Source organism: Enterococcus diestrammenae, from assembly GCF_049384045.1.
GTDB lineage: Bacteria > Bacillota > Bacilli > Lactobacillales > Enterococcaceae > Enterococcus_C > Enterococcus_C diestrammenae.
The window spans coordinates 1-57,671 of record NZ_JBMRGR010000015.1; the positions used below are offsets into that span (position 1 = coordinate 1).

Here is a 57,671-nt window from a genome sequence, read left to right on the forward strand (position 1 = left end):
TCCACGCTTAATTCTCGCCTCACACTTTACATTGAGTTTTCGAGACGCTTTTCCTCGAAAACAGACAATCCGCTCCTTCATCTTTAACTCCCCGAAAAAACTTTTTTGCAGGGGCATAGCGTCCACGCTTAATTCTCGCCTCACACTTTATATTGAGTTTTCGAGACGCTTTTCCTCGAAAACAGACAATCCGCTCCTTCATCTTTAACTCCCCGAAAAAACAAAAAAAGCCTTTCAAGAATTATTTGGCTCCAAATAATTTCTTGAAAGGAAAGATGAAGAGAATGAACAATACAAGATTTAATAATAAGGTAGGGCCTAAAAAACGTGCCATGAAAAAGTTCATGCTGACACTAGTCAAATCAAATAGTAACTGAATCGCCACCACAACCAATTCATAGAGGGTGATGAAAATGATCGTTCCGAAAAACATCGTAAAGACATTGCGGTAGAGTACTCCCGCCAACAGGTACATTAGCCAAATGACAAACGGAATCGCTACGGTGTAAATACCAATCGCGCCAATGTAATAACTATCAAACAGCAGCCCCAATATCGTCCCAGCAATCAACATATAGCGACGGGGAAGGACCATGCAACAAACCATCACAGCAATTAAAAATAAATGAGCATTGGCTAAATAGTGATGTTGGGTGATGGTTTCAAAGATGCGCGTAAATTGTGTGTCTAATAATAGAAGCAAAAACAAAACGGGACCGGTGTAAAGCTTCAAATAACTCTTAACCATGCTACTCCCCTCCAGTTTCCCGTGCGACCACTGTCACCACCGACAAGTCGTACATTTGGGCATAAGGTTTCACATAGACATTCTTGTCCAGGCCAAATTTATCTGTTTTGGCTTCCACCACTTCGCCGATTGGTAAATCTGCTGGCGAGTTCCCACCGAGACCGGATGTCTGCACCACGTCACCAGTCTTCAAATCGGCACTCCCAGTCACCTGATCCACCACCAACGCTTCCAGTTTTTCGTCGTAGTTTTTCAACAAACCAAAAGATTCACCATTTTTCGATGAAATTCGCACTGGGAAATGGTTCGAAGTTTCATTGGCAGAAGTCAACAATTCCACTTTGGCAGACGCTAAGTTTACTTCAATGATACGCCCTACCAAGCCTTTATTGCTAAGGACAGCCATGTTATTTTCCAAACCGTCTTTCGAACCTTTATCGATAATCAGCACATCTTGCCAAGAATCCGGCGAGCGGCTGATGACATTAGCGGTAATCTTCTCAAAGTCCGTCAAAGTCTCATTGAGTTTCAGCTCTTCTTTGAGGGTCTTGATTTCCCGGTCTTTGTTGGTATTTTGTTGGACTGCATTATCGTATTCGTCGATTTTGGCCTTCAATCGTTGGTTTTCATCATAGGTATCCAATAAATTACGGACACTATCGATACTATTTTCCACAAATCGGACCGGTGCCGAAATCACTTTGTCCATGACTGCTACACTGTCATTGACCACCGATTGAACGATGTTAGACTTACCGCCAGAGGCTCGCTTTGCCAAGCTCAGACTCAGCACGGTAACCACCAAGATACCCAGTACCAAGGCGATGATAATATTTTTATTAGGATTGAATTTTTTCACAAGGACAACTCCTATAAGTATCTGCTCTGAGACGTATCTCCAGCAGGGATCATTTCGTATAAATTGCAACTTTCATTCTATCATTTATTTTCAGCAAACAAAAGGTCGACCCTAAGTCTTAATTTTTTTCTAAAGAAAGTGAATCCACAAAATGCACCGAAACTAGCAAAGTTCGAACTTCGGTAGCTAATCACGCCTCGACTTTTTACCCGTCTCCTCTATCACAGGCTCAAACGGTCCAAGAAAGAAGCCTTGGAAGCATCGAAATTTCCAAGGCTAACTTATCATTTTTTAGACATCGCGACTCTGAATCACCGCCACCACACCATCGCTAAACCGAAAACTTGCCATTTCCCCTGGCAAAAACTCGTTGCTGGCATACGCAGTCGGCTGAAGGACAGCTTGGCGATTCAGCTCGTATTTGACATTTTGCAAAGTCAACTCAGCAACCGGCGTCAAACAACAAAAAGCCAAATACTTCATCCCCGCCACCGGTGCAACCTCATAGCTACCTGGTAAATAATAGCTCAAGCAATTTTGCTGATCCACCAACTGAAACTGACGTAAAAAGGGCTGAAAACGCGGCTCCAAGCCTAACCAAAGATTGGCCAACAAATGATCCAAACGCCCGCCAGTAGCACCGACAATCGTCACCTCTGCCCCAGGATCTGCCGCAAAAATAGTCGCTAAAGCCAGCTGCGTATCAGTATCGTCTTTTTCCGCTGGGGACTGATGAACGCTGTCAGCAGCTGCAAAAACCCGCTCTCGCTCCTCCGCGGACAAGGAATCAAAATCCCCCACTGCCATCGCTAAAGGCAGACCGGCCTCCAATAAATACAGTGAGCCCCGATCGACACCAACATAGCGCTGATAGTCCTCCACCAAAACAGGCCATGTGGCAGGTGGGCCCCCAGCTGCCAACAATGTTTTCACCCTTCCAACACCTCTCTCAAAGCCTGGAGACGAGCTCCGGGTTCCTCTGCATCATAAATATAAGAGCCAGCAACAAAAACATCTGCACCAGCCTCTTTACAAGCACCGATTGTTTCTGCCGTCACCCCACCATCGACTTCGATTTCATAGGTATACCCTTTTTCAGCTCGCAAAGTCGCTAATTCAGCGACCTTTTCCATCATTTCCGGGATAAACTTCTGTCCACCAAAGCCAGGATTCACCGTCATCACCAACACCAAATCCGCCATGGACAAGACGTGAGCAATCGCTGCAACTGGCGTACCGGGATTGATGGTCACCCCAGCTTTCACACCCAAACTTTTAATCAACTGCAACACCCGATGAATATGAGGCGTGGCTTCCACATGCACATTGATAATATCTGCGCCGGCATTGGCAAAATCCGCCACATATAACTCCGGTTGCTCAATCATCAAATGACAATCCAAGGGTAACTTGGTAATCGGGCGGATCGCCGCCACCACGTTAGGTCCAAAGGTAATATTTGGCACAAAATGACCATCCATCACATCCACATGGATATAGTCTGCACCCAACTCCTCCACCATTTTGACATCTTGACCAAGATTCGCAAAATCCGCGCTCAAAATAGATGGTGCGATTTTCATAATGATTCCTCCTATTATAGTGTGCTGAGAGGCGGTGTTCAGAAGGTGAGTGATAAGGCGGGAGGGACAGCGTGACATGTTTTTGTCACACTGGCACTCACGACTTATCACCGAACCTTCTCCGCCTCGAAGCCATCCTATTTAAGTGTGCTGAAGCGGCTCGCTCTGAAGTTGAGCGATAAGACGGGAGACAGCACATGATGTCCTTTATCATGAGCTGGCTCACGGTTTATCGCCGAAACTTCAAGTCGCTGAAGCCATCCTGCTTAAGTGTGTTGATGCTAGTTCATTTGAAGCAGTGATTTGCTGCTTCACGCCTAGCGTATGCGGTGCAATGAACTGTATGCGTGCTCGCTGTGAGTCGCTCACGGCCCGAAAGCCTATTTCTTCTTCCGGTAAACCGGTCGGCGCTTTTCGATTTCTTCGATAAATTGTTGGTAATCAGCATAACGACTCTCGGCAATCTCTCCTGTAGCAACCTGTCGTTGGACTTCACAATCTGGCTCGTGCAAATGACTGCATTCCCGAAACTTGCACTTTGGCGCTGCCGCCACAAATTCTGGGAACAAGCGAGGTAATTCTACCGCATCAATATCCAAAAAATCAATCGAAGAAAAGCCCGGTGTATCAGCAACCAAACCGCCCGCTACCGGCAACAATTCCACATGACGGGTGGTGTGTTTTCCTCGACCCAAAGATTCCGAAATTTCACCAGTTGCCAAGGCCAACTCCGGCACTAGTTTATTCAGCAAGGTGGATTTTCCCGCACCAGACTGTCCCATAAAGACGGTCAAGCCTTCTGCAAAAAGTCGAAACAACTGTTGGCGAGCCACCGCCACGTCCTCGGTAGCAATCACAGGGTAACCAATTTTTTCATAAACTTGCCCCACTTCCTTAGCCAAGGCTTGATCTGGTAACAAGTCCAACTTACTGAGATAAATCACCGGCTGGATATCCTTAGCTTCCAAAGTGACCAAAAAGCGATCCAATAAATTATAAGAAAAAGCTGGTTCCACCAAGCTGATGACAATCACGCCGATATCCACATTGGACACCGGTGGCCGCACCAACTCATTTTTGCGAGGCAGGATTTCCAAGAGATAGCCGTCTGTCGCATTGCTACTTTCAAAAATCGTCTGATCCCCCACCAAAGGAGTAATTTTACGATTGCGAAAATTCCCTCGAGCCCGGGTCTGCCAGATCCTACCGTCAGCCTCTATGTAATAAAATCCGCTTAGTGCTTTGATGATTTGCCCTTTCATTGCGCCCCTTCTTTCTGTCCCGACTGCCGATGCTAAGACACAGCTAGCTTGCCGCAAGCATCATGATTTCCCATCTATTCTAACATACTTCCCGCCGGAAAAAGAAAACAAGAGGCTTATCTGAAAACTTTCTCAGACAGCCTCTTAGCCTTGGTATGATTACTTTTTGAAGAATCTTTTACATGGATCCCTATAGTTTTCTTTTTGGTTTTTATTACTATAAAACCAATTGAGCTAGCCATCTTTCCGAAAGCAAAAAGACAGTACTATTTAATCGTATCGCCACCTTTATAATTACGAATAATTGTAGTCGTAAACTTCGTATCTTTCATCTTTTTGACACGGGCTTTCACTTGTATTTCCCGTTGACTACTCTTTGCGCGATACTTGCCACCCAATAAATCAGGAATCTCAAATACTCCCTCTTGGTCAGTCATTCCTTCTAAAAAGCGATCTTCTCGCTTAATTTGCCGTTTACCATTAGCCGTATATAGAGCAAAAGGCACATTTGCTAACGGCTGGCCTGATTCATCCATCAGTTTAAACTGTAAAAGATAACGCCGGCGATGAATCAAAACGCTTCTCAGCCACAAACCAATCACTAACAATAGAAGCAACACCGTCAATGCCGCCCCACCTAAAACCAATACTTGATTGGTCTGACGTCGTTTATCTGATTGCTCCAAAACTTTTTTAGCAGTAGGAACGAAAGGAACGCGATACCCTCGCACCAGCAATCGATGGCTGTTAATCATATAAGGCGTGCAAGTCATCAAAGTTACTAGATCAGCCCCCGACTCAATCCGCAACTTCTCCGTATCAGTGGGCTCAATCGTAGAAATCTGATCCACCTCATAAGCCAAGGTCTCATCATGAATCTCAATATAAAACTGATCCCCTACCACCAGCTCTGGCAAATCCGTAAACAATTTTGCTTCTGGCAACCCACGATGGGCTGAAATCACACTGTGGGTATCTGCTCCACCAGTCGGATAGGAGGTCCCTTCTAATAGGGTAGCGCCTTTGTTGAGAAAGACTTCTGTCGTCCGATCAAAAATCGGTAACTTCACATCAATTTTAGGAATTTGAATAACACCAATCGTATGTTGCTCATAATAATCAGGTGTGGGTTTTTCCACCTCTTCAGCTCGTTCATCGGCAAAGGGATCTATTCCTGGATTGGTCCCTTCTTCGGCGATTTTTTTATTTCGAGCCTCTTGTTCAGCGCGAATCTTTTCCAGCGCCTCTTCATTTTCACGATTGGCCTTTTTTTGGTAGTAAGAGATGATTTGCTGATCCAACACCTCATTTAACTTATCACTGACCAAGGGGTAAAAAATTGCCACCAAACCCACAATTAAAACTAAAATCATGACAATATCGGCAATCAAACGTTTATGTATACGAGGCTTCTTATTAGTATTTGTATCTTTCTTCGGTACCTTCTTCATCGCCGCCCACTCCTCGCAATTAAAATAACTCTCACTCTAGATACTAGTTTACTAAATAAAGTTAGCTAATAACATCGTCTTACGAATAAAAATGCCAGCAGAGCTTTGGGCTTATGCAAGCCAACGCCCTGCCGACAATTCATTATTCTTTGCTATTCAGATCAATTACGTAATCTTAAGACTTAGCCTTCAATTTGACGACGTCCTTTAGTGAAGTAAAGTGCTGCGCCACCAAGAGCTACGACACCGATTAGGACAAAGGCCACGATCCCAGTACCACCGGTGGAAGGCAAGATACCTTTGTGTTTGTTGGCAACTAATAATTCAGTTGCAGTATTATCTGGAGTAAAAGTAAATGGAGCAATCAAAACGTAACCATCTGGTGCTTTAGTTTCCTCTAAGGTATAGGTTCCGCTTGCAAGACCGTAGATACCGAACTCACCAGTTTCAGGAGAGATAAATGTTGTTGCCTGATCTTTGGCTACCCATTTCACGGTTTTCCCACTAGCTACCCCAGTAAAGGTTGCCAACGGTCCAGTTTCATCCGCAATTTGCAAGTATTCGTTACCTTTTTTGATTTTAAATTCAGCATCTTTCAAAGTTTCACCAGTGTCATTATCAATTTTCTTGAAGCGTTTTCCGTAAGTTTGAACAGTTGTTGAACCTTTTTTATCATAGAAGTTATTGTCAAAGGTGAGGTCATTGTTGATGGCTGTTAGATTAGTTCCTGGTTTCACTTTCATCTCCACGTTAAGGGTTAACGTTTTACCTACATACTTTGCCAATTGACTTGGTGTAAAAGCGACAGTAAATTGATCATCTGAATCTTTTGTATAGGCTGCTGTTACATCAGTTACAGCTACACCATCAATTTTAAGACTGTCAACAATGCTAGTGCTAGCATCAGACAATAATTCCAAGCGAGTATCAAACTTATCCACTAATGCAAATTGTGTATACTGAGCAACGTCATCAGGGATTTTTTGACTAAGAGTAAAGGTAACAGTTTGACCAGCATCTACGTCACTATCGTTCACTGTCTTATTTGGTACAGGCACTTTGTAGTTATAAGCTTCTGCTGTATCACCTTCTTGTTCAACCATTTGTTGATCATAGTAAGTATACGTGACAGTCATATCTGCAGCAACCGTTGCAGTAACTACTGGATTGTTCAAATAGTGGAAGATTTCTGAATCTGTTTCTGATACCGTTTGTTCCACACTTGTTGATACAGTACTATCAATTTCATAGAATTCATATTCTCCCGGTTCCAAATAGAGTCCGGCAACAGTCACTTTTCCGTCATTCCCAGATAAGAGAGGGGTATCAGTAGCTTCAGCTTCAGTTGCATCAAATTTACCAGAAGTAGCGCTATAGTACCCACCACCGACTTCTTTCAGTATAAATTTAGCATTTGCTAATACTGATGGATCATCACCTACTTCAACACCGTATTTAGTAAAGCCAAAGTCGACTGATTTCAATTCATTTTTTGGATAGACATGAACAGTAGTTTTCAGTACTCCTGCATCGCTATAGACGGGAAGGCCTAAAATGAAAGGGACAGCTGGTGTTTTGATTTCAGCAGGTGTGGTTGTCTCAACAAATTTATAAATGGCTTTTTTACCGTTTGAAGTGATTGGCAAAGCTTGCGTTGCTGTTCCAGCATCGTCTGTTAAGCCAAATTCATCAAAAATTAGATCGTCATCTGTTATTTCATCTGTATCAACAGCTTCAGCAGCTCTAATCCCTGCTCCTTTTTTAGCTTCGAAGTCTCCTTCTGTAGCATCGTATGCGTTCCAATATGCTGTAGTGACATCATAAGCTGTAAATCCTGCCCCAGCAAGTGGTGCCGAATTAGAAAATGTCATTTCATCACCGGTATTTTGAACATTTTCCGGCATTGATTCAAATTTCAACTTATGAATCGTCACATTTTGCTTTGCCACACCCTCTGTTGCAGATGCAGATAGACCACCTACCAGACTCGCAAATACCCCTAATACCATTGCAAATGCGGCCATTAACCCAAATATTCGTTGCTTTTTCATTTCATTCACTCCTCTTCCTCTTTTTTATTTTTGCTTTTCCGCCAAAATGCGATGGCTACCCCCGCGATTAAGACAGTTCCAACCCAGATAAAACTGCTGTTCTTCACATCATTTGTCTTCGGTAACGACGGCCGCACCGCTTGTGGTGTGGTGGTTGTCGGTGTTGGCGTCGGTGTTGCTGGTGTTTCCGGTGTCGGTGTTGGTTCTGGTCCTGAAGTGTCTGGCAGTTCAGGACGTTCTGGCGTTTTCAAGTTGACCACTTGCAAGATACCTGGATCACCGGCTGTATAGCTTCCTTTTGAGATCGTGAAACTTACTGGTGTAGTACTCAATTGATAGCCTTCTGGTGCAGCTATTTCTTGCAATGAATAGTCTCCAAAACGCAAGCCATTGACTTCAAATTGGCCGAACCCATCAGACTCTAAGACGACCAAATTTTCATCATCTTCATCATCGGTCCAAGTATAGCCACCTGCGATTTTACTCAAGTATTGGTCTTGTTCATTAAGGACTTGGAATTTAGCTCCTACCAAAAGGGTGTCTTTGTCTTCTAAATCCACTTTGACAAACCGTTTTCCACCAGTCTCCACTTCGACTTCCCGAGTCAAATCTTCAAAGTCCGTCAGCAAACGTGCTTGGTTTTTGAAGAGGTTGGTTTCTGTTTTTACTTCCACCAGTTGTGTTTGATAAGAGAAAATCAGCTCTTTGCCTACGTGCTGATGCATCGCCTCAAAATCAGTAAATTTCACGGTAAAGCCTGATTCGGATTCTTCCAAATCGTAAAGTTCTGTTACCATGTCATCTCCGGCTTTGACTTGCAATGTACCTGCTTGATAGACCAGGCCCGGATCAGAGGCATCACTCACCTGGAACTTCGTATACTTTTTGATATCATGAGGAACAGTAGTACGTAGTTCATAGTTGATGATATCACCAAATTGGTAGCTTTCTACCTGATCTACCACCGCTTTATCAAATGGTGGAATCTCGTGAATCCATTCTTCATTTTTCGGATAAAGATGAATCGTGGAAAGCTGCTCCTCATCGGCGTTAAAAACCGGCAAAACAACGACTAAGTTTTTCGACGGTGCCGTTACTGTTTCTGGAGCGGCTGCTTCGTGGAACAAGTAAGCCGCATCCCGGCCTTCTTTGTCGACAGCTGGCAAGTTGAACAGTGCAGTACCATCTTCCTCAAAGATGGTCGTAGTCGTTTGAGTGTCTACTACTTCTCCTAACTCCTCCACTTCCAACTGGCTCAAAGCCAACTGCGCCTCTTCCACCGATGCGCCATCATTGCGCATTTGGTAAAACTGATTCGTCACATCATAGGCTTCAAAGACGACATCATTTAGTCCTTTGTAGTCCATCAACAACTCATGATGAACCCCTTCATAATCTCCCGTATTGGCGATTTCTTCAGGCATTTCCCCTTCAGGAAACGCAATCTTGTGCAAAGCAAAGGTCACCTCAATTTCAGCTGCCTCCGCTTTTGTTCCATTTAGTGAGAGGGTCGGCAAGACTAAAACCAGCAAAGCGAAAAATTTAAATATCTTTTTCACGCTATCCGCCTCCTGACCTCGTCGCAAAAGAAAGTAACCACCCGATAACAGCAAAGCCAAAACCCCAATCAGACTAAAGAGCATCGTCCCAGGACCGCCCGTTGCAGGGAGGGGAACTTTTGGTTCGTTGTCGATTGTTAATTCAATTCGGTTGTTTCCAGTCCCAGACACAAGTGTTCGTTCCATTTCATCAAATGAACTACCATCTTTTTTAATGGTCACACTACCGTCTTCTGCAACAATCACTTGATAGATACTCGTCGATAAAACATAGCCATCTGGAGGTGTCGTTTCTTTAAAGTAATAGGTTTTGCCGGCTTCTAATTGATAGGTTGCACCATCTTTTTGGAATATCCCTTTCCCATCTGCACCAGTGCTAGCTTGAGCTAATTCGACTGCTGTATTATCAGTTGGAGTTTTATCGTATAGGGTAAAGGTAGCACCTTGTAAGAATAACCCATGATCATAAGCGTCACGTTTTATTAATTCCAGTTCAAAAGGTTTCAACACATTGTTGACATCCATTGAAATCTCAATCTGGGCTCCCTTCCTATTTACTTTAAAATTACTTCCCGTTATTCCTGCGGCCGGATTAAAGACGATTGCTCCTGCTTGCGTAATTTGAATCGTCCCTATTTTCCCAAGCACCTCATAGCCATCAGGGGCACCCGTTTCCCACACTTCATAGGTACTACCAGGAGACAACCCTTCTCTTGTATGCACATTTCCAACAGTCGTTAGCTCAATATCACTAGAACTACTGCTCGTCTTCAATTTAAATGTCGCACCTGTCAACGCTTCACCAGTGGAATCTTTTTTATACAAAGTCAAATCAATCCGTTTTAAGGAATTGGTGATTTGCCCATTCGTTATCCCGTCCCCACTTACATTACCGTTACGATTCACAGTAATCTGAATCGGATCCATCGTCACAAAGCCTTCTGGTGTTACCGTTTCTCTCAACCAGTAAGTACCAGGAGTGATATTCGTAAAGTTCAATGTGCCGTCATCTTCCGATATCACTGCGTCAGATTTTGCATTGCCACCTGTCTCTGCATCAAAGAGTTGGAACGTAGCACCGGCTAAACCAGTACTGGTTCCCCCTATAATCTTAGTCAAGGTAAAATTGACTTTAGGTAACGGTACTTTTACAGACGGTACAGCATAGTATTTATTGGTGCCATTACCATTCAATAAATAGGTCGCCTTATTGGTTGGATAGAATGTACCATCTCGAAACGCTTCTTTTAGTTCAACTTGATAGGTTAAACGGTATCCTTGTCGACTATTCGATTTATCTAAGCCCATATTGACGTCTTCCAATGTAATCTGATTGTCTGTCACCGTAGCCTTGATATCTTTTGCATATTGGGGATAATCATCAGCAGTAGATTGTATTTCTGTCAATTTCTTATCTTCTTCTAGTGACAGTGCTGAAGTTTTTACTGTTTCTTTTAGCAATGTAACAAAATCACTCATAGGATCAAAAATCGTTCCATTATAAATCGTTGCTATCAATTCTGAAATTGCCGTAGTTAACGCCTTAATTAGCGAATCAACGTCTGTTGCTTTAAAAGCTCCCTCCGGTCCTAATGCAGAAACAACTGCATTCGCATTATCATCAGTATGGAAGCCCACTGCATATCGATTCAAGCCGGTAAATTGGTTGTATCGATCATTAATAAACTGAACATTTGTCGTAGAGTAGTTACTGCCCGAGCTCCCCGTCCCCCCATACAAATCATTGTTTCGGCTTTCAAGAGCCGTCAGTCTTAAGACACTATTCGCTGACGTCGTTGTTGCTGTTAATTTGTTCAGAGAATTACTCAGACTCGTTGTTCCATTAAAGTAATCTGCTTTATGATAAAATGTTGGTATTCCATCGGTAATTGTAATAATTACTTTCTTCGCACCTGGTCTTGACCCATACCCTTCCGTGCTCAAAAGCTTTAACCCCGCATCTAGTCCTAAAAATGTTGGTGTTCCAGAAGCTGATGGGGCCTTTGCGACATTCAGCATCGCGTGATTTTGTAAAACTGAGGCACTTCTAGTAAACCCTGTCATTGATTCCGGCATTCCGGACGAAAGGTTGGAAAATGATGCAATCTCTCCATAAGGATTATTAACAACATTTTGTCCACTTCCTGTTTGATAAGATCCAAAAGCAGCCATTCCAATTTGTACATCATGAGTATTCTGATTACCTAACATATCATTTGAAAATTTCGTTACGGCTGCTCTTAGTTGATCCCAGCGGGTCGGTGAAGCATCTTCTTTTCCGGTAAAATAATTCATACTACTAGACTTATCCAAAACCAATACGATATCCACCATAGGAATCGGACGAATCGCATCTCCAATCGTATCTAATTGAACTTGAAAAACATTTGGATCACTTGTCGGACTGACTGTTTTTTTGGTGTTCAATCGTCCAGTTTCTGAGCTGCCGTATTCATGGTATCCATTGGTGAAGTTTAAATTGCCAGTAGAAATATTGAAAATACTAACATTATCTTGCGCTGCTGTACTCTTAGTTGCGTTCCCATAATTATAATTCTTCACAAAATCTGAAGTAGTAGCTGATGGTAAGTATTGATTTGTATCATGTTTTGGATAGATACCGTTTGCATTCGTAGTATCATAATACTTAAATGGATCATTGACTTCTTCAGCTGCTGGGGTTATTCCAGCTATTTGAAGCATCCCCTGATACAATACTGCCTCATGTCCCCCATCATCAAAGTTTTCAACTGAATCATCTGTTTTGACGGCTGTATCAGAACTCATAGTTACTTCAACTTTACTAGATGAAGTTGATCCAGTTTCACTTTCCGGCTCAGTAACTACTTCTTCAGTTGTACTTGTTTCAACTTTTGTGTCATTTGTTATTTCAGTAGTTTCGGTTACGGCAGCTACTTCGCTTGAGTCACTAGTTACCTCTACTTCACTGGATGAAGTGGTTGTTTCCTCGACTACTTCTTGTGACGCTTCAGTCGATTCGACTACTGCTTCCTCTAATGTCGTCTCAACTGTCTGCAAGATATCTGCACTTTCTTCAACTACTGGTATTTCAAAAACCATTTCCGTCGCATCAGCTAACAAATCAACTGTGTTTGCTTCGGTAGTTTTTAGGTGCGGCGTTACAAGCAATTTGTCAAAATCTCTAGCTGTTTCAAAGGTAAGGGCAACTGAGCCTACCGTCGATGCTTCCATTTCATAAATACTGGTAGTTGTCTCCCCGTCACCAACTTTTAGGTTGACCAACTCATCACTCTGATTTACAACTTGAAGATTTTCTGGTATGAGGGGCCTTTTCACCCCGTTACTCTCAGCCAGCAATTGCAAATCAAACTTAGTCGGCAACTCACTCCCCTTTTTTTCTAAATCGATCGTCCACTTAAGACGATTTTCTCCAGTCTCTTCATAGGCCATCTTCGCTATCGCATTTGTAGTATCGAATAACGTCTTTTGCGTCTCGTCGGTGGTGACTGCCACTGCGACAATGCTACAAAATGCCATAATGAATACTTGTGCTAGTACCATGAACAAACCAGAAAAAGCAAACACTTTTTTCCGTACCGTCTTCATTTCATCCCCTCCTTTACTTAATGAACCTAGCTATCAATTAAATCATACTTGTTTTTCAAAATAATTACAAAGATTTTTTAAATTCAGAATTCAAACACAAACATTTAAATGCAGGCATTTAAGTTATTTTAATTATCCAAAAAAATTTTTTTACATTTTAAAATTACGTTTTTTAGAAAAACAACTAAAAAAAATATATTACAAAAATTTTTTCTTCGACTTATTTCCTGCTTGATTTCGAGTAATTAACAAAACAAATCCACTCACAATTAACCTACCATTTAACAAGCAATGAATTTGTTCCCCATTTTTGTCCATTTTGCCTTCCTTCTTCGAGAAAAGAGCGATCTGTATTTTAATCAGTATAATTAATTTTTTTAATTTTTATGCTTTGACTTAGTTTCTTATATCGGAGACTATCTTCATAGTTTTGTCTCCTAACCTACAACGCACTTCTGACTCTTTTTCACAGACTCCATTACTAATCACATTTTTTAGAACTCTCAAGTAATCCCTCCTTTTAGAAAATAAAACAGATACAAAAACTAAATACCACTTACAAATTAATCTTATTTTTAATAATATTAACACAATCGACATTAAAATTAAAATATTTTAATTTTATTCACATTTAAAATAACGTTTCTCGTTACTCTATTTCTTTTTGTTACGCCGTTTTAACACTTTAAATATATCATTATATATAAAACGCTTTCAAAAAAATGACTATTCCAAAAAAAATACAAAGAACCAGAATCCGAAAATTCTGGTTCTTTGCTTCTTATTTACTTTTAACGCACTTCCACCGTCGTCTCACCACTGACTTCTTGGCTCTGTTCCTCGCCATCATCTCGCTGATAATAAACCGTCGCCTTTTCCCCTTTCTTCACAGTGACGGTGAAGCTACCGGTTTGTTGGCGCCCGCCTTCTGTGACGGTGAAGTTGGCGACTTCTTGTTTGTCATGTTTTTCATCATCTAGCCAGATGGTGATGTCTTGGCTACCTAGAGTTGGCGCTTCACTGGAGCTGGCATCATCGCCGTCACTTCCGCTAGTACGACTTGATTCGCTACTACTCGGAGTAGTTTCCCCGGTATAAGTGGCTTGGTACTTGACGGTGAAGGATTCTTCTTCAGGCTCTGGTTCTTTACCTTTGGAGAGGATCAGTTTGACAGTATCACCGATATTCAGTTCGCTACCACTAGGAGGATCGCTTTCGAGGACGGAACCTTTCGCTACGTCTTCGCTATAGTCTCCTTCTTCGGTGGTGACTGCTAATTGCAGTTCTTTCAGTTGATTGCGGGCTTGGGTCTCCGTCATATTTTTCAACTCTGGTAGGGTAACTTTGCCGCTACCGGAAGAAACCACCAAAGTGATGGCAGTAGAGCCCGGGATGACTTCTTCGCCTTCTGCTGGCGTGGTGCGAGCGACCGAACCTTTTGCTACTTGATCGGTGTAATCATACTCGATGGTGATATCATCGGCGGAGACACCGAGAGAGGTGAGGCTGGATTTCACCGCATCTGGGGTCAAGCCCAAATAGTTTGCCATCACAATGGGTTTGATCCCTAGTGAGATGGTCAAAGTGACGCTGTCATCTTTTGGTGAAATCTCGGTGTCCGGCGCTGGATCTTGAGCCATCACTTCGCCAGCGTCGTACTCATCGCTGTAGTCTTGTTGAACATCGATGGCACTTTCTTTAAAGCCCAACTCCTTCAAGGCAGCTTCAGCGTCTTCCTGGGTTTGCCCACGATAGTCTTCCATCGGGATTTTTTTAGTCCCACTAGAAAGGTACAAAGTGATTTCCGCCTTTTCTTTGACAGTATCGCCGCTAGCTGGACTCGTTTTCACCACGCGATTGGCTTCGATGGTATCGCTGGGGATTTCTTCGGTGTCATCATTGACAGTTAAACCGGTTTTTTCCAACGTGTCGCGCGCTGCACTTTCCGTCAAATCACTGACATCAGGGACGGTGACTTCATCATTGCCACCTCCAAATACGGCATAGGCAAGGCCAGCACCGGCGAATAAGACCAGTAAAATCGGAATGATCAGCCACCATTTTTTACGTTTTTTCTCCGGATCCGGGCCAGGGCTAGCTAAGGTTTCCGCCATTTCCGCTGGTGTGACGGCGGCTGGCACTGGGCCTGTCGGTTGGCTATCATCTCCGGCAATGGCAGAGTCTCCAGCGATTGGTGTCAGTTGTACGGTTTCGTCCAGCATGGCATGAGGTTGCCAACGGGGCTCGTTTAACCGATCCGGATTTAAGGCTGAAGAAATGTCATTATTCATTTCATCAGCAGTCTGATAACGGTCCGCTGGGTCTTTGGCAGTGGCGTGAAGTACGACATTTTCCAAAGATTGGGGCACGTTGGGATCTGACAAGCGCACAGAGGGAATCTCATCTTGGAAATGCTTCAAAGCGATAGTGACTGCCGATTCACCGTCGAAAGGCACCTTGCCACAAAGCATCTCGTAAAGAATAATCCCGATAGCATAGATATCTGATTGATGGGTCGCCATACTACCCCGGGCTTGTTCCGGCGACAGGTAATGTACCGAGCCCAGCATCGTATTGGTTTGGGTAATGGACGTCTCACTCAAGGCAATGGCGATGCCGAAATCGGCAATCTTCACTACACCATCTTCATTGATCAGGATATTTTGTGGTTTCAAATCCCGGTGAATGATACGATGCTGATGAGCCAAAGCGATGGCGGATAGAATTTGTTGCATGATTTCCACTACGGTCAAATAAGGAATCGGATAATGGCTCTTGATATAGCGCTTGAGATCCATCCCTTTGACGTATTCCATCACCAAATACTGCATGCCATCTTCTTCCCCGACATCATAGACGGAGACGATATTCGGATGTACCAATTCGGTAGAGGCCAAGGCTTCTCGTTGGAAACGGCGGATGGCGGCTTGATCGTTTTGGAAGTCAAAACGCAAGACCTTCACCGCTACTTCCCGATCCAAAATCAGATCACGAGCTAGATACACATTGGCCATCCCACCGGAGCCGATATTGCCGATAATTTGGTAGCGACCGTTGATTTTTTTGCCGATCTCGATCATTGGTCTCCACCTCCGATAGCAATCAAAAAGACAGTGATATTGTCCACGCCACCGGCTTCATTGGCGGCAGCAACCAAGGTATCGGCTTTTTCAGAAAGTGGTGCCTCTGCCCGCAACACAGTGGCAATATCTGATTCAATCACCATGTTTGTCAAACCATCTGAGCACATCAGCAGAATATCCCCGTCTTGTGAAGGCAACTCGGTGACATCGACTTCCACATCGCCAGGCATCCCCACCGAACGAGTCAAAACATTACGTCTCGGGTGAGTGGCTGCCATTTCTTTAGTGATTTCACCAGAGCGCACCAACTCGTTCACTAACGAATGGTCTTCGGTCAACTGCTGGAGCTGACCTTGACGATACAAATACGCCCGACTATCCCCTACGTGACCGATGATATAGCGGTCAGCGAAAATAGCCGTCGCCACCACGGTGGTTCCCATGCCGGTAGTCGCCATATTTTCTTGCCCTTTTTCGTAAATCACGTGGTTTTCCTGCTGGATATGTTGCACCAGCCAAGAAGCGGTTTTTTCGGGATCTGTCAAATCAGTCTCTTGCCACAGTTGGCCGAGATCCGCCACGGTGGAACGGCTAGCGAGGTCGCCAGCCTGATGTCCTCCCATGCCGTCAGCCAAAATAGCGAGTGCCGTGCCGGCCTGGTTGGTAAAAGCATCAGCAAAATCTTGGTTACTGGTACGTCGTTGTCCGATATCGGAGCGATATGCAATTTCCATTGAGTTTCCTCCTGGGTTAAAAAGTGTGCTGAGAGGCGGTGGTCAGAAAGCGATAAATAAGAACGGGAAGCTGCGGTGACGTTTTTTGTCACCACAGATTCACGGGCTTATTTCTGAGCTTTCTCCGCCTCGAAGCCATCCTAAAAAAGTGTATATATAATCACTACACTGTAGTGAAGTGAAAAGGGACAGGGTAGGCTGCGTCTGGAGGGCATGGTACAGCCGCCGGCAGAAGCCACTGAGAAATTCCGAAAAAAAGCATCGGAAATTTCTCAGCGTCTTCTGCCTAACGATTTCAAACTGCCACTAACTTGCCACTGCCAAGGCATTGTCAAGTAACTGGCAGTAATTCACTCGAACGGTAAACCTGTACTATGCCCTCCAGTCTCCGCCTACCCTGTCCCTTTTCCTGCTATATCTGGTAGTCCTGCTTTTTGCGAAGAGAAACACAATGGAAACTGCAAATCTCTTGCGGTAACGGACTACCTTGTTTCGGAACCGAGATTTTCTGAATCTCGGTTCCGTATTTTGATTTGAGTTTAGTTTATCATGGATTGCTAAGAAGAGATATTCCACATTCGGCTGTAGGTAATGGTGAGATTTTGCGGAGTAGTATTGGGATGACAGTAGCTCTTAGGATGTCAGGCAAATTACTTAGCGTTAGTGGCGCATGCGATACTTACGTTAAGTTTGCGGCTACAAGGCAAATGACAATTGTTTTATAATTTGGCATTTGCCGGTCCTACTACTACCGTCGCCCCAATGCTACGGAGCGAAATTTCTCTGTTTCCTACTATACTATCTCACCTTTCGCAGACAACTGATAAAGAAGCCGTCCGTCCCAAAGGTGTCTGGATAAATCGTCAACGTACCTTCGCGGATTTCTTGAGCCACTAAGTCATTGACGGCGATTTCTGCCAAGACAAACTCAGGGTGATCCGCCAAAAAGGCCGCCACCACTTGTTGATTTTCCTCTTCAGCGATGGTACAGGTGCTGTAAACGAGCAAGCCATCTTTTTTCAATGTGGTTGCGCAGCTGTCCAAAATTGCCCGTTGGATTTCTGGTAAACGAGCGAAATCGGCCTCGGCTTTGCCATATTTGATATCTGGTTTGCGGCGCATCAAGCCTAGACCGGAACAAGGCGCGTCGATCAAAATTCGATCAAAGGTTTCCGGTGCAAAGTTTTCAGCTACCGTGCGGGCATCCATTTGTTGAGCCTTGACCACTTCTTGGACATGGAGGCGTGTCGCATTTTCTTGAATCAAGGCAACTTTTTGGCGATGAATATCCAGTGCTGTCACCTGTCCACCACGTTCGGCATCCAAGAAAGTAGCGATGTGGGTGGTTTTTCCTCCGGGAGCCGCGCAAGCATCTAACACTTGGCTATCAGGAGCTACTTGCAAGACTGGCGCTACCAACATGGAACTTTCATCTTGGACCGTCAATCGCCCCATTTTGAATTGGAAGCTACCAGCTAGAAACCCTTTTTCCGCCACGATACCATAAGGAGAAATGGCTGACTCCCGCGCCTCGATGCCATCTGCTGCCAAGGAATCGATGGCGTCTTCTCGACTCAAAAACCGGGTGTCTACCCGGGCCGAGACATGACTCGTATCAAATAAGGATAAACCTAACTGGCGGGTACGATCTACCCCGAGTTGAACAACCAATTTTTCCGTCAACCAACGGGGCATGGAAATCTCCGTAGCCAAGCGATCTGTCGGGTCTTTGATCGCCGCCAAATCCGCGGCTCCTTGCCGTTGAAAATTGCGTAAGACACCATTGACAAACTTAGCTGTGCCAGGATTGCCCCGGTATTTCGCAATTTCTACTGCTTCGTTGATGATGCCGTGGTCAGGGACTTTATCCAAATACAACATTTGAAAAACTGACAACCGCAGTAAAAGCTGTACCCAGTCCTCGACTTTCTTAGCTTTTTTCAAAAAGTCAGATAGATAGTAATCCAATAACAGTTGCCGGGCAATGGTGCCGTAGACGATTTCCGTCATCAAGCGTTGGTCTTTGTCTTGCAATTGCCCACTTTTGGCCACTTCATTGATCAACAGATTGGAATAAGCGCCACCTTTGGCTACCCGTTCCAGTGCGGTGAGAGCAGCCAGGCGCGCGGAATGCCGCAGCGCTTGCGGTGGCCGTTTGCTGCGACGACGAGGTGGGCGAGGATTGGCGACAGTGGGATGGTCACTGGTTTTGGCGGGACGTTGTTTGCCTGCTTCTGACATAGCCATCAGTCTCCCACCTTCTGACCGAGGGCGATGTGTTGCCCGACGCCGTTTAGAAATTCAGCGACGGCTTGGCGACCTTTGCCAGCGGGTTGCAACTCATTGATAGCCAGCACAGTCCCTTCTCCACAAGCAATCCACAGTTGTTTCTTGGCTTTTTTGATGATCGTCCCCGGTGCTGCCTCGGTGCTTTCCTCTGGCAAGGGGGTCACATCCCATAATTTCCAACGTGTCCCTTCATAGGTGGTAAAGGCGATTGGCCAAGGCCGCATGCCCCGCACTTGACAATCCACTTGCGTCGCGGTTTTTTGCCAGTCTACCGCCTCTTGTTCCCGGGTGATATTTGGCGAAAAAGTCACTTCGGCTTCGTTTTGCGGCGTCTTCTCCAGCTCGCCGGCAATCAGTTTTGGCAAAGTTTGCAATAACAACTCCCGCCCCAGCAAGCTCAACTTGTCAAACATCGTCCCCACATCATCTTGCGGAGTAATCGGCAAGCGGTCTTGGGCGAAAATTGCACCGGCATCCATTTTTTTGATCATTTCCATGATGGTGACGCCGGTTTCGGCATCCCCATTAATAATCGCATAATGCACCGGGGCGCCGCCACGATATTTTGGCAACAAGGAAGCGTGGACGTTGATAGCCCCCAGGCGTGGCACTTGCAACAGTTTTTCTGGCAAAAATTGGCCAAACGCTGCCGTCACGATCAAATCCGGAGCCAGCTCAGCAATCCGCGCCATTTCTGGTGAGCCACTGATTTTTTCTGGTTGCAGGACTTCTAAGCCCAGTTCTAAGGCGGCCACTTTGACTGGTGGCGGGGTCAAGACGTGTTTGCGCCCCACTGGACGATCTGGTTGGGTCACTACTGCTTGAATTTCATAGCCAGTTTCGGCTAGCCCTTTGAGAATGGGTACCGAAAACGCCGGCGTACCCATAAAAACGATTTTGGTCATTCTTGCTCCTCCTTTTGTTGATCCTCTGGCTTGGTCGCTTTGTCAGCTTCCCCTAGTTCATTGACGATTTCTTCTGTCAGACGTTCTTGCATATAGTGTTCCAACTGGTCTTCTGGGACTTTGTCGATCAGCTTATCGATAAATAAAATCCCGTTTAAATGATCGATTTCGTGTTGTACCGCCCGGGCAAGGAAGTCAAAACAAGTCATCTCCAGCTCGTCGCCTTCCCGGTCATAATAACGGACGGTAATCTCGTCAGGTCGGGCCACCGTGCCATAGATATGAGGAATACTAAGACAGCCCTCAACATCGATGTCGCTGCCGTGACTTTCGATCACTTCTGGATTGATTAGCTCGATCAAGTCGCCTTCTTCGGCTTCCACCACGGCTACTCGCACATTTCGCCCCACTTGAGGTGCTGCCAGGCCGACGCCGTCATGGGCAATCATGGTGTCGTGTAAATCGTCTAACAAATCCCACAGCTCATCGGTAATCGCCGTCACTTCGGCATTTTCTCTCCGTAAATGCTCATCTGGATTTAGTACTAAAGGTAAAATCATAGGTGCTTCGTTGGCTCCATTCTATATTGTCAGTCGAGGTCGCCCTCGATTAGGGTCATTTTTGGTCCCGCAGTGTTCTCTGGGGAAGACTAAATAAAGTTCAATGGTTCGTTATCAATAGAAATCAGCAAGCCTTGTCGTTGGGCCAGCTGACTATCTTCTAGCAAGGCTTTCAAAGCCGGTTGCAAGTGTGGCTCGCGTTTGTATTTGATAATCAGTTGGTAATAATACCGATTCTTCACCCTGGCAATCGTGCCCGGTGTCGGTCCCAGCATCACCGCTTGCGGACTCAGCTCCGTCGCCAAATCGCGAGCAATGGCAAAAATCTTGCGGGCGGCTTCTTGTTCTTCTTGGTGGCTGACGGTAATCTTTACCGTGTAAAAATACGGTGGGTAGCCGCTGCGATGCCGCATCGCCATCTCTTGGCGATAAAAAGCTTCGTAGTCCTGACGTTGGGCCAACAGGATGGCGTAGTGTTCGGGATTGAAGGTTTGAATCACCACTTCACCAGGCTTTTGCGCTCGACCAGCCCGACCACTGACCTGTGTCAACAGTTGGAAGGTCCGTTCGCTGGCCCGAAAGTCTGGCAAGTTCAAAGCGGTATCAGCATTTAGCACGCCCACTAAGGTAATATCAGGAAAATCTAATCCTTTAGCAATCATCTGGGTGCCTAGCAGGATATCGGCTTTTTTCTCACCAAACGCCTTGAGAATCCGTTCGTGGGCGCCTTTTTTGCGGGTAGTATCCACATCCATCCGCAAAATCCGCGCTTCAGGGAAAATCCCGGAAAGCTCTTCTTCAACTTTTTGCGTGCCGGTACCGTAATAACGAATCTTGCGACTGCCACACTCCGGACAAGTCTGGGGAATCCCCTCTTCATGGCCACAATAATGACAGCGCAGTTTTTTGACATCCATGTGTAGCGTCAAGGAAATATCACAGTTAGGACATCCCACCACGTGACCACAATCCCGACACATCATAAAGCTGGAATAACCCCGACGATTTAATAACAAGACAATCTGTTCTCCGTGAGCCAGCCGGTCCGCGATTTTTTCTTTTAGAACTAAGGAAAAATTCCCAGGATTTTTCTTAGCATATTCATCTTTCATGTCCACCACTTCAACTGATGGCAAAGCTGCTTCAGGATTGGCTCGCTGACTCAAAGGCAGCAAGGTGTAGACTTTTTTTTGTGCTCGGGCCCGGGATTCCAAAGAAGGGGTAGCACTACCCAATACCACAGGGCAATGATGGTATTCACCACGCCAAATCGCTAAATCTCGTGCATGATAACGGGGGGTCTCATCTTGTTTATAGGTGGCTTCGTGCTCTTCATCCACGATAATCAGCCCGATATTTTCTAGCGGGGCAAAAATCGCTGAACGAGCCCCCACCACCACTTGAGCTTCTCCTCGCTCGATTTTCCGCCATTCATCGTATTTTTCACCTTGGGACAGGCCGCTATGAAGCACCGCCACTGCGTCTCCTAGACGGCTCTTAAAGCGCTCCACCATCTGCGGCGTCAAAGCGATTTCCGGTACTAACATAATCGCAGTTTTACCATGATCTAGTACCTCGGCGATACTTTGCAGATAGACTTCTGTCTTACCTGAGCCAGTGATGCCTTCTAGTAAAAAGGTCTCTGAACGTTCGCTTTTAGCGGCTGCCAAGATGGCTTCGGTGGCTGCCAATTGTTCGGGATTCAAGGCTAGCGCTGTGGTGGTTGCAAATTCCCGATTGGCAAAAGGATCACGATAGGTTTCCACTTCGGTATACCGCAACCAACCATCTGTGGCCCCTTGGTTTAAAGTGGCATTGCTGATACCAGCATCAGTGTAATGTTTTACCGGCAGCGCTGCATCTCCTGCCGCCAACAACAAGTCCACCAACTGTTCTTTGCGTTTGGACCCTGCTCGTAGTTGTGATTTAATCTCCTCTGCTTGTTCGGGTGTGGTGATTAAAGATGCCACCAAACGCATCATCTTGATCTTGTTCTTTTTATTGACTTGGTAACGAATTTCCGCCCCTCCGGCTTGCCGTAAACGCAACAAAGTCGGCAACAAGCCGGTGGTTTCCGCTTGTTGCCAGTCGATTTCGGGAACCTCACCGGCCTCAGCTGCCAGCAAATTAGCGGCAATACCGGCTGCTTGGGCTTGGGCCACATCGGTGATTCGGATAAATTTTTGATACTCCGCCTTCATCACCGCCGGCAGCATCGTTTGTAAACAAGTAATTTTGAAGGCAAAGGTCTGTTCTTTCATGTAATCAGCCAATGCCAAAAGTTCCGTATTTAACACTGGGGCGAGGTCCAACACCCGAGTAATATCCTTCAAGGGCGCATCGGTTTCCGGATCGGCGACAATAGCCATCACAAAACCTTGGATATGGCGATTACCGTTACCAAAAGGGACTTCCACCCGCATCCCCACTTGTACCAGCTGAGTCAGCTCCGGCGGGATATGGTAAGTAAAAGGTTGGTCCGTCTGCATCGCCGGCACATCCACGATTACTTTGGCAAATTCTTGCATTTGACGAATCATCCTTTCTCTTTCATGAAGTCAGCCTGGCTTTTAGCTTGAAGAGCCCCTCCGACTTCACCGTCTATGTTTGTCATCGAAGGTCCTCCGATACAAATTCTTCCATATTATACCGAAAAAAAAGGCATTTGTCTGTAGGGGGTGCCGGATGACCAGTGGGGCTTTAGGGAAGTTTAGGGAACTGACGGGGGAAAAGGACTGGTGGGAAGCGGGGGAGGCTTGGGCGGGAAATTGCAGTATAGTTCAAATTTGAGGGGAAAATTGGCTTGTTTCTAGGGAGAAACACAAGTAAATCTGATTGTCAAAAATTATCATAAGAAGATTAGCAATTATTCACTAGAAAATTGAACAATCTCCTTTCTAATGTTAAAATCAGGTAAACTTTTTAATGATAGAGGTGAGTTATAGTGGCTTATAAAGAAATTAAACGATTTAAATATATGAGAAAAGACCCCAAAGTGGAATTTACATCACGATTTCACTCCCCTTCCGCGATGAAAACCGGCTTTTACATCTCACCGATTAACAACGGCGTCAAACTTAAGCGTATCACCAATGAGTTATGGGCCAACAACATTCCAGAGATTACCTCTTTAATAAATAATATCCAGAAGGTGTCCCGGCAATTGTTAGCCTTTGAATTGGACCTTACCGAGAACCGCTACCATGAGTTTTTGGATTTTCTGTTAATCGAAGAAATGCAAGCAACCAATGAATACGAAGGTGTGAAAAGTACCCGACAAGAGCTCAAAGAAGCCCTGGATTCACTAAATGATAAGAAAGCCCGCCATCGGTTTAAAGGCCTTTCCCTTTTATATAAGAAAATCGGTAGTGGTCATTCCAGCAGAATCACCTCACCAGAAACAGTAAGAGCAATCTATAATGAGTTGGTTGCTGACGAAGTTGAGGACGAGGCAACAATCGAAGCAGATGCCTTATTCAGACAAGATAAAGTAATGATTGGTGATGATTTCGCCACGGTTCATGTAGGGGAAGACCCAGAGAAAATCGAAGAACAACTACAGATCATGCTGGATTTTTTGAATCTGGAAGATCTGAATTTCCCCTCGTTGGTCAGAGTGCTGCTCTCTCATTATATGTTTGAATATATCCACCCTTTTTATGATGGCAATGGCCGCGTTGGCAGGTATTTATTAGCGAATTATCTGGGTTTTGAACTGGATGTTTTTTCAAGCTTACTCATGTCCAGTAGTACTGTTGCTAATCGAAAAGCCTACGAGAAAGCCTTTGTCATTACTTCAGATCAAGAAAATTATGCTGAAGGGACGTTTTTTGTCCTGAACTTGTTGGAACTGCTGTATGAGGCGCAAGAGAAGATTGCGTATTTGCTAAACCGAAGTCAGCTGGAAACGAAAAGGGCTGTGAATTTTATTAAAGAGGCCCAGCTTTCAGACTTTGAGGAAAAAGTATTTTGGCTCTACTACGATCATGCAGTTTATGGCAGTAGCGTCAAAAGTCTTACTAGAAAAGATATCCATTCCCACTTTGAAGAAGGAGCTTGGTCGGAGCATAAACAAAGGAAAGCCGAGAATTTGTTAGAGGGTCAAGGATTTATCGAAAGAGTTGGCGAACGACCGGCTAAATTCCGCTTAAGTCCCGCTTTCCAGAATAGGTTAGAGAAAAAAACAGATAGTGAATAGCAAGAGGTGGATTTCTAGTAGTTCGACTCTCCGGTAAAACTAGAAATTTTAGGTATAGTGATAATTCAAAAGGAAATAGTGGATTTGTTGTTAGAATAAGAACTTTTAAAAAGGGTCACCACTCGCTTCTAGGAAAAGAAACAAGTGGTGTCCCTTTTGAACTAAACTTGGCAAGACCACGAGTCTATTTAATCTGGCAATTGATTGTACAAATCCCCTAAGATTTCTTCGTGCATCTCAGTAGCGGTGTCGTAGCCTTTCACCGCCAAATAAATGGCCAATTCTCGTTTTGAAACAGTTGTGCTAGCGTCAACGGGTGAAGCTCCCTTTTCGTGTTGTTTCAAAAAAACTTTTCTATCAGCTTTTTCATGTTCAATCATGTCTTTCTCATTCATTGCTAGTCTCCTTTCAACCATCAACTTTTCTTTACTGCCAAAGTAGCATATCCATACACGGAGGTCTACCTCTCTCAAAAGCACTAGTTTAGTAACTGTTTTAATCTCAACTATCCGGTTTAAACACTCAAAAAGCCCAACTGCACGCACACAGTTGGGCTTCATCATCTTCTTACATCTTATGTTCGTCGCGGATTTTCTTTTCCATTTCTTTTTGATCCCGTTCTTGTTGGGCTTTCTTTTCTTCCTCTTCCATCTTGATCCGAGCACGTTTGATTTCTGGATGAGGATCGTTGATGACTGTTTCAGCTTCGATTTCTTCTAAAGCTTGGCCGACAGATTTCACTGAATCAAAACTTTCAACAGTTGGTTTCGCACCGGCATCCAGTTCGTGAGCCCGCTTGGAAGCAAGAATCACCAAGGAATATTTTGAATTGACACGATCTAATAATTTATCGATGGACGGTTTTAGCATCATAAGTCTTACATCTCCTCTAACATTTTGATATATTTTCCGATGACTCGGTCGACGCGAAAGTGTTCACTGGCGATGATATCTTTGATGCGTTCCACCGCTTTTGGCACCTCATCGTTAACCACTGCATAGTCATACAAGGCCATCATCTCAATCTCTTCGCGAGCGACTTTCATCCGTTCTTCGATGATTTCCATCGCATCGGTGCCACGATTGACAATCCGATTTTTCAATTCATGCAAATCTGGCGGGGTCAAGAAAATAAAGACGCCATCTGGCACTTTTTCTTTCACCTGGCGAGCGCCTTGGACTTCAATCTCCAAGAAAACATCCTTGCCTTGATCCAAGGTTTTTTGTACGTAAGACAGCGGGGTCCCATAATAATTACCGACATACTCGGCATATTCCAGCATCTCACCAGCTTCAATCAGCGCTTCAAATTCCTCTCTGGTACGGAAATAATAATCCACACCCTCGACTTCTCCCTTTCGCATCGGACGGGTAGTCATGGAAATCGAATATTCAAATTCATTGTCATCACTCTCAAAAATCGCCTTTCTGACAGTGCCTTTACCCACTCCGGAAGGCCCGGACAAGACGATCAATAACCCTCGATCTGACATGTTTACTTCCTTTCTCGTTGGGGACGCCCCGACGACGGTTCGGAAAATAAAAAAACCGGCTCGCCACCGAAAACTACACACAAAGTCCCAGTCTATCTTTTCGTCTATTTTGCACTTTTTTCGCGAAAGTTTCAAGTAAGACTTACACTTTCTCGTGAATTCTTTAGGATTTAGGGAAAAATAATCCCGCCCCAGACTGTTCTTTCTCCGAGATATCGCACCTAAATTGCGCAAGAGCCTGATCAAAAAAATCTGACCCGCCACTTTCGGTAGTCCTCCGAAGCTGGCGGGTCAACTCAGTTAAAAGCCCATGTTCGATAGCGTATTAATGACGTTACGAAGCTCATCTTTCCGATTTTGAGCTTCTTCCAAGGGATCGGTAACCCGTTCGACATCGATGCGGGCGATTAATGAGCGGCGCATGGTGACGTAGGTGTCATTGACTAACAAGCGAATCTCTTCGTCGGTAATCTGAGCGCAAGCATCTTGCCAAGCCTCATAAGGATCTTTTTCAGAAGGCACCGTCCGCTTAATCACCGATCGTCCACTGATACCGTGGAAAGTAATATCATAATAGTTCATTTGTTTGCCACCTTTCTTGTGGCGGGTGCTAGTTGCCGCCTTGATACTTTCATTATAGCCGTCTGTAGCTACTTTGGGAAAATATCCGACTGCTAATTTAGTGATGAAAAGTTGGTGGTCGCGTTATTCCACGTTTTGGACTTGTTCCCGGATTTTTTCCACGGTGGTTTTCATTTGGACTACCAATTCTTTGATTTCGATGGCCCCAGATTTCGAGCCGATGGTATTGATTTCCCGGTTCATTTCTTGAATCAAGAAATCCAACTCCCGGCCCACGGGTTCTTCTTTGGTTACTAGTTGGTCGAATTTTTTCAGATGAATCGCCAGTCGATCCAACTCCTCATGGATATCTCCCCGTTCCAATAACAAAGCCATCTCCGTCAGCAAACGTTCCTGATCCACGCTGCTACCCAAGTAGTCCTGCAATTTTTGTTGGAAACGAGCGCTGAATTCCGCTTCATACACCGTGACAAATTCCGACAATTGCGTCAGGGCAGCCCCGATAACTTGACGATTAGCCACCATCACAGCTTCTAAGCCTGCCCCTTCAATCAGGCGAGAAGCAGCATTTTGGCCACAAGCTTCCGTCACTGCTGCTAACAACAGCCCCGCTAGACTCTCATCTGTTTGCTCTTGTTCGGTAATCTCCACAAAATCTGGCAACGTCACCACCTGCTGGATAATCTGAGAAACTGGTAAATCCGTCGCGCCATATTTGGCAGCGCCGACTTGCAATTGCGTCACCAGTTGATCGATCAACCCCCAATGAATCGCCACCTTTTTCCCTTCATCGCTGGTTTCTTTGATGGTGATAAAGACCTCCACCCGCCCCCGAGGTAACGTGTCCTTGATGATTTGGCGAATCTGGGTCTCGTAGGCGTTCACTTGCTTGGGACTACGAATCTGAATATCTAAAAAACGATGGTTGACGCTTTTGATCTCGACCGTGACGCTATAATGCCCATTGACTTGGGTACTTTCCCCAAAGCCCGTCATACTTTTCAACATTTGACTTCCACCTTTTATTTTTGATTGCTAGTGACTTCGTGGTTCCTTCTAACTACCTACATTTTTTCGATGGCTTCTTTTAAGGCGGCAAATTCTTCGTTAGACAAGGTTACCCCTTTGCCCATCTTCTCATGGTCTGGCGCCCAGTCACGGATATCAAACTTCGCCGGACGACCATTCCAACTCACGAGGTTAAATTCTTTGCGCCAGCCTTTGGGATTTTCTGATAAAACAGCAATTTCTTCTAAAATTTCATAGGAAAATTCTTGTGCCATGTTAGCCTCCATTCTGCGTTTCCCGGCATCAAACCGGAACGACAAGTTTATTCTTCTGATGTTTCTGTCTCAGTGGTAGCGGTCAACTCCTGCAAAAAGGCCCCAGCCACAGCTGTGATCGGTGTTAATTCTAGCAATCGCCGAGAAACCTCGACCTTGGCTTCAAAACTACGGCGCCAATACAGCAGTTGACGGGTATCTGAAAAGGCCACTAATCGTTCTCGGTATTGGTGAAGCCATTCCCCCACTGAAAGTACAGCTCCCACTGGCTCGGTTTGGGCCCGACAAGCTTTGGCCAACTCGGTAACAAACGCTTCAGCTGGATAAATAACTTCTGGTGGGATATTCAATAACATCCCCCCATATTCAGCCAAGGTCAAGCCCGCCGTTTCAAAGGCGACTTTAACCCCTAGACCGCGGCGCAGCTTTTGCCAAAAACTGCGGTCTTTGATGATTTGCCACAAAGGACTATCGGCTTTTTGATGGCGCCGAACAAATGCCAACCAAGCTTTTTGAAAGAAGGCAGTTTGGGCCTGCTCAAAGGTATACCAATGTCCGGCATAGCGACCGAAATATTTCAGCGTTTCCAAGTAACCCAACTGGTAATTGACCCGAGAACGCTCTGGATCAAATACCAAAAAGCTTCCCAATGTCCAAGGAGAATCAAAGGTAACTTTCGCTACCCCCGCAGGAATTGGCGTCCGTTTGACAAAACCTGGACCCTCTACATCCACCACAATCAACTCGGTGGCTCCTTGTTTCAAAGCGACATCTTCAGGCAAATTATTACGGTAGCCGCCATCCATATAGTATTCGCCGTTGATTTCTTTGGCTTTCATAGCGGGATAAAAGGAAGCAGAAGCGATTAACCAATCCAATTGTTCCACGACTTTTGTCTTATCGAAATGAATGACCGTCTCATTAAAGTCTGGCAAATGAGTAGCACAGACGAAGAGTTCAGCCGGATTTTCCTGCATTTTTTCAACCTTCAAAGCTTGATGAATCAATTTTTCTAAAGGCTCGGTACTGGCCCCATTGTCTCGTAGCGCAGTTACCGCCAAAGAACGCACCTGTTGCAATAACAAGCTCAAACTCGTATTGTCAGCGGCGGCTTGCGGAAATTGCAAGACTTGATCGGTACTGATGTCCAACCATAGTTGCTTGGCTGCGGGGACATCTCCTACCAACAGTAAGCCACCATTTAGCGCCCCCACTGAGGTACCGGTGATCAACTCAGCAGTAATCTCCAACTCTTTAAGGGCTTGCCAAACGCCGATTTGGTAGCCACCGCGAGCCCCACCGCCACCAAGGACGATACCCGTGTGATAGCTAAGTGTCTTCTCAAATCCTCGAGCAGTCTCGACATAACCCTGCTTGGCTAGCCACTCTCGGTTACTTTCAGTGGTTTCAAAAGCCAACCGTAGTTCTCTCACAAAACGCCTGCGAGCCACAGCTTCCAAAAGCGTCAGCAAGGTCCTCCAAGTCAAATCTTCCTCCTCAGACAATAACTCTTCCCGAGGTGCTGCCAGGAAATTCGTCACCGTCAGTCGCTCCCGCAACGTCTCTTCTGCTGCTAAATAAAATTTACGCCCTCCTTGTACCAACTGATAGGCACTGCCGGCTTTGACTGCCGCCAGTAACTGTTCCCGTCCACGAGAATGGCTGCCATAAAAGGGCAACAACAGGCGACTTTTCTGAAAAGTCGCATCTGTCACCAAAAAATCACTAGGATAAAGTTTCTCAATCTGCAAATGGGTCCCCCCTATTTCCTCATTTCTGACAAAAACAACGGTTAGGAACAGAAACTCAGCCATCATTGTTGCAGTTTTTGATGAGGCTTTGCTGTCCCACGCGCTCCTATCTTTCGCCAGAATATTCTTATTAAGTATACCATGCAGCAGGCTCCCCTTAAAAAATCCGGCTTCCATCCTTTGCAAAGGAGTGGTCGAGCCCATTTATGAAGACAAGTATCGCTAGACTAAAACCGTCTGACATGATTGATCCCAGCCTTTCCTCAAAGCTCCGATATTTTTTAACGACCTTTATTCGCTGTCACCTGGCGTCACTAGTTCACCAGAAGCTTGCCAACGAGTCAATAAATGTCTCAGCAATTTTTCCTCCAACTTTGCTTCGCCGAACGTTGGCATCTTATCTTTTTTTGTCAAACCTTCTTGTAGGAACTGGATTGCTTTGATATCGTCTTTTTCCACCACTTTGGCGTGAAGCGCTTTTAGGCGAAAAGTGCCCATCAACGGCTGTTGCAACAGTTGTTGCAGCCGAGGGGTTTGCCAGAGGGTAGCAATCCGAGGATCAGTGGGCGCTAGCAAACATAACAATCCCATCAGCTCTCCTGCGATGGCCCCTTGATAGTGAGGAAACGCGATTTGCTCCTTTTTACTCCACAAATCTTCCAATAAATCCCGCGCCGCTTCCAACCGCCCTTCGTCCATTAAACGATTGACCCGCATCAGTTCTTGCTGGGTATTAAGGTAGGTATATTGGGGAACCGGCGGCACCAGGGCAAAAAGTTCGTCGGGCATCTCCGTGTAAGTCACCCCTTTTGCGGAGAGTTGATTGATCGCCAAGCCATTGTAGAGGATGCGTTGGTTATTTGAACTTTGCCCGGCCAACTGAATCGTACGGGCATCATTGTATTGCATCGGCAAGCCATTGGTGACAACCATCAAAATACCAACAAAAACAAAAGTCAGCCCAAAAAGCGAACTACTCCCTAACATCAGCCAAACCAAAAAACTCGCCACAGCATTGGCCAAAACCCCGCCCCAAAGGTAACGTCTATAGGGAAACCCCACTTCTCGGTATGCCGGTGGCGCCATCAAGCACTGCCCGCCAGTACCGGCGACAGCATACTGCGTCACTTGTAGCTTTCCTTGGTCATTTTTCGCAATTAGCAGATTCATGATGCGAAAACTGACAAAGCGATAACCGCTGAAAAGCCCCATCACCAAATGCCCTAACTCATGAATGATAATCTGTAAGAAAAACGAAACCAGCAGTGCTAAGCTAACCAAAACAAGGTCCTTGATCAGCTGATCTGGATCTAGATTTCCGACAAGCACTGAGCTATCTGCCCCACCTGCCAGCAGACCTCCCCCAAAACCAATCACTGCCGCCACCACTAAAATCGGTAAAAACTTTTTCATAGATGCCTCCTATTATTCGTCAAACAACCCCGTGACCCATTTTTCTTCAAGTATAACAGCTTTTTCATCGTAAAATGACGAGTTTTCAGAATCCTCTGTAAAAAACCTAGCGAGAAGCAAGCCTTTCAGCTTAAGAATCAAAGCAAAGCTAGGCGAAAGATTTCTGAGGACATGATTTATTGACTGGATAAGCGATCCCCCGCGGATGATTAAACCGGCAAGAATTGCTACCAACAAGGTTTGCTATCCGTAAGATACGCGAAGGCCAGCTAGTTTTATCTAAAAACTCGTTGGCTAACTGGGGATAAAAAGTCAGCTACTATCAGAAGAAACAGCTACCAGCTCTTCTGGTCTTTCGTTATAATTCAAAAAGTATAGCGCTAACGGTTTTTCAATTTAAAACCATTGTATCAGTATTCAAAAACCTATTTCTTAATGAAATCTCCAATTGAAAACGATTATCATCGTTATTTTTTAAACGATTTACTACGACCAACCAATCGCTTTTCCTCAAGCGGACGCCAACTGCTGCCTCGTATTTTAAAAAAGCGGCACCTTCAAAGTAAAGGAACGTTATCTGAAGAAAATCCCAATTGCCCTTCCCGACAGGCAGTGCTACAATTCTCACTGTAATTAAAGCGGTTACAAAATCTGCGTACCCTAGACGCATCTTTTTTTACAACCGCCACTAAAAAATATTATTTTGCAAAATCAAAGTTTTATAAGAGAGGAGCTTTTACATGAAACACCAGACAATCGGCCACAATGAGACCCGGTGGGATGCCATCGCCAAAGTCAAAGGGGAAGCCAATTTTACCGATGATTTTGCCATTCGCAACTGCCTGTATGCCAAAATTTTGCGCGCCACCATCGCCCACGGACGCGTGGTAGACTACGACCTCACTGAAGCTCGCCAAGTCCCTGGCGTTATCAAGATTGTATTGCCGGAAGATTTGCCCCAGAACCAATACGCCACAGCTGGTCACCCTTACGCTATGATTCCCGCCAAACGGGATATCGAAGACCGCCTGATGCTCAACCGCGAGATCCACGTCTATGGAGAAGAAATCGCCGCGGTGGTAGCCAAAACTGAGCTGGCAGCGGAAATCGCCGTCAGTAAAATCAAAGTCACCTACGAAGAATACCCGGTCTACCTAACGCCGCAAGCTGCTATGGCCCCTGATGCCCGTCGTATCCATCCAGAACGAGACAACATCATTGCCAACACAAATGTCGGTTTTGGAGAGATTGACACCGGCCTAGCTGAAGCAGACGTAGTCATTAAAGAAGAATTCTCCACTGGTGTCCAACAACACGCCCACATGGAAAAACAAGTGGCAGTCGCTTATCGTGGCGAAGATCAACGCTGGATTTGCATCAGTTCCACTCAAATTCCTCACATCTGCCGGCGGATTATCGGTCAAGCGCTAGGTCTGCCCTGGTCACAAATCCGCGTAAAAAAACCTTTCATCGGTGGCGGTTTTGGGAACAAACAGGATATCACCATTGAACCTTTAGTCGTGGCTCTCAGCATGCTGTGTGGTGGTCGTCCGGTGAAAATCAACTTAACTCGCGAAGAATCCTTAGCCAACACGCGGACTCGTCACGCGATTGATTACCAAGTGGCTCTCGGAGTGAAACAAGATGGGCACATCACCGCCATCGACTTTGATGTCCTCAGCAACCAAGGAGGTTATGCTTCCCACGGTCACGCCATCGGGGGCAAAGGCGGCAGCTTTATCAACGCCTTGTATGCTTCAGATAATCTCCGCTATGCCGCTAAAACGGTCTACACTAACATCGCTGCAGCTGGTGCGATGCGGGGCTACGGGATTCCTCAAGTGATGTATGCCTTGGAAGCCGCCATTGATGATGCAGCGGACAAACTTGGAATGGACCCGATTGATTTTCGCCTGCAAAATACTCGTCCAGAGGGCTACCTTAATTCCTTGAGTCAGGTGCAACAATTCAACTTCAAGATTAACGACTGCCTCAAACGGGGACGGGAAGCCTTTGATTATGACCGCAAGCTCGCCGATAGCCAAAACTACAAAACTGGCGATAAGCGTCGTGGCGTCGGTGTTGCCAGCTTTTCTTACGGTTCTGGTACCTATCCTTTTGGCTTAGAAGTTGCTGGTGCGCGTTTGATTTTGATCCAAGATGGTTCCTTCAAACTGATGCTCGGAGCGACAGAAATCGGGCAAGGTTCGGACACAACCTTTAGCCAAATGGCCGCCGACACACTAGGAGTGAGCTACGACAAAATCATTCGAGATGCCATCACCGACACCGATATCGATCCCTTTGATACTGGTGCTTATGCCTCGCGACAAACCTATATCACCGGTTTTGCCGTACAAGAATGCGCCGAAAAGATGAAAGCCAAAATTTTGCAACGGGCAGCGGAACTTTACGATATTCGCACAGAGTATCTAGACATTGTGGATAACAATATCGTCTACACCCACAACAACCAGCTAGTCGTCTCCATGGCGGACTTTGCCATGGCCTCCTTCTATGATATGGCGCACGGCCGGGCCATCGTGGCAGAATCCTCTGTCAATATTCACCACAACTCCTATGCCTGTGGCTGTACCTTTGCCGAAGTGGAAGTCGATGTAGCAACCGGTCAAATCACCTTATTGAGCTGTATGAATGTCCACGACTCCGGCAAGATTATCAATCCGCTACTGGCAAGTGGTCAAGTGGAAGGCGGGATGGCGATGGGGGTAGCCTTTGGGTTAAGTGAAGGCTTACGCTATAGTCCTGAAGGCAAACCATTGAACAACAACCTGTTGGACTATAAAATCCCTACCACGATGGATTTACCTGATTTTGAGATGGCCTTTATCGAGTCCGAAGATCCATTAGGGCCTTATGGGAATAAATCTCTCGGTGAAAATCCCTTGTGTTCCCCCGCACCAGCAATTCGCAACGCCGTCAAAAACGCTACCGGAGTCGCCATCAATCAGATTCCTTTGGCTCCTCAAAAAGTCTTTGAAGCCTTAAAGCAGGCCGGCGTGATTGAAGAGTAAGTTTGACTAACCGTCACAAGGAGGGCACATGAAGCAAGCACTCCTCCCCTCCTTATGAGGCTGGTCTTGCAATGTCGCTTGGCAGCCATCAGTTTAACCCCATGTCAACAGGTGGGATACGCCTCGAGAAGCAAACTGATTTTTCGCCGTTTGCAAAATCATTCCCTTAGCACGAGAAAGGAGCATCATTATGTACGCAATTACTGGCTACCATGAAGCCACAACCCTATCAGAAGTCTTTGCCATCACCGCCGAAAAGCCTGACGCTCGGTTGGTGGCGGGAGGGACCGATGTCTTAGTCAAAGCCCGGGAACTAAAAAAAGGCTACGTGGACTGCGATTTGATCGGGATCACTCGCATCCCTGAGCTACAAAAAATCTATCTAGACGAAGAAGAGACCGTGGTGATTGGTGCCATGAATACTTTCACCACCATTGAACACCACCCAATCATCCAACAATACGTACCGCTTTTAGGAGAGGCTGTGGCTTTGGTGGGAGGACCCCAAACCCGTAACGTTGGTACAATTGGTGGCAATGTCTGTAACGGTGCAACTTCCGCCGACAGCGCCCCAACCTTGTTTGCTTATAATGCCTTGTTAGAAATCCATACCGCCACTGGAGTGAAAAACGTCCCCATCGCTAACTTCTATAAAGGTGCTGGCTGGGTGGACTTGGCTCCCGGGGAAATCTTGGTAAAAATCAAAATTCGCCGCCAAGACTACCAAGGCTACGTTGGTCACTATACAAAATTTGCCCAACGCCAAGCTCTGGATATCGCCAACCTCAGCTGTGCCACTTTGGTGAAAGAATCCTCCGGTGTGATGGAAGACTTGCGGATTTGCTTTGGTGTTGCGGCACCGACACCGATTCGCATGACGAAGGCTGAAGAGTTTGCCAAAGGGTTGCCGATTACTGATGATAACTTAAAAGCCATCGGTAAAAAATGCTTAGAAGATGCCAAGACTCGGGATTCTTGGCGGGCTTCCAAAGAATACCGGGACCACTTAGTAAAACTCTTGCCAGGTCGCAATATCGTAGAAGCGTTGAAAGTATCTGCCCATCAAAAGGAGGCCAATTAAGATGAGTATACCTACAACTAGCGCCCTCCCAGCGGTGCCAACCCAAACAATCACCTTTACTTTAAATAACGAACCCGTCACCTGTACCGTGGATGTCCGCAAAAGTTTATTGGAAGTCTTACGGGAAGAATTCGGTCTGATGGGTACCAAAGAAGGCTGTGGCGTCGGCGAATGTGGTGCCTGTACCGTCATGATCGATGACCACACCGTAGATAGTTGCCTTTACTTGGCGGTGTGGACACAAGATCACAATGTCACCACCATCGAAGGCATCACCGATCCTGATGGTACTTTAAGCGACATTCAAGAAGAATATGTGGATGCTGGTGCTGTCCAATGCGGCTTTTGTATTCCCGGGATGATTATTTCTAGTAAATCATTGTTGGATGAAATACCCAATCCGACACGGGAAGAAATTCGCCGAGGGCTCTCCGGTAATATGTGCCGCTGTACCGGATATCAAAAGATTGTCGATGCGGTGGAAAATACAGCCACACGCCGCAATTTACAGGAAAAATAAACAGCGCTATTCCCGAAAAGGTGAACAGGTAGCGGTCATTTTGCTACCCCTCTCACCACTTAACCATTTGCAAAAGCTGTGGCAATCCCAACTTGCCCACAGCTTTTGTAATCATTAAAAAATGAGCTATTGAAAGGAGTTTTTCCATGGTTGACAAAGCTGTTACACTGCCAAAAACGGCTTCTACTACCGCTGAGACGACGACTCCCACTGATCGCAAGTTACCTTTGAGCCAGCTACTCCCTCTAGGCTTCCAACATGGGGTCATCGCCATTTTAGCAGCTATACCGGTTCCTTTGATCATCTCCGCCAACGCTGGCTTGAGTCCGACTGAAACACGTTATTTTGTAAGCGCTATTATTTTTTGTGCTGGGATTAGCTCCTTATTGGCGTCGTTAAATCTACTCCCCCGTACTAGCCCATTAATTCCCATGGCATTGGGAGCAAACTTCGCTGTTATACCAGTGGTTTCCAGTACTTTGACAGGCGCTACTAGTATCAAGGAAGGCTTTGCATTGGTGGCCGGCTGTACCATGTTTGCTGGACTCTGCTGTTTTTTATTAGCCGGCGTCTGGGTCAAACTGAAACGCTTTTTCCCGCCGATTGTCGTGGGTACCAACTTAATGGTGTTAGGGGTGGCTTTATTACCCAACACTTTTCATTGGATGATGGGAACCGCCGCCAACGATTTGACCCAAGCGATTCCCCTCCAGCCCTTTTTATTAGCCTTAGGGATCTTCTTATTTCACGTTACTTTGAGTAAGTTTCTCAAAGGCCTGTTAGGTAATCTAACCATTTTGATTGCTTTGTTGGTCGGAACCGTTGTCGCAGGCTTCATGGGCATGGTGGACCTTTCTCCAGTGGCTGACGCGCCTTGGTTCGCCTTAAATTTGCCGGGGCATTACGGTTTACCTAAGCTGAATCTCAGCTTGCTGCCAAGTTATTTGATCGTGATGATTTTGGGAATGGTGGAAGTCTCCGGCACCTCTATGGGAATCCATGCCATCGTGGACAAAGAGATGGATGAGGCCCAATTTGGCAAGACTTTACGCACTTTAGGTCTAGCAACTTTCGTCTCCGGCGGCTTCAATGCCGTGCAGCCCACCGCCTTCGTACAAAATCTAGGTATTTTAGATCTGTCCAAAGAAAAAAGTCGTTACGCCACTGCTGCAGCTGGTGGGATGTTATTATTAGCGGGCTTTGTCCCTAAATTGTCAGCAGTGATTGCGGCAATACCAACCCCCGTCTTAGGAGGCGTCGGTTTTGCAATTTTTGGCGTCATCATCGGTAGTGCCGTCAATATGTTGAAACAGGTAGATTTTAGCGGCAATCAAAACATGTTAATTATCGGTCTCAGTGTCGGTGTGGCTATGTTGCCTTCCGTTTACCCTCACTTTTATGGGGAATTTCCTCAGTTGGTGCAAAACATTTTTGGCTCTGGGATTTTGGCGGGTGCGTTGACTTCGATTTCCTTAAACTTCTTCTTCAATTTTCGACAACTAGTAAGCAAAGCCGCTAAAGCCCCCAGCACCGCAGCACCGGATTGCGAAGTGGAAACAGCAGAATAACTCCCAAGTTTTGCAAAACTAGACGTTGAGCTCCGCACCTCGAAAAACCACAAAAAGCTTGTCCATCAAGGTCCTCCCACGATTTTCACAAGGAGCGCCAACTAGGACAAGCTTTTTCGTTGTTATTTTTCCGTGTAAAAATTACCAATCAGATCCAGATAAGGCGCTGATTCTTTTAGGGGATAAACCACAAAATCATGCATCATTTCTGGGGCGATACTCAAGGTCAGTTGGGTACCCGTGGAATCTGGCGAACCCAGCGCCTGCAACCGTTCCTCTAAATTTAGCACATCCGGATTGAGGATATCGTCGGTGCCACTGATGACCAATAACGCACCCAAATCCGTCAGCTCTCCAAACAAAGGCGACACCCGCGGATCCGTCAGCGCCAAATCACCGGCATAATTGGCGGCGGCTTCTGCCAACAGCTCCCGTTCCAGCAGCACATCACGATTTTCAATCCCTGCGATACGAGGATCTTGTAACGTCAAATCCAACCAAGGAGAAATCAGCGCCAACTTCTGCGGCCGGTGCCTTGCAGTCTGACGAAGATCCGCTAAGCCGGCTTCTGATAAAGGCTCTGCTCCTGGGCTTGGCGAGGGATTTGGCGCCGAGCTAGCAGCTGAATTTGCGGGCTCTACTGGGACTTCTGCCAGCGCTAAATCCCGCAAATGCTGGGCCAAACTTAGGGCCAACCCACCTCCCGCTGAATCACCAAACAAATAAAATTGATCATCGGGATACAAAAATACCAGTCGTTGGAAGGCTTTTAACGTCTCGCATAAGGTCACTTCTGCCGTATGCTCCGGTGCCAAAGGATAATCAAAGGCACTGACTTTTAAGCCATACTTACTGACAAAATACGCCTGAATTTTTTTATGAAAAGGTGAGGCTTCTAACGCATAGCCACCCCCATGAAGATAAAACACATGCTGCGTCGTAGGATGGGCCGGAAATAAGGTAATCAGGTCCGACGCTCCGATGGTCTCCTGACGTTGCGGCAGCTGGCTACGCTTTAGCTGTTGCGCATTAAGCTCTAGTCGCGGTGGAGGATCCACCATATTTTTGCCCACCAATTTTTTCATATGGATCACTTTGAAAACCTGCTTGACAAATTTCGCGGAAAATCGCATAGGCTCCTCCTTTGATAAGTTCGCTTGTGTTTGCCAGTAAATGAATAACAGCTACTCCTAAGGCACTAAAGGTATAGCAAGGGCGCTTTTTTCCCATTTGCTACCGGTAGTTACTAAAAAACGTGTTATCATATAAGAAATGGCCTCACCAATTTTTAGTGTATGGGAAAACGCCCACGAAAGTAGATTGGTTTTGGCTATTCACCTTGGGCCACGTTATCACTTGTCTCAAGCATACCTTATCCCAACTGGGGGTGTCTATTATTTCAGAAGCAACCCATAAAAATAAAAAAACAAATGAGCAAAACGCCAACGCAACTGACCCAGCTAAGGCTAGCAGTGATGAAGCAACAAACAAGACAACTGCTAACAGTAACAGTCCAACAGATTTCCAAGCAAATACCCAGGCAGTAGATCACTCAGCACAAGAACCCCCCTCCACTGCTGAACAACCTTTGTCCCACAACTCGACGGAAAAAGAGCTAAATGCCGCAGCACCGCCTAGCTTTGTCAACGACTTCGACGATCCGGCCATCCCCCTAGACGTCCTAGATTCCCCCAACCACGAACATTTGACGTTGCGGGAATGGATCCAACTACGGGAAGCACAGCGGCAACAACGGCGGGCAGCCGAGAAAGGGCTAGCCGCGCCAGAGACAGAGACTGATGCAGAAAATACGGCAAGCGAGGGAACACCCAGCACGAAACACCCGGAGAATCTCAGCTCCCCAGAAATGGCTTCCTTAGCTGATGCCCAATTGGAGAAAACTGACGATTCCGCTTCCAAAACTGCTCGTCAGTTACCGCCAACAGCGGTTCCCACCGTTACGACGCCAACTGCTAACCCAACAGCGACAGCCAAGCCAAGTCGCGATTACTCCTTTGATAATATTCGTGCTGTGCTGATCTTCTTGGTAATTTTCGGCCACGCCATCGAATATTTTCGACTAGTCGATCCAGTGGCGGAATTCATCTACGTCTTTATTTATCTCTTCCATATGCCGGTGTTCATTTTTATTTCTGGGTATTTTTCAAAAAATCTCCCACGGGGTCGAGAAACCGCTGTCCGGAATTTCCTCTTACCCTATCTGTTATTAAACGTCGTCTTAACTTTGATTATGCTAGCCTTGGGAAAAATCGATGAATTCGCCATTTTAAATCCCGGCTGGACGCTGTGGTACCTTTACTGCATGTTTATCTGGCGGCTCCTCTTGCCAGACTTGGTACGGATCCGCCACGTCTTAATCGTCAGCTTTTTGGTAGCGATTCTCTCCGGCTTTCTCACCGAGTTTGGTACCTATATGGCGCTAGCTCGGACGTTGGGATTTCTTCCCTTCTTTTTGGCAGGGTATTATTGCCAACCGCGACACATCAATCGTATCCGACATTTTCCCTTTCGCCGGGTCATCAGCCTGATTGTGGCTGGTGTCGGACTATTAACCGCTACATTGTGGTCAGTGGCAGATTTACCACCAGAGATTTTGTGGGGGGATCGCGCCTATGATTTGATTGGCATCCCCTTGTGGCAAAGTCTATTGGCGGATATTTTACTGGCTATCTTGAGCTTTGCCTTCATCTTCGTCTTCATCACCTTAGCAAAAAATCACCGCCGTTTTTACACTATCTGGGGGCAAAACACCCTAGCCATCTATCTGCTTCACGTCTATCTAGTAGCCCCGCTCGTCCAAGCTGGCGAGCAACTAGCGGCTTCTAGGTGGGGAGCTACTGGAAGTTGGTTTGGCACACCCGCGTTAGAATTTCTACTGCTGTTACTAGGATCTGTTTTAATCCTCTGGCTGTTGAGCCGCCCGATTGTCAGTCGCGGTGTCGCTAAGGGCTTAGATAAAGTGACTGGGATTGTGATGCGGCGAGGTCAAGAATAACATTACGAAAAGCCACAACTCATTCTTTGATGAGGTGCGGCTTTTTCGTTAGCAAGTAATACTTCCAGTTATTGTTTCACAAGCTGATACTCCATCTGACTGCTAAAGCCGCCAGTATTATCCTCTGGCACGGTTAGAGAAATAGTCCCATCAGATGCATAAAAGCTGTAGAGATACTGCCCTTGCCAGCTTTGAGCGAAATCATCGTTGGCGGAAATGAGATTAGTCAATTTAAAGCGAGTGTTAACTTTCACTGTTCGAGGTACTTGAGAATAACTAGAGACCTCTAATTCCTCCGTCGGGACAGTCTCTAATTCAACTTGATAGACAAACCGCCCAGAATAATTAGTCCAAGCATCACGATAAACGTGACTCCATTCGAAATAGTATAAATCATCGACTTTTCGGATAAGCGCTGATTTACCACGATTCAACGTTCCTATGCTATCTCCTTTTGGTCGAAATCTGAGACTATCCTGTTCTGTGAAGGTGGCAATATCCACAGCATAAGGAGCCTCAGCGGTAGATGACCCGATATCTGAAGAAGCGCTTGTCTCCTCCGTTTCAGCACTGGCGGATACAGCAGTTTGCGAAGTATTTCTAGCACTGCCTTCTTGCCTTTGTGTAACCGTTGACGAACCAGTAGAGCTAGCGGTCTGTTTCGGTTGCTCGTCTTTTTTGGTGAGTAAGATAAAGGCCACCATCGCAACAATTACTCCGACTAAAAACATCACAATATAAAGCCACCACGGATTTTTTTGCTTCTTTTTGCCTAATCTTGTTTGTTCCAAGATACCACCTCGTTTCCCTTGAGTGGATGTCGTATGATCTTTACTACCAGCATAGCGAGAAAACGCGAATACTGTCAAGTTTTCCCTTACTCCATCCGCAAAAACACCGCTAACCAAGACAGTTCCCAAGTCTTAATTGGCGGTGTTTTCCTTTTCTCCCAACTAACTAACGTTCTATCCCAAATCTACTTCGCCCCACTAGGATAAGGCTGTGGTGTCACGGTTGGTCCATAGACTTGCAAAACCGTCTCACCCTTGGCATTTTCCGTAAAGCGCATCCGGTCAATGGCAAATTCCCGCGGATCAGTATTATACAACGTTTGATGCCGGTGATAAATCATAAACAATTCTTTGCCATCTGGGGATTCAGCGACAGCGTGATGCCCCGCCCCGTGAACTAAAGAATTGGACTGCATGATAGGATTTTCGGTATATTTTTCAAACGGGCCGAGGGGAGAATCACTGACCGCATAACCCGCACCATATAACGGACTTTCAAAGTGAGAACCGGAATAGGTCAGGTAATACTTGCCCTCATGTTTGAGCATATATGGTCCTTCATTGATATTCGCCATGTCCTGCTCCCAAGCTTGCGATGGGGCCAAGACTTCCACGATGGACTCCTCGTCGATGGTTTGCATATCGTCATTTAATTTTGCGCCATAGATCAGATTACCATTGTTAAAGCGAACAAAATACAAATAATACTGACCATCATCATCAAGGTAAGCATGAGCATCGATTTCTTGGATGTCCTCGTGCATCGGTGCCACATTTTCCTGTTTAAAAGGGCCAAGGGGATTGTCCGCGATACTGACGCAAAGGTGTTCATTGGCTGTGTAATACATGTAAAAGCGACCATCCTTTTCAATCAAATCCGGTGCCCAAAACCCTTCTGTTCCCCAGTTATCGGGACCGGCCGTCATCGCCATCCCAGCATCTTCCCAGTTCACCAAATCTTTAGACGTGTAGACTTTGATCCCACCGATATTGGTGCCGGGAGTGGTGGCATAAAGGTAGTACGTCCCTTCCCAATACAACACATCGGGATCGGCAATCTCTGGCAGAAGTGGGTTCTGATAAGTCGCCGCTTTCCCTTCGCTTTCCTCATAGCCCTTGATGGCAAACTTAGTGAATGCCGTCTGCAGCTGCTGGTTTTGCACACCAATCAGCCCTTCTGCAAAGTCTTCAGCCACCACATCAATCACCGGCCAACTGTCCTTTCTTTCATCTACAAATCCTATGATATGGTTTCCCGCTACCTTCACCGTCAAGCGATAGTCGGTATCGGCTTCAATCAAGTGCTGTTTAGTGGCGATTTCTTGCCAGTTTTGGCTTGCGCGATCTCCTTGCTTCAAAAAAACCTGTTGCTTATAAAGGTCGATACCAAAGTAATAACCATCCACCACATCTGTTCCATCCGACAAACTGTCCTCTTGAACTCGGAAAAGCAGCCCCGCATCTGGCACCCCCCCTTCCCCGACACTGACGGGATTGGTTTGAATCCTCACCGAAACAGAAGCTTCAAAATCAGTTTTTTCTTGTTGATTAATCCATTTATTGCCAATTCCCACATTCATTTGTAACACTCCTTGTGATTGTTTTGCCGCAGTTTCCTCACTTCCAGCATAGACTTGCCAGTTTCTTTGATCTTGAAAATTGCTGCGATAGCCTTGGGATCTGAGGAACGCCACAGTGCTTCCGGCAGTTATGATAATAAGGCTAAGGACTGCGATGATTATCACGATTCGCCGCTTTTTAATTTTTGTCATCCGTCTCTCCATTTTAAAGAGAACCAGCGACTGCAAGCCACTGGTTCTCCTATTATTTAAGTGTCTGGAATTATTTCATTCGTCGCTCATTAATCGCCACGATTGGCGCTACCGGTAATTTAGGCTTCCGATTGACATCTAACAATCCGTTAACTTCTTGTTCCACATCTGTCAATTGAGTGTAGCAATAACCAACCACATACGGTAAATCTTGAATTGCTTGGTGAATCTTATCAAAACGGCTCATAAACTCCGCTTCATTGCCAACATGATGACCATAGCCCCACTCTGCTCCTTCTGCAGTTGAAAAAGCAATTCCACCAAATTCAGAGATAATCACCGGTTGACCATGATAGCTGTAGCCATCAGCAAAAGCATGAAAGTCTTTGTTAAACTGGATTTCATTGTTTACAATCGCATCTTTGTCAGCATACCTAGCAGCCAACATTTCTCCATACTCTTCATAATCATGAAGGGTCACAATATCAGAAATTGTATGCACCCAACCATCATTAGTAATCACCGGTCGGGCAGGGTCATAAGATTTAGTCAAATAGTAGACTGTTTCAGTAAAAGCTTGCTGCGCCTTATTATGAGCGATATCTTTGATGCCCCAAGATTCATTAAATGGCACCCAAGTAATAATAGCCGGATGATTATAGTATTGTTTCACAATGGCTTGCCACTCTGATACAAAATTTTCTACAGCAATATCATTATAAGTGTACGTTGATGGCATTTCACTCCACACCAACATCCCCATTTGGTCACACAGATACAAAAAACGTTCATCTTCTAATTTTTGATGCTTCCGCAACCCGTTATAACCTAGTTCTTTGATCCGTTGCAAATCTAACTCTAAAGCTTCTACTGATGGCGGTGTAATCGAAGACTCTGGCCAATAGCCTTGATCCAAAATTAAGCGTTGGTACAAGGTTGTGTTATTTAGTAAAATCTGACCATTTTGGATATGAATTTTACGCATCCCAAAGTAACTAGACACTTCATCTAACAGTTGATCAGATTCATCGTACAAACGAAAAGTGACATCATAAAGATTTGGATCCGCCGGTGACCAGACTTTGGTTCCCCAACAAGGATCTTCGGCTAAGCGAGTATCAGAGGTAAAAATTTGCATTTTTTGATGTAAACTTCCGCGAACTTCACTAACTGCCGCACCAGCAAAGGTGATAACCGCTTCAAAAATGACTGTATCTGAAAAACCGGCTGGTGTGATAACTCGAGGCTGAAAAGTAACTTGATCTCCATCCAAATCTGGCGTAATTTTTACCATATCTAAAGAGATACTATGTTGTCTTTCTTCCATCCAAACTGATTTCCAAATTCCGGTATTCTGGACATACCAGCAGCCAAAGTTATCCTTTTTCCAACGCTGTTTGCCCCGAGGTTGTTCACAAGCCATAGAATCCTCGGCTCGTAGCACGATTTCATTTTCCCCAGCTTGTACAAAAGCGGAAATATCAAAAGAAAATCGTTCATAGGCACCCTGGTGTGTACCTGCTAAATAGCCATTAATCCAAACAGAGGTTTCATAGTCTACCCCTTCAAAATACAAGGTTAACAATTGATTAGTTTTTTCAGCAGTAAAATGCTTGCGATACCATACTACTGAATGATGCTCTTCTTGATGGATACCACTAGCTTTGGTTTCATAGGTGAAAGGTACTGTAATGACCATTTCTTTTTCGAAACCTTCATACCATTTTTCTGCCAAGCCTTGATTCTCATCATCAAAGCGAAAGTCCCATTGGCCATCTAAAGATTCCCAATTTTCGCGGATAAACTGAGGCCGGGGATGTAATTTTCGTGTGATTGTCATTTGATATAGCTCCTTTATCATTTTGATAATGATTACCATTACTCACCAAAAGCCCCTTTTATCTCTATCAAGGGGCTTTTGAAAAAGTGAGCATCGCTAGTCATTTCTTATTTTTCCTGCCGATAAGCTGACTCCTGAATTACCACTGATGGGAAATATCAATCCGTTCTGGATAATACTGATCATTGATTTCTTTGATTTTTGCTAAATCAACTTTTGCTGAGCGATCATAGGCTAACAGACCATTAATTTCTTGCTCCACATCGGTCAACTGGGTATAGCAATAACCCCAAAGCGCTTTAGAATCATAAATCGCTGCCATAATGCGGGCATAATCATCTAAATACTGTTGATCATTTTCGGCCGTAGTATAGCCCCAGCCAGCTTGATCACCCACCTTATACCCAATACCTCCAAATTCTGTCAGTAGAATCGGTTGGCCTTGGTATTCGTAGCCTTCTGCAAAGATTCCCCATTTTCCTGGAGGCATGTCAATCAGCCCACTAACCGTTGCCAAAGTATCTTTAAAATGTTGGTATTTTTTCGTTTCATCAGCGGCTCCGTGGGAATAATTATGAATAGCGCAAATATCCGTTTCCGTCATTTCCCAGCCGTCGTTGGAAATCACCAATCGAGAGCCATCTAAAGCATGAAGCATATGGTAGATTCCTTGAGAGAAGTTTTGCTGCTGAGAATTATTATGGATATTAGGTACGCCCCAACTTTCATTCAATGGTACCCAGGTTACAATACTTGGATGATTGTAATCCCGTTCAATAATTTCAAACCATTCTGCAGTTAAAGCTGCTGCTGCTTTTGGTGTATAAATTGGTGAAGAGGCGCATTCTCCCCAAACCAAGTAACCCAACTGGTCCGCCCAATACAAGAAGCGGGGATCTTCAACTTTTTGGTGTTTACGACAACCATTAAAGCCCATTTCCTTGGAAAGTTGGATGTCTTTGATGAAGTCTTCATCAGTAGGTGCTGTCAATAATCCATCAGGCCAATAGCCTTGATCCAACACTAACTTTTGATAAAATGGCCGGTTGTTCAAGAAGACCATGCCTTTTTCTGTGTGAATCTTTCGCATACCAAAGTAAGAAGTGACCTGATCTAGAACCCCTTCTTGCTGATCAACTAAGATCATTTCGACATCAAAAAGATTGGGATTTGCTGGCGTCCAAGTCCAACCATCATTGTGGAAATTACCTCGATCGATTTTGCCAGCGGTAATTGGAACGGTTCGGCTCATAATAGCATTCGTAACCTTCAGACTATCTTCCACCAATAATTCACCTTTAAAGGAAATAAAATAGCGAATATACTGATTTTCCACGGCCTGATTTAGCTGAAACTCAATAGCCACAGAATCCGTATCCAAATCCGGTGTGAATTTCACATTGTGAATATAATTTTTACCCACCGGCTCTAACCAAACCGATTGCCAAATCCCCGTGGTATTGGTGTACCAGATAGCTGCTGATTCTGGGTGCCAATACTGTTTCCCTCGAGGAATTTCTTCATCATCGTGATAATCTTGGGCACGAACTGACAAAACATTTCCAGAGGCTTGAACTAAATCAGTGATATCCATTGTAAAAGAGGTATGACCACCCACATGCTTTCCTGCTAACTGGCCATTGACATAGACATCTGCCTGATAATCCACCGCACCAAAATGCAATAAACAGCGAGTGCCTGCTTCTTGCTGCCAGTCAAACTCTCTTTGATACCAAACGATATCATGTACCTCTTGACTATCAATCCCACTGAGTTTGGTTTGATAGGCAAAAGGAACCTCAATCTTTTGATCAAATTTTTCCGGGTGATTAAACCATTTTTCTTGATTTCCCCGATCTTGATCATCAAAAGCAAAGCGCCAAGTGCCATTTAAATCTTGCCAGTTTTTACGAACAAACTGCGGGCGCGGGTATTCATTTCTCATTTTTTTCTTCCTTTCCGACAAATCAAATTTCATGTTCATGATTGAGCAACTGCTTGTTGCTTCAACGCTTTATTTTTGGCAAAGTACACCACACCACTACAAATCCCCAAGATCATTGAAGGGATATCCAATACAAAGTAGGAGAATAATCCTTGGCCTAAAAGAAAGAGACCATGTTTTTTGGCGGTTGTACCATCTTTTAAATAACGTTTAGCTGAGACTAAATTTAACAATCCCAGCCCGATTAATAAGGACCCAAAAGTACAAGTCAAGGTAAACATACTGCTATTTACGGTTTGACTGGCTTGTTCCGTGATGGCATTTCCTAATTTCCCAGTCAAAGGGGCCAACTTAATCAAGCCAAAATAGATAATCGTCACTAAGCCATCAATAATTTGCCAGACTCCCATTGCAGTGTTTAACCGACGTTCTAATTTTCGTGTCATCAATAATCATCCTTTCACTCCGGCGGACAAGGACATGGATTCCAAGAAGTATTTTTGCGCAAACAGATACAAGATAAAGGTTGGGACAATCGCAATTAACGCTCCCGCCATTAGCAAAGTTGGTTTAGCAGCGTACATTCCTTGTAAAAGCTGCAACCCAGAAGTGATCGGCATTTTTTCGATGTCATTAAAGACAATGGAAGGCCACAAGAAATCATTCCATGAGCCAGTAAAAGCAAACAATGCCACCACTAGCAACACAGGTTTGATCAATGGCAAAATAATCTTGACAAAAATCGTCCCTTCGCTAGCTCCATCAATTTGAGCTGCTTCATCAAAATCTTTCGGAATATTGTCCATAAACTGTTTCACCAAGAAAATATTGAAGACTCCTGATGCACCAGGAATAATCATTGCAAGTGGTGTATTCACCCATCCGAGAATATCAACAATTTTATACAAAGGAATGAGATTCACCACGCTTGGGAACATCATAGTTGCTAGTAAGAAAGAAAACAGTGCATTTTTACCTTTAAACTGTAAGCGACTATAAGCAAAAGCAGATAACGACACTACGCATAGCACCAGTAATGTGTGAGAAACAGAGATCAGCAAAGAATTCAAGAACCAGCGGACAAGTGGCGTGCTAGTATTGTCTACCAATAATTCTTGATAGTTCGTCAGCACCCATTCAATTGGCATAATCTTAAAACCAGAAGTCATCAATTCCATTTCCGATTTAAATGACGTTAATACCCCGTAAGCTAACGGAATCAACCAGACACAAGCCATCGCCAACAAGAATAAGAAGGCAACTAGCCGAGAGATAGAGAGTTTTTTATGTTTTTTCATGAAAAAGGCCTCCTAGTTTTCTTTGCGAAGCAGTTTAAACTGAATCGCTGACACGATCATGATACAAATCCCTAAAATAACCGCCATCGCCGAAGCAATCCCTGCAATGGATTGACCGGAACCAAAGGCATTTTGTTGAATGTACATCAACAACACTCGTGTGGAATTATTTGGTCCCCCACCAGTCAGCATTAAAGGTTGTCCATAAATATTGAATTGGGCAATCGTCGTCATCACTAAGGTATAAAGGATTTGGCCTTTAATGGCTGGTAAGGTAATCTTCATGAATTTTTGAACGGCTGTCGCTCCATCAATGTCTGCTGCTTCATAGAAATCTTTAGAAATCCCATTTAACGCGGCTTGATAAATAACCATATTCCCACCGATCGTCCACCAAACTGTCACTACGACTAACGTTATCCAAGCATATGGCTGGGTGCTAGTCCACGGGGTATCTGTATTTAATATGGTATTCACTGGACCGTAGTTGACGTTAAAGATCAATGTCCAAATAATCACTACCGCGGAAATAGCAAAAAGAGACGGCATATAAAAAATCGACTGAAAGATTTTTCCAAGCTTTGGTTTCGTATTGAGAGCAGCCGCTAGCAACAGTGGCACCGCAATACAAAATGGTACGGAGAAGATGACAAACTTAAAGGTATTAAATAAACCAATTCGCAACTGTTCATAGAATGTCGAATCTTTTTGAAAGAATAATTCCTTGTAATTATCTAGTCCGGTAAATGTTGGCGCACCAAACAAATTCCAATCAGTAAAAGAAATATAGATCCCAAAGATGACTGGAATTAAAAAGAAGATTGTAAAAATTACTAAGTGAGGTGCAACGAACAGCCAAGGAATCAGTTTACTTTTATTCTTATTGCCTTTTTTCACGGCATTTTGAGGTTCATTTTTCGTCGCCATCATTTTTTATTTTCCTTTCTTGAAGCAATTTTTTTGCAGAAGAAGAGTTCTCTTCCACGGTTACTTTCGACAGCAAATCAAGGCTATCGGCGCTTACCTGGCATAACCTTTACCGTCAAAGTATGTAAGGGAGCCAGTAACAAACCGGCTCCCAAGCCTACTTATTTTCCTGAATTATCTTTTGCTACTTTGTCGGCAACTTCTTTTTGCAAACCAGCTGTAAAGTCATCGACTGTCATTTTACCGAATGTGACATCTAAGGCATGCGCATCCAAGTATTCAGCTACATAGCCATTGTATTTGTAGTCAAAGATTGTTAATGTCGCTTGTTCTTCTGGGGAATTAATGAAAACAGATTGTTCCATGTCGGTATACTCAGAATTGTCTAGTAAATCAAGCGTTGCTGGGTTTTGACCGGCTTTCGCCCATTCCAATGAGTTTGTACGTACCCATTCCAAAAATTCCATGATCCCTTTTGTTTTTTCTTCGGAACGATCTTTGTTTTTAAACATCACGAATTGGTGAGAGGATGCCCAGTTTACTGCTTTAGAAAGGTCATCTGTCAATTGTGGTGAATTAGTCAATCCCCAATCAAATTTTGCTTCTTTTACTTGGTTACGCATCCAAATACCTTCTGGATAGAGAACCATTTTGCCAGAAAGGAATAATTGTGCTGGATCTTCCCCATCGCGAGTGGTTACTTTTTCTTTGTATAAATCAGCATAAAGTTGAACGGCTTTCTTCATTGCATCGTTATCCAGTGTTGGCGTCGTACCATCTTCGGTCAATTTACCACCTTCTTGGGCGTACAAGGACAAGAGGTTTGGTTTTGCCCAAGTAATCCCCATGCCACGGATACCATCTGCTTCAGATTTCTTCCCGATTTCCTCTACTTCATCAAAGGTAATAATATTATCATCCAAAGCAGTTGGCAGATATTTATCTACTAATTCTTTATTGTAGTAAATCCCCCAACTATGAATATCCAAAGGTACGCTGTAACGAACACCATCAATTTCTCCTAAATTCCAAGCTTCTGGCACATAGTTATCTGCTTTTATTTCAGGATAATCTGCCAGTACATCGTCATAGGTCTCCAACATGTCATTATCTTTGTACTGTTTGATCCGTTCCGCATGGACAATATTCAAATCAGGGATATTTTTCCCTGAGTTAACAACTGTCGGGATTTTGGTATACATGTCACCTTCTTTTAAGGAAACATTTTTGACTTTGAAGTCGGGGTTGGTTTTATTGTAAGCGTCAATCATTGCTTTCATATTGTCCCCATCTTCACCAACGAAAGGATTCCAAAATACGATCTCATTTTTGCTTGATGAAGAGCCTCCAGATGACGAACTTCCGCCACCGCAACCAGCCATCAACGCAACACTTGCCCCTGCTACCAATACCACGCCTGCTAATTTCTTGATGTTCATTTCCTTACCTCCATTTTACTTTTTGGTTATTTCTACTTTTATGCAACGCTTTGATAGATTTAACCAATTAGTATTAATATTGATTCTTTCGCTTGATGCATCTATAAATTAACAGCTTATGCAAACGCTGTCAATCCTATTTTTACAATAATCATCAAAAACAACTTTACAGTTAATAGCATCTTGATTTACAATAGAAAGTGAAGATATCCATTTTACTTTTCAGTTAAAAGGAGCGGATCCAATATGGAGTTAGACTTAGAAAAATATTCTTTACCCGTCTATGAATGTCTCGCTAGCGAGACTCGTTTAAAGATGTTGAAATTTATCGGTAATCGCAAAAAAAGTATCGGGGAAATTGCCGACTACCTAAATATGAGCAATGCCATCGTCACCCGTCATGTCCAACAGATGGAAGACGCTGGACTTTTAAATTCCGAAAGAGGTGTCGGGGAAAATCGCAACAAAAAAATGGTCTTCTTAAAAGTTGACGATATTCATATCACTTTCCCAGAAAAGGTTTATCAAGGTTATAAGTTACATCAAACCAACCTCCGCTTAGGTCACTTCACAGACTTCAATGTGAAACCCACCTGTGGTTTAGCCACTACCAAAAATGTAGTTGGAAAATCAGATGATCCAAAATATTTTATGGCTCCTGAAAGAGTAGATGCCAGCCTGATGTGGTTTAGCGAGGGTTTTGTAGAATATAAAATCCCGAATATGCTAACCGAAGATGAAGATCCTAATATGCTTGAAATCAGCTTTGAAATCGCCTCAGAATTCCCCCTATCCAATAACGTTTGGCCTAGCGATATCTCTATCTATGTCAATGATATTTTAGTAGCTGTCTATACTGTTCCTGGTAATTTCTCAGATATTCGCGGGCGTTACACTCCCCTTTGGTGGAACGATGAATTCAGCCAATACGGCCTATTAAAACACCTACGAATCAATAAATTAGATACTGGTATCGATGGAGAGGCGTACTCTCCAGTGACGGTAGCTGACCTCAACCTCAACAAAAATCCCTTCATCAAACTACGGTTAGCTGTCGAACCTGACGCTGTGAATAAAGGCGGCCTCACGTTATTCGGAAAGGGATTTGGTAATCACAATCAAGATATTGTGATTAATACTTATTATTTGGATAAATGATGGGGGATGAGTTGATCTAGGAGGAGGCTGCGATATAAATAACCCTAGTCTCAGCTACACTCTATCCGTGTACCTGAGACTAGGGCTATTTACATAATCATTCCCCCACTAAGTAGGCGAAAAACTTGCTATCTAACGTATCTGCTAGTAGAAATTCTGCAGAGACAACGCTACGTTTAGTACCGTCTTGGGTGGGTTTCATGTGAGGTGCTGGCTATCTTTTTATATCGATAGTCAGATTGATTATTCTCTTAGTATTTAACCAAACATTACTAGTAAAACTATAAAACAGTCAGCTGAACAGAAAGTTATTTCACAAAAATTATAGTTCTTCACCAGTATAAATTTTATATTTTTTTTCAACTCTCCCAAGCCATTCTTGCGCAGATGGAATCTCTGGATTATTACTACGGAACATTTCGCGAGTTTCGGCAAGTGCTATCACAAAATCACGCCTTGTTTCAAAACAATCGTCTGGACGTTTATGAAAAGCGAATGGTCGTATTGCGTATGGATTACCTTGTTTTACTTGTAAGCCAATTGGATATTTTTGAGATTTACTTGTTATTTCCCAAATATTTTTAAGATAGATATCTTGAATTATAAATCCATCAGTTACTGGGGTATATCCAAAAATTAAATATTTTGCATTAAGTTTACCTGGGTTATTAAACAAAGTTCTATATAGCCCATCAAAATTTGCTAAATCAAACCCCGGAGAATTAAGAGAATTCCAACATTTAACCTCCATATCATACTCATATCCGTCTATTGTAGCTTTAAAATCAGGAAATGCTTGTGTATTCGAATCACCCGAATGGACCTGAAGTTCCAAGCCTCTCTCACTAAGCCAACGAGGTATCCATTCTTGAAGGCAATTACCAATTATATCATTTGAATTCGAAATTTTAGGAATTCCGTCCAAATTTATTACAATATTTCCTCTCTTACCTTTTAAGTGAAGCAATGCTAATTGATATAAATCATCCAGCGAACGTATAGTTGACATATCTTCTCCTCCATCCTAACATCTTAAATAACACTATTATATCAAAAATAAAAAGTATTTTTCACACACAATGTAATTTTTTTGTGACGGAGGTTTCTTGAATCATTTAAATACAAGAATATCTATTTACTATGAATAGATTCAGACCGTAGACAAATACCGTTTCGAGTAGTAATAAAGGCTACTTGAAACGGCATTTTTTCATGAAACTATGCATTTGAATCAATTTCATGATTCTCAGTCTATGATACGAGTGAGTTTTTTTTAACCGATACTGACTTTGTCTACAGTCTGTATCTATTTACTATGAAAAGATTACTAATTTAGACCATTGTTTCAGTTTCATGAAAATTATTTTAAGTACTCCTTGTTAAAATTGAAAAACCATGTTATTTCTCTACAGCATCCAATAGTTTTTCTGACACTGCCTGAACAACAGGTATCATAACTGTATTTCCCAAAAGATCATATGCTTTAGATTCTGGAATACAATTTAGACTATAGTCATCTGGAAATCCAAATAATTTTAGCCCTTCATCCAGCGTAAGCCTTCTGATGCCATCCTTAGTCGGCACAGCTAACTTTGCCATATCTGTTGCGACTAAAGTTGGCGTCACACCATTTGGATCTAAAATTTGATTATACTTAAATGATAACTTACCCGTTACAATATTATACCCTTTTTTTAAACGATCATCATATTTCCTTTTTCCATTAATAAGAGCTTTTGGATATTCGTATACCAAATACCCCTTTTTAACTAAATCATCCAATAAACTCTGCAAGCGCGGGCTCTCAAAAAATGTTTCGATCATTTCTTTAGTAAGGGGCATACCATCCATCCAATCAATACCAATGACATCAGCCCATTTTTTATTTCTCCTTTGTCTCAATAAAATATCAAGAAGCTCTTCTTGTTCTTCGGTAACTTCGCCTTTCAAACCAAAACTCCAACTATGGATATTATCTTTTCCACCACGCTTATCTTTAATTTTTTTACCAATAATTTCATCAATTGAAAAATGTGAAAGTAACTTTTCAGCAAACTCGCTGTGTTCTGCCTCAACCATCGGATCAATAACACTTGATAATGTTGTACCTCTTTTTTCAAACGAATTTAAATCAATATCAGCATTGATCTTGCTACCAATAATATAAATTCGTTTTCTAGATTGTGCTAATCCAAAATTTTTACCATCAAGAACATTATAAAAAATATGATAGCCTAAATCCTTAAGTGTTTTTTTTATCACCTTAAATGTCTTCCCCTTATCGTGACTAACCAGTCCTTCAACATTTTCAAGTACAAATCCCTTAGGTTGCTTCTCCTTGATAATTCTTGCAACATCAAAAAACAACGTACCACGTGTATCTTCAAATCCCAACCTATTTCCTGCAGATGAAAAAGCTTGGCAAGGAAATCCAGCCAAAACGTAATCGAAGTCGGGTATATCCCTAGCGTCTATTTTAGTAATATCCCCATAAATTTCTTCACCAGGAAAATAATTTGTATAAGCTTCAATGGCAGCTTTTTTAATTTCACTCGAAAAAACAACCTTACCCTCCAACCCTTTTGACTCTAATGCTTGTTGAAATCCTAACCTAAGACCTCCCATCCCTGCAAAAAGATCAATAAACTTTATAACCTCTTCGTCACTTTCTTTCTTTATAACATTATAGTTTTTATCAATACTTTGTTTTTCAAATAAATCCATTTGTTCATTCATCGATTGTATTCCCCTTTGAATTAAAAATGCACACTTTTGTGAATTATTGCAACAATCTTCAATTTCAAGATTAATTATCTTTTCTTTAATATCTCTTGGTAAGTATACCTGAATCGGTATCTTTTTTTGATCAGTAGAGACTGCTTTTCTACCTGCACCAATACGAGCTCCACCTTTATTATGTTTCGTCATAAAACCTCACCTCACCTATAAAGATTATACGATATGCACTTTGAAAAAACAATTCGTTTTTTCAAAATTCCGTTGAAATATACGGGACCAAAAATCATTAAGCTTGCATAATATATATTACAACTCTCCATTTCTACGATTTTCTATAATCTGTAATATTTAAAAAAAATACTCACCTCACCCCATCACCCGCCGCATATACTCCCTGCCAAACTCCTCCTTCCACAACTCCATAAAATCGCCATCCCGCCCTGGTAAGTGGCAGACGTCCAGATTTTGGAAGACGCTGTCTAGTGCCGGGGTGCTTTCGTAGCCGAGAAAATGGCTGAGGGACGACTGAGGATTATAGGGGGTATCGCAGGCGGAGCGGCGAAAGTAGCCATGACAAACCGTAGCTAGCTGGAGATGGTGCATCAGCGTGCGCCGGCTGATGTCGACAGCAAAGGTCATGGCGTAGGTCGTGTGGATCAGAGTGGCATCGTATTTTTTGGCACCGTCTTTGATTTCATAGATGGTGGCGGGATTCAGCCAGACTGCCCGACTGGTGTCGCTGGTGGAGCCGACAGGGAATAAGGCGTAGTGGCGATGGGCGAGTGGCAGTTTTTTCATCTCGGGATCGCGGCGTAAGAGCTCTGCTTCCCAGTTGCCGCAAAAATTCTCGGACTTCTTTTTGTCTTGAGGAACACTGAGGTCGGGGGTGCTCGTTTTTCCCCAACCGTTTTGACTCAGGAGTTGGCTTAAGGCATTGGTATATAAGGAGTCGTATTCCAGATGGAGATAAGGTTTCGGCAACTTACGCAAAATACAGCCGGCATCCTTGTGCACCACAAAAAGGGTGTTTTTGGTGATCACTAGGGTGCGCTTTTTACGACCGATTGGCGATAGCGCCCAGATTGCCAATACTTCCGTTCGTGGCGGCAAATCCGTTACCGGTGGGAGCTGTCTGACGAGCCATTCCAGCTCTTCTTGCTTCCAGATCCAGTGGGGAAAATCGCCGTGAAGTTGTTCCATTTTGTCCATCAGCTGTGGGAAGCAATGATCTGCCCGCGCCACTAAATGAGTAAATTGTTTCTCTGTTAACATAACCGTCCTCCTCATGATTTTGGAGTTCAATTTTAGCACGATAATGCATGAAAGCGTCACCAACTTTTACCCAAAAATTTGAGAGAAAATGATTTTTTCACCAAATAGCAACTATTACCAGCTCACCGGCCAAACGCTTATCGCAACCACCTCAGCGTTTCCGGTACCTGAAATCCCCAAAGAAAAGGAAAGACAAAGCAGAGTAAAAGACAGCAAAGTAGAGCCCGAAAGAAAGACTGTGAGTCCCAGTTTGCGTTTTAAAAAATTGTCGGGGGAATCCGGCAAAAAAATGGCTGTCTCGCTGACTGGCAGGCTTGCTTTGGGCTGTGGGAATAAATCCTTTTAAAAATCTCTCAAAAAGTGGCGACATCTGCTTGAGGAATTTCGCTATTTAGATGAGTTAGTAGGTGAGTCATCTTCGTCTGAGCACCGTCTCTGTCAGGCGAAAAATGTGTTACAAAACCATCGAGGAGGATATTTCATGGCACGACCGATTAAGCAAGGATTGGACTACTTCCCTACCGATACGACTTTTTGGCACAGCCTGAAAGTCCGGCGTCTGCGCCAATACTGCGGCAGTCAAGCCCCCCATGTCTTACTGGTGATGCTGGGTTTGACCTATCAGGAAGAAGGGTATTTTTTGGAATGGAACGAAGAAGTCTGTTTTTTGGTGGCTGAATCTGCCGGTACGCCAGAAGAATTCGTAACAGAAGTGCTAGAAAAAGCGCTGACGTTGGGCTTTTTCCACCAAGAAATCTTTGAACACTACCAAATTCTCACCTCTGAAGAAATCCAAAGTCGCTACATTATGGCCACCAAAAAGCGCAAAGAGGTCAAGTTAGAGGCGAAATATTTACTGAAACTACCAGCCGGGCGCCACAATTTGCTAATTCTTCCTGATACCCAAGCAAGTCCAACCCTTGCCACCTCCTCAGAAAAAGAAGAGCCACAACCGGCAGTGTCTCCAGTGGTTCATTGCGAGGAGGCAGCGTTTGCTTCTTCTCCGCTACCCACCACTACCAAAGAAGCGGCCACTGATCTTGTCGAGCATGCTGAAAAACCCATCGAAGCACCAATATCAGAAGCACCGACAGTTAATGAGTCACCAATTTTGCAAAAAACGACGACCTTCAAAACTTGGCAACAGCTTTGGCAGGCCCCCAACACCTTACTACAAGCCCAAATCAGTCGCTTACTGCAAAAATATGGCGATGAGTTAGTGACTGCGGCTATCCAAATTGCTGGCAACAAGTCTGTCCCTAAGCAAAGTGGTTTGTCGTTTGTCAAAAGTTGCCTGAAAAAATGGCAAGAAAACGGCGTTACCACGCTAGCAGAAGTCCACATTTTTCAGAAAAAAGGGGCACGCCTCCATAATCAGGAGCACACCTTTAACAGCACGTTTTCCCCATCACCTCAGAGTTCCCCTCAACGATACCCTGCCCGCAACCGTCCCTATCGCCAAGAAAAGTTAATTGACTGGGAAACATTCGCCAATCCGCCAGTCACTCGCCAAGCTTGGCTGAAACTTCAAAAAGAACTACGGCAGTTTATGGGAGAGGAATATACGATAGATACCACCTTCCAAGCCACGGAAGCTGAGCAACGTTGGATTTTTGATGAGAGTCGTGATTATCAAGATAAGGTTTATTTGGCAGCCACTGAAAAGTAAGACTGAGGCAAAATGCAGTTAGCAAGGCAAATCTGGCACTGAAAGTCGTAATTTTTATTTCCTCGCTACGGCCTCCTTCTCTCTTAAAGTCCATTACAATAACACATCATCGCTATAAAATTATTTTCATTTTCAACTGATCATTGTAATTTTACGAGTCCTTTTGTTCATTTCCCTAGAGAAATCGTTATTTTTTCAGGAATAAATAC

General features: G+C 44.3%; 43 protein-coding genes. 9 read left to right on the forward strand and 34 right to left on the reverse strand.

Going from position 1 to position 57,671, the window contains the following annotated elements; all coding sequences use genetic code 11:
- Window positions 1-241: 241 nt before the first annotated feature.
- The 14 genes from mreD to priA form a co-directional block, all read right to left on the reverse strand.
- Window positions 242-748: a rod shape-determining protein MreD gene (gene mreD, locus ACO03U_RS10490; protein WP_161869550.1), complete on the reverse strand. Its 507-nt coding sequence runs from the start codon at window positions 746-748 to the stop codon at window positions 242-244.
- A gap of 1 nt (window position 749) precedes the next feature.
- The gene (gene mreC, locus ACO03U_RS10495) at window positions 750-1,607 is read right to left on the reverse strand and encodes a rod shape-determining protein MreC (protein ID WP_204687048.1); all 858 of its coding nucleotides are present in this window, start codon (window positions 1,605-1,607) and stop codon (window positions 750-752) included.
- A 291-nt stretch (window positions 1,608-1,898) separates the two neighbouring features.
- Complete coding sequence (locus ACO03U_RS10500) at window positions 1,899-2,540, reverse strand: thiamine diphosphokinase (RefSeq protein WP_204687049.1); 642 nt, start codon at window positions 2,538-2,540, stop codon at window positions 1,899-1,901.
- Entirely contained in the window at window positions 2,537-3,190 is a 654-nt protein-coding gene (gene rpe, locus ACO03U_RS10505) for a ribulose-phosphate 3-epimerase (RefSeq protein ID WP_204687050.1), read from the reverse strand. The genes ACO03U_RS10500 and rpe overlap by 4 nt, the downstream gene beginning before the upstream one ends.
- Window positions 3,191-3,570: 380 nt before the next feature.
- On the reverse strand, window positions 3,571-4,452 hold the full coding sequence (gene rsgA, locus ACO03U_RS10510; RefSeq protein ID WP_204687051.1) for a ribosome small subunit-dependent GTPase A: 882 nt from the start codon (window positions 4,450-4,452) through the stop codon (window positions 3,571-3,573).
- Window positions 4,453-4,718: 266 nt separating this feature from the next.
- Complete coding sequence (locus ACO03U_RS10515) at window positions 4,719-5,903, reverse strand: class C sortase (protein ID WP_204687052.1); 1,185 nt, start codon at window positions 5,901-5,903, stop codon at window positions 4,719-4,721.
- A gap of 182 nt (window positions 5,904-6,085) precedes the next feature.
- Entirely contained in the window at window positions 6,086-7,954 is a 1,869-nt protein-coding gene (locus ACO03U_RS10520; protein WP_204687053.1) for a SpaH/EbpB family LPXTG-anchored major pilin, read from the reverse strand.
- 5 nt (window positions 7,955-7,959) lie between these two features.
- Window positions 7,960-13,101: a SpaH/EbpB family LPXTG-anchored major pilin gene (locus ACO03U_RS10525; protein WP_204687054.1), complete on the reverse strand. Its 5,142-nt coding sequence runs from the start codon at window positions 13,099-13,101 to the stop codon at window positions 7,960-7,962.
- Window positions 13,102-13,892: 791 nt separating this feature from the next.
- A complete protein-coding gene (gene pknB, locus ACO03U_RS10530) occupies window positions 13,893-16,181 on the reverse strand; it encodes a Stk1 family PASTA domain-containing Ser/Thr kinase (protein WP_204687055.1) in 2,289 nt (762 codons plus the stop codon).
- The gene (locus tag ACO03U_RS10535; protein ID WP_204687056.1) at window positions 16,178-16,918 is read right to left on the reverse strand and encodes a Stp1/IreP family PP2C-type Ser/Thr phosphatase; all 741 of its coding nucleotides are present in this window, start codon (window positions 16,916-16,918) and stop codon (window positions 16,178-16,180) included. Before ACO03U_RS10535 ends, pknB begins: the two co-directional genes overlap by 4 nt.
- A gap of 798 nt (window positions 16,919-17,716) precedes the next feature.
- Window positions 17,717-19,165, reverse strand: a complete 1,449-nt coding sequence (gene rsmB / locus ACO03U_RS10540) for a 16S rRNA (cytosine(967)-C(5))-methyltransferase RsmB (RefSeq protein WP_423104735.1) — start codon at window positions 19,163-19,165, stop codon at window positions 17,717-17,719.
- Window positions 19,165-20,112, reverse strand: coding sequence for a methionyl-tRNA formyltransferase (fmt, locus tag ACO03U_RS10545; protein ID WP_204687057.1), 948 nt, complete (start codon window positions 20,110-20,112; stop codon window positions 19,165-19,167). The genes rsmB and fmt overlap by 1 nt, the downstream gene beginning before the upstream one ends.
- Window positions 20,109-20,672: a peptide deformylase gene (gene def, locus ACO03U_RS10550; protein ID WP_204687058.1), complete on the reverse strand. Its 564-nt coding sequence runs from the start codon at window positions 20,670-20,672 to the stop codon at window positions 20,109-20,111. The genes fmt and def overlap by 4 nt, the downstream gene beginning before the upstream one ends.
- Before the next feature lie 89 nt (window positions 20,673-20,761).
- Window positions 20,762-23,200, reverse strand: coding sequence for a primosomal protein N' (gene priA, locus ACO03U_RS10555; protein ID WP_204687089.1), 2,439 nt, complete (start codon window positions 23,198-23,200; stop codon window positions 20,762-20,764).
- Window positions 23,201-23,616: 416 nt separating this feature from the next.
- Here priA and ACO03U_RS10560 point away from each other — a divergent pair, with 416 nt between their 5' ends.
- Window positions 23,617-24,870: a Fic family protein gene (locus ACO03U_RS10560; RefSeq protein WP_204687059.1), complete on the forward strand. Its 1,254-nt coding sequence runs from the start codon at window positions 23,617-23,619 to the stop codon at window positions 24,868-24,870.
- A 188-nt stretch (window positions 24,871-25,058) separates the two neighbouring features.
- Here ACO03U_RS10560 and ACO03U_RS10565 read toward each other — a convergent pair whose 3' ends face one another.
- The 8 genes from ACO03U_RS10565 to ACO03U_RS10600 all read right to left on the reverse strand — a co-directional run bounded on the left by ACO03U_RS10565 (window position 25,059) and on the right by ACO03U_RS10600 (window position 31,392).
- Window positions 25,059-25,265: a hypothetical protein gene (locus tag ACO03U_RS10565; RefSeq protein WP_204687060.1), complete on the reverse strand. Its 207-nt coding sequence runs from the start codon at window positions 25,263-25,265 to the stop codon at window positions 25,059-25,061.
- 172 nt (window positions 25,266-25,437) lie between these two features.
- Window positions 25,438-25,743 carry a DNA-directed RNA polymerase subunit omega gene (rpoZ, locus tag ACO03U_RS10570; protein WP_161869731.1) on the reverse strand — a complete coding sequence of 102 codons (306 nt, stop codon included), beginning with the start codon at window positions 25,741-25,743 and terminating at the stop codon, window positions 25,438-25,440.
- 5 nt (window positions 25,744-25,748) lie between these two features.
- Window positions 25,749-26,363, reverse strand: a complete 615-nt coding sequence (gene gmk / locus ACO03U_RS10575; protein WP_161869730.1) for a guanylate kinase — start codon at window positions 26,361-26,363, stop codon at window positions 25,749-25,751.
- 300 nt (window positions 26,364-26,663) lie between these two features.
- The gene (locus ACO03U_RS10580) at window positions 26,664-26,945 is read right to left on the reverse strand and encodes a hypothetical protein (RefSeq protein WP_161869729.1); all 282 of its coding nucleotides are present in this window, start codon (window positions 26,943-26,945) and stop codon (window positions 26,664-26,666) included.
- 123 nt (window positions 26,946-27,068) lie between these two features.
- Window positions 27,069-27,950 (reverse strand): YicC/YloC family endoribonuclease, encoded by an 882-nt coding sequence (locus ACO03U_RS10585; RefSeq protein ID WP_204687090.1) that lies wholly within the window; start codon window positions 27,948-27,950, stop codon window positions 27,069-27,071.
- Window positions 27,951-28,009: 59 nt separating this feature from the next.
- The gene (locus ACO03U_RS10590; protein WP_204687061.1) at window positions 28,010-28,228 is read right to left on the reverse strand and encodes a YdbC family protein; all 219 of its coding nucleotides are present in this window, start codon (window positions 28,226-28,228) and stop codon (window positions 28,010-28,012) included.
- Window positions 28,229-28,275: 47 nt separating this feature from the next.
- Entirely contained in the window at window positions 28,276-29,979 is a 1,704-nt protein-coding gene (locus ACO03U_RS10595; RefSeq protein WP_204687062.1) for a patatin-like phospholipase family protein, read from the reverse strand.
- Between the two features lie 291 nt (window positions 29,980-30,270).
- Window positions 30,271-31,392, reverse strand: coding sequence for a hypothetical protein (locus tag ACO03U_RS10600; RefSeq protein WP_204687063.1), 1,122 nt, complete (start codon window positions 31,390-31,392; stop codon window positions 30,271-30,273).
- 740 nt (window positions 31,393-32,132) lie between these two features.
- Between ACO03U_RS10600 and xdhA the strand changes: the two genes are divergently transcribed.
- The 4 genes from xdhA to ACO03U_RS10620 all read left to right on the forward strand — a co-directional run bounded on the left by xdhA (window position 32,133) and on the right by ACO03U_RS10620 (window position 37,596).
- Complete coding sequence (xdhA, locus tag ACO03U_RS10605) at window positions 32,133-34,427, forward strand: xanthine dehydrogenase subunit XdhA (protein ID WP_204687064.1); 2,295 nt, start codon at window positions 32,133-32,135, stop codon at window positions 34,425-34,427.
- Window positions 34,428-34,617: 190 nt separating this feature from the next.
- Window positions 34,618-35,508 carry a xanthine dehydrogenase subunit XdhB gene (gene xdhB, locus ACO03U_RS10610; protein WP_204687065.1) on the forward strand — a complete coding sequence of 297 codons (891 nt, stop codon included), beginning with the start codon at window positions 34,618-34,620 and terminating at the stop codon, window positions 35,506-35,508.
- A gap of 1 nt (window position 35,509) precedes the next feature.
- Window positions 35,510-36,028: a xanthine dehydrogenase subunit XdhC gene (xdhC, locus tag ACO03U_RS10615; RefSeq protein WP_161869723.1), complete on the forward strand. Its 519-nt coding sequence runs from the start codon at window positions 35,510-35,512 to the stop codon at window positions 36,026-36,028.
- 146 nt (window positions 36,029-36,174) lie between these two features.
- The gene (locus ACO03U_RS10620) at window positions 36,175-37,596 is read left to right on the forward strand and encodes a uracil-xanthine permease family protein (protein WP_204687066.1); all 1,422 of its coding nucleotides are present in this window, start codon (window positions 36,175-36,177) and stop codon (window positions 37,594-37,596) included.
- A 122-nt stretch (window positions 37,597-37,718) separates the two neighbouring features.
- On the opposite strand, the gene ACO03U_RS10625 is transcribed toward ACO03U_RS10620, so the two are convergent.
- Entirely contained in the window at window positions 37,719-38,729 is a 1,011-nt protein-coding gene (locus ACO03U_RS10625; RefSeq protein WP_204687067.1) for an alpha/beta hydrolase fold domain-containing protein, read from the reverse strand.
- Between the two features lie 122 nt (window positions 38,730-38,851).
- Between ACO03U_RS10625 and ACO03U_RS10630 the strand changes: the two genes are divergently transcribed.
- Window positions 38,852-40,612 (forward strand): acyltransferase family protein, encoded by a 1,761-nt coding sequence (locus ACO03U_RS10630; protein ID WP_423104741.1) that lies wholly within the window; start codon window positions 38,852-38,854, stop codon window positions 40,610-40,612.
- 68 nt (window positions 40,613-40,680) lie between these two features.
- Here ACO03U_RS10630 and ACO03U_RS10635 read toward each other — a convergent pair whose 3' ends face one another.
- From ACO03U_RS10635 to ACO03U_RS10670, 8 genes are all read right to left on the reverse strand, one after another.
- On the reverse strand, window positions 40,681-41,481 hold the full coding sequence (locus ACO03U_RS10635) for a hypothetical protein (RefSeq protein WP_161869720.1): 801 nt from the start codon (window positions 41,479-41,481) through the stop codon (window positions 40,681-40,683).
- A 107-nt stretch (window positions 41,482-41,588) separates the two neighbouring features.
- The gene (locus ACO03U_RS10640; RefSeq protein WP_204687068.1) at window positions 41,589-43,175 is read right to left on the reverse strand and encodes a glycoside hydrolase family 43 protein; all 1,587 of its coding nucleotides are present in this window, start codon (window positions 43,173-43,175) and stop codon (window positions 41,589-41,591) included.
- A gap of 70 nt (window positions 43,176-43,245) precedes the next feature.
- The gene (locus ACO03U_RS10645; RefSeq protein WP_423104744.1) at window positions 43,246-45,015 is read right to left on the reverse strand and encodes a glycoside hydrolase family 2 protein; all 1,770 of its coding nucleotides are present in this window, start codon (window positions 45,013-45,015) and stop codon (window positions 43,246-43,248) included.
- 139 nt (window positions 45,016-45,154) lie between these two features.
- Complete coding sequence (locus tag ACO03U_RS10650; RefSeq protein ID WP_423104745.1) at window positions 45,155-46,960, reverse strand: glycoside hydrolase family 2 protein; 1,806 nt, start codon at window positions 46,958-46,960, stop codon at window positions 45,155-45,157.
- 35 nt (window positions 46,961-46,995) lie between these two features.
- Window positions 46,996-47,406 carry a hypothetical protein gene (locus ACO03U_RS10655; RefSeq protein WP_204687069.1) on the reverse strand — a complete coding sequence of 137 codons (411 nt, stop codon included), beginning with the start codon at window positions 47,404-47,406 and terminating at the stop codon, window positions 46,996-46,998.
- Between the two features lie 6 nt (window positions 47,407-47,412).
- Window positions 47,413-48,258: a carbohydrate ABC transporter permease gene (locus ACO03U_RS10660; RefSeq protein ID WP_204687070.1), complete on the reverse strand. Its 846-nt coding sequence runs from the start codon at window positions 48,256-48,258 to the stop codon at window positions 47,413-47,415.
- 12 nt (window positions 48,259-48,270) lie between these two features.
- A complete protein-coding gene (locus ACO03U_RS10665; RefSeq protein ID WP_237583941.1) occupies window positions 48,271-49,188 on the reverse strand; it encodes a carbohydrate ABC transporter permease in 918 nt (305 codons plus the stop codon).
- Window positions 49,189-49,346: 158 nt separating this feature from the next.
- The gene (locus ACO03U_RS10670; protein ID WP_204687071.1) at window positions 49,347-50,624 is read right to left on the reverse strand and encodes an extracellular solute-binding protein; all 1,278 of its coding nucleotides are present in this window, start codon (window positions 50,622-50,624) and stop codon (window positions 49,347-49,349) included.
- A 246-nt stretch (window positions 50,625-50,870) separates the two neighbouring features.
- Between ACO03U_RS10670 and ACO03U_RS10675 the strand changes: the two genes are divergently transcribed.
- Window positions 50,871-51,782 (forward strand): ArsR/SmtB family transcription factor, encoded by a 912-nt coding sequence (locus tag ACO03U_RS10675; protein WP_161869714.1) that lies wholly within the window; start codon window positions 50,871-50,873, stop codon window positions 51,780-51,782.
- A 322-nt stretch (window positions 51,783-52,104) separates the two neighbouring features.
- On the opposite strand, the gene ACO03U_RS10680 is transcribed toward ACO03U_RS10675, so the two are convergent.
- From ACO03U_RS10680 to ACO03U_RS10690, 3 genes are all read right to left on the reverse strand, one after another.
- On the reverse strand, window positions 52,105-52,791 hold the full coding sequence (locus ACO03U_RS10680; RefSeq protein ID WP_204687072.1) for an NgoBV family restriction endonuclease: 687 nt from the start codon (window positions 52,789-52,791) through the stop codon (window positions 52,105-52,107).
- Window positions 52,792-53,180: 389 nt separating this feature from the next.
- Complete coding sequence (gene dcm, locus ACO03U_RS10685) at window positions 53,181-54,710, reverse strand: DNA (cytosine-5-)-methyltransferase (RefSeq protein WP_204687073.1); 1,530 nt, start codon at window positions 54,708-54,710, stop codon at window positions 53,181-53,183.
- Window positions 54,711-54,887: 177 nt separating this feature from the next.
- Entirely contained in the window at window positions 54,888-55,793 is a 906-nt protein-coding gene (locus tag ACO03U_RS10690; protein WP_204687074.1) for a hypothetical protein, read from the reverse strand.
- A gap of 88 nt (window positions 55,794-55,881) precedes the next feature.
- On the opposite strand from ACO03U_RS10690, the gene ACO03U_RS10695 reads away from it, so the two are divergent.
- Together ACO03U_RS10695 and ACO03U_RS10700 are read left to right on the forward strand one after the other, a co-directional pair.
- Window positions 55,882-56,139 (forward strand): hypothetical protein, encoded by a 258-nt coding sequence (locus tag ACO03U_RS10695; RefSeq protein ID WP_204687075.1) that lies wholly within the window; start codon window positions 55,882-55,884, stop codon window positions 56,137-56,139.
- A 135-nt stretch (window positions 56,140-56,274) separates the two neighbouring features.
- Window positions 56,275-57,462, forward strand: coding sequence for a Lin1244/Lin1753 domain-containing protein (locus ACO03U_RS10700; protein WP_204687076.1), 1,188 nt, complete (start codon window positions 56,275-56,277; stop codon window positions 57,460-57,462).
- The last annotated feature ends 209 nt before the right edge of the window (window positions 57,463-57,671 follow it).

Coding starts and splice junctions, on each gene's coding strand:
- rsgA (WP_204687051.1), bottom strand. CDS start 4,452: ATGAAAGGGCAAATCATCAAAGCACTAAGCGGATTTTATTACATAGAG.
- ACO03U_RS10675 (WP_161869714.1), top strand. CDS start 50,871: ATGGAGTTAGACTTAGAAAAATATTCTTTACCCGTCTATGAATGTCTC.
- ACO03U_RS10620 (WP_204687066.1), top strand. CDS start 36,175: ATGGTTGACAAAGCTGTTACACTGCCAAAAACGGCTTCTACTACCGCT.
- dcm (WP_204687073.1), bottom strand. CDS start 54,710: ATGACGAAACATAATAAAGGTGGAGCTCGTATTGGTGCAGGTAGAAAA.
- ACO03U_RS10535 (WP_204687056.1), bottom strand. CDS start 16,918: ATGGAAATTGCATATCGCTCCGATATCGGACAACGACGTACCAGTAAC.
- ACO03U_RS10600 (WP_204687063.1), bottom strand. CDS start 31,392: ATGAAAAAGTTTTTACCGATTTTAGTGGTGGCGGCAGTGATTGGTTTT.
- gmk (WP_161869730.1), bottom strand. CDS start 26,363: ATGTCAGATCGAGGGTTATTGATCGTCTTGTCCGGGCCTTCCGGAGTG.
- ACO03U_RS10625 (WP_204687067.1), bottom strand. CDS start 38,729: ATGCGATTTTCCGCGAAATTTGTCAAGCAGGTTTTCAAAGTGATCCAT.
- xdhB (WP_204687065.1), top strand. CDS start 34,618: ATGTACGCAATTACTGGCTACCATGAAGCCACAACCCTATCAGAAGTC.
- ACO03U_RS10645 (WP_423104744.1), bottom strand. CDS start 45,015: ATGACAATCACACGAAAATTACATCCCCGGCCTCAGTTTATCCGCGAA.
- rpoZ (WP_161869731.1), bottom strand. CDS start 25,743: ATGATGCTAAAACCGTCCATCGATAAATTATTAGATCGTGTCAATTCA.
- ACO03U_RS10695 (WP_204687075.1), top strand. CDS start 55,882: ATGATTTTTTCACCAAATAGCAACTATTACCAGCTCACCGGCCAAACG.
- ACO03U_RS10590 (WP_204687061.1), bottom strand. CDS start 28,228: ATGGCACAAGAATTTTCCTATGAAATTTTAGAAGAAATTGCTGTTTTA.
- ACO03U_RS10670 (WP_204687071.1), bottom strand. CDS start 50,624: ATGAACATCAAGAAATTAGCAGGCGTGGTATTGGTAGCAGGGGCAAGT.
- ACO03U_RS10700 (WP_204687076.1), top strand. CDS start 56,275: ATGGCACGACCGATTAAGCAAGGATTGGACTACTTCCCTACCGATACG.
- rsmB (WP_423104735.1), bottom strand. CDS start 19,165: ATGGCTATGTCAGAAGCAGGCAAACAACGTCCCGCCAAAACCAGTGAC.
- ACO03U_RS10525 (WP_204687054.1), bottom strand. CDS start 13,101: ATGAAGACGGTACGGAAAAAAGTGTTTGCTTTTTCTGGTTTGTTCATG.
- def (WP_204687058.1), bottom strand. CDS start 20,672: ATGATTTTACCTTTAGTACTAAATCCAGATGAGCATTTACGGAGAGAA.
- ACO03U_RS10565 (WP_204687060.1), bottom strand. CDS start 25,265: ATGAATGAGAAAGACATGATTGAACATGAAAAAGCTGATAGAAAAGTT.
- ACO03U_RS10650 (WP_423104745.1), bottom strand. CDS start 46,960: ATGAGAAATGAATACCCGCGCCCGCAGTTTGTTCGTAAAAACTGGCAA.
- ACO03U_RS10640 (WP_204687068.1), bottom strand. CDS start 43,175: ATGACAAAAATTAAAAAGCGGCGAATCGTGATAATCATCGCAGTCCTT.
- rpe (WP_204687050.1), bottom strand. CDS start 3,190: ATGAAAATCGCACCATCTATTTTGAGCGCGGATTTTGCGAATCTTGGT.
- ACO03U_RS10655 (WP_204687069.1), bottom strand. CDS start 47,406: ATGACACGAAAATTAGAACGTCGGTTAAACACTGCAATGGGAGTCTGG.
- ACO03U_RS10665 (WP_237583941.1), bottom strand. CDS start 49,188: ATGATGGCGACGAAAAATGAACCTCAAAATGCCGTGAAAAAAGGCAAT.
- xdhA (WP_204687064.1), top strand. CDS start 32,133: ATGAAACACCAGACAATCGGCCACAATGAGACCCGGTGGGATGCCATC.
- ACO03U_RS10520 (WP_204687053.1), bottom strand. CDS start 7,954: ATGAAAAAGCAACGAATATTTGGGTTAATGGCCGCATTTGCAATGGTA.
- ACO03U_RS10690 (WP_204687074.1), bottom strand. CDS start 55,793: ATGTTAACAGAGAAACAATTTACTCATTTAGTGGCGCGGGCAGATCAT.
- ACO03U_RS10680 (WP_204687072.1), bottom strand. CDS start 52,791: ATGTCAACTATACGTTCGCTGGATGATTTATATCAATTAGCATTGCTT.
- ACO03U_RS10580 (WP_161869729.1), bottom strand. CDS start 26,945: ATGAACTATTATGATATTACTTTCCACGGTATCAGTGGACGATCGGTG.
- ACO03U_RS10660 (WP_204687070.1), bottom strand. CDS start 48,258: ATGAAAAAACATAAAAAACTCTCTATCTCTCGGCTAGTTGCCTTCTTA.
- priA (WP_204687089.1), bottom strand. CDS start 23,200: ATGCAAGAATTTGCCAAAGTAATCGTGGATGTGCCGGCGATGCAGACG.
- ACO03U_RS10515 (WP_204687052.1), bottom strand. CDS start 5,903: ATGAAGAAGGTACCGAAGAAAGATACAAATACTAATAAGAAGCCTCGT.
- pknB (WP_204687055.1), bottom strand. CDS start 16,181: ATGATCGAGATCGGCAAAAAAATCAACGGTCGCTACCAAATTATCGGC.
- xdhC (WP_161869723.1), top strand. CDS start 35,510: ATGAGTATACCTACAACTAGCGCCCTCCCAGCGGTGCCAACCCAAACA.
- fmt (WP_204687057.1), bottom strand. CDS start 20,112: ATGACCAAAATCGTTTTTATGGGTACGCCGGCGTTTTCGGTACCCATT.
- mreD (WP_161869550.1), bottom strand. CDS start 748: ATGGTTAAGAGTTATTTGAAGCTTTACACCGGTCCCGTTTTGTTTTTG.